The sequence below is a fragment of the Chryseobacterium arachidis genome (genome assembly GCF_900129245.1).
Lineage (GTDB): Bacteria > Bacteroidota > Bacteroidia > Flavobacteriales > Weeksellaceae > Chryseobacterium > Chryseobacterium arachidis.
In genome coordinates this window covers 57,672-104,264 of sequence record NZ_FQUT01000014.1, presented here as the reverse complement: position 1 = coordinate 104,264, position 46,593 = coordinate 57,672, and the positions used below count along the sequence as shown (strand labels likewise).

59 protein-coding genes and 2 tRNA genes (1 of these 61 cut by a window edge) are annotated in these 46,593 nt (G+C 35.5%); 25 read left to right on the top strand and 36 right to left on the bottom strand.

The genetic code is table 11. The features are described from left to right. Nucleotides 1–165: 165 nt before the first annotated feature. The 3 genes from BUA89_RS19155 to BUA89_RS19145 form a co-directional block, all read right to left on the bottom strand. Nucleotides 166–240 (bottom strand) — tRNA-Val (locus BUA89_RS19155). 33 nt (nt 241–273) lie between these two features. Next, nucleotides 274–348, bottom strand: a tRNA-Val gene (locus BUA89_RS19150). A gap of 47 nt (nt 349–395) precedes the next feature. Beyond that, complete coding sequence (locus tag BUA89_RS19145) at nt 396–1,640, bottom strand: bifunctional folylpolyglutamate synthase/dihydrofolate synthase (protein WP_072962427.1); 1,245 nt, start codon at nt 1,638–1,640, stop codon at nt 396–398. A gap of 98 nt (nt 1,641–1,738) precedes the next feature. Here BUA89_RS19145 and BUA89_RS19140 point away from each other — a divergent pair, with 98 nt between their 5' ends. Genes BUA89_RS19140 through BUA89_RS19120 form a run of 5 tightly spaced genes read left to right on the top strand, consistent with a single transcriptional unit; the run spans nt 1,739 to nt 5,967 of the window. Next, nucleotides 1,739–3,085, top strand: coding sequence for a TolC family protein (locus BUA89_RS19140; RefSeq protein ID WP_072962423.1), 1,347 nt, complete (start codon nt 1,739–1,741; stop codon nt 3,083–3,085). 1 nt (nt 3,086) lies between these two features. Next, nucleotides 3,087–3,677, top strand: coding sequence for a SprT-like domain-containing protein (locus tag BUA89_RS19135; protein WP_072962419.1), 591 nt, complete (start codon nt 3,087–3,089; stop codon nt 3,675–3,677). 2 nt (nt 3,678–3,679) lie between these two features. Further along, on the top strand, nt 3,680–4,762 hold the full coding sequence (locus BUA89_RS19130) for a mannose-1-phosphate guanylyltransferase (protein WP_228420632.1): 1,083 nt from the start codon (nt 3,680–3,682) through the stop codon (nt 4,760–4,762). Between the two features lie 31 nt (nt 4,763–4,793). After that, entirely contained in the window at nt 4,794–5,465 is a 672-nt protein-coding gene (locus BUA89_RS19125; protein WP_072962413.1) for a hypothetical protein, read from the top strand. Beyond that, the gene (locus tag BUA89_RS19120) at nt 5,428–5,967 is read left to right on the top strand and encodes a GNAT family N-acetyltransferase (RefSeq protein ID WP_072962411.1); all 540 of its coding nucleotides are present in this window, start codon (nt 5,428–5,430) and stop codon (nt 5,965–5,967) included. Before BUA89_RS19125 ends, BUA89_RS19120 begins: the two co-directional genes overlap by 38 nt. A 68-nt stretch (nt 5,968–6,035) precedes the next feature. Here the strand turns inward: BUA89_RS19120 and bcp are convergent, their stop codons facing one another. Then, nucleotides 6,036–6,485 (bottom strand): thioredoxin-dependent thiol peroxidase, encoded by a 450-nt coding sequence (bcp, locus tag BUA89_RS19115; protein WP_072962407.1) that lies wholly within the window; start codon nt 6,483–6,485, stop codon nt 6,036–6,038. 33 nt (nt 6,486–6,518) lie between these two features. Between bcp and BUA89_RS19110 the strand changes: the two genes are divergently transcribed. Beyond that, entirely contained in the window at nt 6,519–7,145 is a 627-nt protein-coding gene (locus BUA89_RS19110) for an endonuclease III domain-containing protein (RefSeq protein WP_072962404.1), read from the top strand. A 15-nt stretch (nt 7,146–7,160) separates the two neighbouring features. On the opposite strand, the gene BUA89_RS19105 is transcribed toward BUA89_RS19110, so the two are convergent. Together BUA89_RS19105 and BUA89_RS19100 are read right to left on the bottom strand one after the other, a co-directional pair. Next, nucleotides 7,161–7,517 carry a hypothetical protein gene (locus tag BUA89_RS19105; RefSeq protein ID WP_228420631.1) on the bottom strand — a complete coding sequence of 119 codons (357 nt, stop codon included), beginning with the start codon at nt 7,515–7,517 and terminating at the stop codon, nt 7,161–7,163. Between the two features lie 137 nt (nt 7,518–7,654). Beyond that, nucleotides 7,655–8,251: a Crp/Fnr family transcriptional regulator gene (locus tag BUA89_RS19100; RefSeq protein ID WP_072962397.1), complete on the bottom strand. Its 597-nt coding sequence runs from the start codon at nt 8,249–8,251 to the stop codon at nt 7,655–7,657. Between the two features lie 162 nt (nt 8,252–8,413). Here BUA89_RS19100 and BUA89_RS19095 point away from each other — a divergent pair, with 162 nt between their 5' ends. Beyond that, nucleotides 8,414–9,397: a quinone oxidoreductase family protein gene (locus BUA89_RS19095; RefSeq protein WP_072962393.1), complete on the top strand. Its 984-nt coding sequence runs from the start codon at nt 8,414–8,416 to the stop codon at nt 9,395–9,397. A gap of 22 nt (nt 9,398–9,419) precedes the next feature. Next, complete coding sequence (locus tag BUA89_RS19090) at nt 9,420–10,160, top strand: SDR family NAD(P)-dependent oxidoreductase (RefSeq protein WP_072962389.1); 741 nt, start codon at nt 9,420–9,422, stop codon at nt 10,158–10,160. Nucleotides 10,161–10,225: 65 nt separating this feature from the next. Here the strand turns inward: BUA89_RS19090 and BUA89_RS23455 are convergent, their stop codons facing one another. The 5 genes from BUA89_RS23455 to BUA89_RS19070 form a co-directional block, all read right to left on the bottom strand. Continuing rightward, nucleotides 10,226–10,426 carry a DinB family protein gene (locus BUA89_RS23455; protein WP_317043402.1) on the bottom strand — a complete coding sequence of 67 codons (201 nt, stop codon included), beginning with the start codon at nt 10,424–10,426 and terminating at the stop codon, nt 10,226–10,228. Between the two features lie 47 nt (nt 10,427–10,473). Further along, the gene (locus BUA89_RS23450) at nt 10,474–10,671 is read right to left on the bottom strand and encodes a hypothetical protein (RefSeq protein WP_317043401.1); all 198 of its coding nucleotides are present in this window, start codon (nt 10,669–10,671) and stop codon (nt 10,474–10,476) included. A gap of 2 nt (nt 10,672–10,673) precedes the next feature. After that, on the bottom strand, nt 10,674–11,279 hold the full coding sequence (locus BUA89_RS19080; protein ID WP_072962383.1) for a hypothetical protein: 606 nt from the start codon (nt 11,277–11,279) through the stop codon (nt 10,674–10,676). A gap of 59 nt (nt 11,280–11,338) precedes the next feature. Then, the gene (locus BUA89_RS19075; RefSeq protein ID WP_072962379.1) at nt 11,339–11,728 is read right to left on the bottom strand and encodes a DUF1398 domain-containing protein; all 390 of its coding nucleotides are present in this window, start codon (nt 11,726–11,728) and stop codon (nt 11,339–11,341) included. Between the two features lie 185 nt (nt 11,729–11,913). Further along, nucleotides 11,914–13,710, bottom strand: a complete 1,797-nt coding sequence (locus BUA89_RS19070; RefSeq protein ID WP_072962376.1) for a DUF885 domain-containing protein — start codon at nt 13,708–13,710, stop codon at nt 11,914–11,916. Nucleotides 13,711–13,916: 206 nt separating this feature from the next. On the opposite strand from BUA89_RS19070, the gene BUA89_RS19065 reads away from it, so the two are divergent. From BUA89_RS19065 to BUA89_RS19050, 4 genes are all read left to right on the top strand, one after another. Next, nucleotides 13,917–14,378, top strand: a complete 462-nt coding sequence (locus tag BUA89_RS19065) for a hypothetical protein (protein WP_072962372.1) — start codon at nt 13,917–13,919, stop codon at nt 14,376–14,378. A 175-nt stretch (nt 14,379–14,553) separates the two neighbouring features. After that, entirely contained in the window at nt 14,554–15,258 is a 705-nt protein-coding gene (locus tag BUA89_RS19060; protein ID WP_072962370.1) for a MotA/TolQ/ExbB proton channel family protein, read from the top strand. 58 nt (nt 15,259–15,316) lie between these two features. After that, nucleotides 15,317–15,715: an ExbD/TolR family protein gene (locus BUA89_RS19055; RefSeq protein ID WP_072962367.1), complete on the top strand. Its 399-nt coding sequence runs from the start codon at nt 15,317–15,319 to the stop codon at nt 15,713–15,715. A gap of 33 nt (nt 15,716–15,748) precedes the next feature. Then, entirely contained in the window at nt 15,749–16,633 is an 885-nt protein-coding gene (locus tag BUA89_RS19050; RefSeq protein ID WP_072962364.1) for a ferric siderophore ABC transporter substrate-binding protein, read from the top strand. A gap of 14 nt (nt 16,634–16,647) precedes the next feature. On the opposite strand, the gene BUA89_RS19045 is transcribed toward BUA89_RS19050, so the two are convergent. The 10 genes from BUA89_RS19045 to BUA89_RS19000 form a co-directional block, all read right to left on the bottom strand. Further along, entirely contained in the window at nt 16,648–17,040 is a 393-nt protein-coding gene (locus BUA89_RS19045; protein ID WP_072962361.1) for a hypothetical protein, read from the bottom strand. Then, a complete protein-coding gene (locus tag BUA89_RS19040; RefSeq protein ID WP_072962358.1) occupies nt 17,027–17,323 on the bottom strand; it encodes a hypothetical protein in 297 nt (98 codons plus the stop codon). Before BUA89_RS19040 ends, BUA89_RS19045 begins: the two co-directional genes overlap by 14 nt. Before the next feature lie 2 nt (nt 17,324–17,325). After that, complete coding sequence (locus BUA89_RS19035; RefSeq protein ID WP_072962355.1) at nt 17,326–18,729, bottom strand: nucleoside recognition domain-containing protein; 1,404 nt, start codon at nt 18,727–18,729, stop codon at nt 17,326–17,328. 265 nt (nt 18,730–18,994) lie between these two features. Next, nucleotides 18,995–19,507, bottom strand: coding sequence for a DUF6973 domain-containing protein (locus BUA89_RS19030; RefSeq protein WP_072962352.1), 513 nt, complete (start codon nt 19,505–19,507; stop codon nt 18,995–18,997). A gap of 56 nt (nt 19,508–19,563) precedes the next feature. Then, nucleotides 19,564–20,418 (bottom strand): acetyl-CoA carboxylase, carboxyltransferase subunit beta, encoded by an 855-nt coding sequence (gene accD / locus BUA89_RS19025; protein ID WP_072962348.1) that lies wholly within the window; start codon nt 20,416–20,418, stop codon nt 19,564–19,566. A gap of 89 nt (nt 20,419–20,507) precedes the next feature. Next, a complete protein-coding gene (fbaA, locus tag BUA89_RS19020; protein ID WP_072962345.1) occupies nt 20,508–21,578 on the bottom strand; it encodes a class II fructose-bisphosphate aldolase in 1,071 nt (356 codons plus the stop codon). Nucleotides 21,579–21,649: 71 nt separating this feature from the next. Further along, nucleotides 21,650–22,516, bottom strand: a complete 867-nt coding sequence (locus BUA89_RS19015; protein ID WP_072962342.1) for an NAD kinase — start codon at nt 22,514–22,516, stop codon at nt 21,650–21,652. Between the two features lie 5 nt (nt 22,517–22,521). Beyond that, the gene (locus BUA89_RS19010; RefSeq protein WP_072962339.1) at nt 22,522–23,172 is read right to left on the bottom strand and encodes a CBS domain-containing protein; all 651 of its coding nucleotides are present in this window, start codon (nt 23,170–23,172) and stop codon (nt 22,522–22,524) included. A gap of 185 nt (nt 23,173–23,357) precedes the next feature. After that, entirely contained in the window at nt 23,358–23,894 is a 537-nt protein-coding gene (locus BUA89_RS19005) for an RNA methyltransferase (RefSeq protein ID WP_072962336.1), read from the bottom strand. Between the two features lie 4 nt (nt 23,895–23,898). Continuing rightward, on the bottom strand, nt 23,899–24,519 hold the full coding sequence (locus tag BUA89_RS19000; RefSeq protein ID WP_072962333.1) for a toxin-antitoxin system YwqK family antitoxin: 621 nt from the start codon (nt 24,517–24,519) through the stop codon (nt 23,899–23,901). Between the two features lie 130 nt (nt 24,520–24,649). Between BUA89_RS19000 and BUA89_RS18995 the strand changes: the two genes are divergently transcribed. After that, complete coding sequence (locus BUA89_RS18995; RefSeq protein WP_072962330.1) at nt 24,650–25,249, top strand: hypothetical protein; 600 nt, start codon at nt 24,650–24,652, stop codon at nt 25,247–25,249. 13 nt (nt 25,250–25,262) lie between these two features. Here the strand turns inward: BUA89_RS18995 and BUA89_RS18990 are convergent, their stop codons facing one another. Further along, nucleotides 25,263–26,141, bottom strand: a complete 879-nt coding sequence (locus tag BUA89_RS18990; protein WP_072962326.1) for a bestrophin family protein — start codon at nt 26,139–26,141, stop codon at nt 25,263–25,265. 110 nt (nt 26,142–26,251) lie between these two features. On the opposite strand from BUA89_RS18990, the gene BUA89_RS23200 reads away from it, so the two are divergent. The 3 genes from BUA89_RS23200 to mutS all read left to right on the top strand — a co-directional run bounded on the left by BUA89_RS23200 (nt 26,252) and on the right by mutS (nt 30,134). After that, nucleotides 26,252–26,413 carry a hypothetical protein gene (locus BUA89_RS23200; protein WP_178362477.1) on the top strand — a complete coding sequence of 54 codons (162 nt, stop codon included), beginning with the start codon at nt 26,252–26,254 and terminating at the stop codon, nt 26,411–26,413. Between the two features lie 108 nt (nt 26,414–26,521). After that, nucleotides 26,522–27,388, top strand: a complete 867-nt coding sequence (locus BUA89_RS18985) for a cupin-like domain-containing protein (RefSeq protein ID WP_072962323.1) — start codon at nt 26,522–26,524, stop codon at nt 27,386–27,388. 157 nt (nt 27,389–27,545) lie between these two features. Beyond that, nucleotides 27,546–30,134 (top strand): DNA mismatch repair protein MutS, encoded by a 2,589-nt coding sequence (mutS, locus tag BUA89_RS18980; protein ID WP_072962320.1) that lies wholly within the window; start codon nt 27,546–27,548, stop codon nt 30,132–30,134. Between the two features lie 37 nt (nt 30,135–30,171). Here mutS and BUA89_RS18975 read toward each other — a convergent pair whose 3' ends face one another. Continuing rightward, on the bottom strand, nt 30,172–30,603 hold the full coding sequence (locus BUA89_RS18975; protein ID WP_072962316.1) for an energy transducer TonB: 432 nt from the start codon (nt 30,601–30,603) through the stop codon (nt 30,172–30,174). A gap of 173 nt (nt 30,604–30,776) precedes the next feature. Beyond that, nucleotides 30,777–30,923, bottom strand: coding sequence for a bacteriocin-like protein (locus tag BUA89_RS23005; protein ID WP_143152402.1), 147 nt, complete (start codon nt 30,921–30,923; stop codon nt 30,777–30,779). Between the two features lie 153 nt (nt 30,924–31,076). Here BUA89_RS23005 and BUA89_RS18970 point away from each other — a divergent pair, with 153 nt between their 5' ends. Together BUA89_RS18970 and BUA89_RS18965 are read left to right on the top strand one after the other, a co-directional pair. Next, complete coding sequence (locus BUA89_RS18970) at nt 31,077–31,565, top strand: TlpA family protein disulfide reductase (protein WP_072962312.1); 489 nt, start codon at nt 31,077–31,079, stop codon at nt 31,563–31,565. A 10-nt stretch (nt 31,566–31,575) separates the two neighbouring features. Next, nucleotides 31,576–32,232 carry a thioredoxin family protein gene (locus BUA89_RS18965; RefSeq protein WP_072962308.1) on the top strand — a complete coding sequence of 219 codons (657 nt, stop codon included), beginning with the start codon at nt 31,576–31,578 and terminating at the stop codon, nt 32,230–32,232. Between the two features lie 54 nt (nt 32,233–32,286). Here the strand turns inward: BUA89_RS18965 and BUA89_RS18960 are convergent, their stop codons facing one another. After that, nucleotides 32,287–32,499, bottom strand: a complete 213-nt coding sequence (locus BUA89_RS18960) for a hypothetical protein (protein ID WP_072962305.1) — start codon at nt 32,497–32,499, stop codon at nt 32,287–32,289. A 51-nt stretch (nt 32,500–32,550) separates the two neighbouring features. On the opposite strand from BUA89_RS18960, the gene BUA89_RS18955 reads away from it, so the two are divergent. Continuing rightward, nucleotides 32,551–32,946 (top strand): ribosomal maturation YjgA family protein, encoded by a 396-nt coding sequence (locus tag BUA89_RS18955; RefSeq protein WP_072962302.1) that lies wholly within the window; start codon nt 32,551–32,553, stop codon nt 32,944–32,946. Here BUA89_RS18955 and BUA89_RS18950 read toward each other — a convergent pair whose 3' ends face one another. Genes BUA89_RS18950 through BUA89_RS18930 form a run of 5 tightly spaced genes read right to left on the bottom strand, consistent with a single transcriptional unit; the run spans nt 32,947 to nt 37,450 of the window. Beyond that, the gene (locus BUA89_RS18950; protein WP_072962298.1) at nt 32,947–33,864 is read right to left on the bottom strand and encodes a YARHG domain-containing protein; all 918 of its coding nucleotides are present in this window, start codon (nt 33,862–33,864) and stop codon (nt 32,947–32,949) included. Beyond that, nucleotides 33,861–34,499 (bottom strand): DUF2306 domain-containing protein, encoded by a 639-nt coding sequence (locus tag BUA89_RS18945; RefSeq protein ID WP_072962294.1) that lies wholly within the window; start codon nt 34,497–34,499, stop codon nt 33,861–33,863. Before BUA89_RS18945 ends, BUA89_RS18950 begins: the two co-directional genes overlap by 4 nt. A gap of 7 nt (nt 34,500–34,506) precedes the next feature. Then, the gene (locus BUA89_RS18940) at nt 34,507–34,914 is read right to left on the bottom strand and encodes an energy transducer TonB (protein ID WP_072962290.1); all 408 of its coding nucleotides are present in this window, start codon (nt 34,912–34,914) and stop codon (nt 34,507–34,509) included. Between the two features lie 18 nt (nt 34,915–34,932). Continuing rightward, on the bottom strand, nt 34,933–36,234 hold the full coding sequence (locus tag BUA89_RS18935) for an alpha/beta fold hydrolase (RefSeq protein WP_072962287.1): 1,302 nt from the start codon (nt 36,232–36,234) through the stop codon (nt 34,933–34,935). A gap of 10 nt (nt 36,235–36,244) precedes the next feature. Then, on the bottom strand, nt 36,245–37,450 hold the full coding sequence (locus BUA89_RS18930) for a BaiN/RdsA family NAD(P)/FAD-dependent oxidoreductase (protein WP_072962284.1): 1,206 nt from the start codon (nt 37,448–37,450) through the stop codon (nt 36,245–36,247). A gap of 302 nt (nt 37,451–37,752) precedes the next feature. Here BUA89_RS18930 and BUA89_RS18920 point away from each other — a divergent pair, with 302 nt between their 5' ends. Both BUA89_RS18920 and thiL read left to right on the top strand, forming a co-directional pair. Further along, a complete protein-coding gene (locus BUA89_RS18920; protein ID WP_072962278.1) occupies nt 37,753–38,244 on the top strand; it encodes an acyl-CoA thioesterase in 492 nt (163 codons plus the stop codon). Nucleotides 38,245–38,315: 71 nt separating this feature from the next. After that, nucleotides 38,316–39,377 carry a thiamine-phosphate kinase gene (gene thiL / locus BUA89_RS18915; protein ID WP_072962274.1) on the top strand — a complete coding sequence of 354 codons (1,062 nt, stop codon included), beginning with the start codon at nt 38,316–38,318 and terminating at the stop codon, nt 39,375–39,377. A gap of 70 nt (nt 39,378–39,447) precedes the next feature. Here thiL and BUA89_RS18910 read toward each other — a convergent pair whose 3' ends face one another. Both BUA89_RS18910 and pepT read right to left on the bottom strand, forming a co-directional pair. Further along, on the bottom strand, nt 39,448–39,735 hold the full coding sequence (locus BUA89_RS18910; protein ID WP_143152401.1) for a hypothetical protein: 288 nt from the start codon (nt 39,733–39,735) through the stop codon (nt 39,448–39,450). 175 nt (nt 39,736–39,910) lie between these two features. Beyond that, nucleotides 39,911–41,158 (bottom strand): peptidase T, encoded by a 1,248-nt coding sequence (pepT, locus tag BUA89_RS18905; RefSeq protein ID WP_072962267.1) that lies wholly within the window; start codon nt 41,156–41,158, stop codon nt 39,911–39,913. Between the two features lie 185 nt (nt 41,159–41,343). Here pepT and BUA89_RS18900 point away from each other — a divergent pair, with 185 nt between their 5' ends. The 3 genes from BUA89_RS18900 (at nt 41,344) to BUA89_RS18890 (ending at nt 43,607) form a co-directional block, all read left to right on the top strand. After that, nucleotides 41,344–42,192 (top strand): hydroxymethylglutaryl-CoA lyase, encoded by an 849-nt coding sequence (locus tag BUA89_RS18900; RefSeq protein WP_072962264.1) that lies wholly within the window; start codon nt 41,344–41,346, stop codon nt 42,190–42,192. A 40-nt stretch (nt 42,193–42,232) separates the two neighbouring features. Next, on the top strand, nt 42,233–42,634 hold the full coding sequence (locus tag BUA89_RS18895) for an OsmC family protein (protein WP_072962260.1): 402 nt from the start codon (nt 42,233–42,235) through the stop codon (nt 42,632–42,634). Between the two features lie 136 nt (nt 42,635–42,770). Next, on the top strand, nt 42,771–43,607 hold the full coding sequence (locus BUA89_RS18890; protein ID WP_072962446.1) for a sulfurtransferase: 837 nt from the start codon (nt 42,771–42,773) through the stop codon (nt 43,605–43,607). 368 nt (nt 43,608–43,975) lie between these two features. Here the strand turns inward: BUA89_RS18890 and BUA89_RS18885 are convergent, their stop codons facing one another. Genes BUA89_RS18885 through BUA89_RS18870 form a run of 4 tightly spaced genes read right to left on the bottom strand, consistent with a single transcriptional unit; the run spans nt 43,976 to nt 45,889 of the window. Further along, on the bottom strand, nt 43,976–44,302 hold the full coding sequence (locus BUA89_RS18885) for an SUF system Fe-S cluster assembly protein (RefSeq protein ID WP_072962257.1): 327 nt from the start codon (nt 44,300–44,302) through the stop codon (nt 43,976–43,978). A 3-nt stretch (nt 44,303–44,305) separates the two neighbouring features. Continuing rightward, nucleotides 44,306–45,010 carry a ribonuclease H-like domain-containing protein gene (locus BUA89_RS18880; RefSeq protein ID WP_072962254.1) on the bottom strand — a complete coding sequence of 235 codons (705 nt, stop codon included), beginning with the start codon at nt 45,008–45,010 and terminating at the stop codon, nt 44,306–44,308. Between the two features lie 25 nt (nt 45,011–45,035). Continuing rightward, nucleotides 45,036–45,383 carry a tRNA-binding protein gene (locus tag BUA89_RS18875; RefSeq protein ID WP_072962249.1) on the bottom strand — a complete coding sequence of 116 codons (348 nt, stop codon included), beginning with the start codon at nt 45,381–45,383 and terminating at the stop codon, nt 45,036–45,038. Next, nucleotides 45,380–45,889 carry a hypothetical protein gene (locus BUA89_RS18870; RefSeq protein WP_072962245.1) on the bottom strand — a complete coding sequence of 170 codons (510 nt, stop codon included), beginning with the start codon at nt 45,887–45,889 and terminating at the stop codon, nt 45,380–45,382. Before BUA89_RS18870 ends, BUA89_RS18875 begins: the two co-directional genes overlap by 4 nt. 410 nt (nt 45,890–46,299) lie before the next feature. Here BUA89_RS18870 and BUA89_RS18865 point away from each other — a divergent pair, with 410 nt between their 5' ends. Then, nucleotides 46,300–46,593: the 5' portion of a DUF4840 domain-containing protein gene (locus BUA89_RS18865; RefSeq protein ID WP_072962242.1), read on the top strand. The gene runs 282 nt beyond the window's last position; the window shows 294 of its 576 coding nt (coding positions 1–294); its start codon is at nt 46,300–46,302; its stop codon lies off the right edge, out of view.

The following is a 46,593-nucleotide window of genomic DNA, read 5'->3' as shown; positions in this document are numbered from 1 at the left end:
TTCAGAATGCAGCTACGAGGAGTAAGAGATAAATCGTTTTTCCTGTTCAGATTATCAAAACTTTTTGCTTAGTCCACAAGTTTTGTACTTGATCCGTAAACTCCCATGAATAGAGGAGAAGTAGTGTGAAACAAAAAATCTCCCTTTAAAAAAGAGAGATTTCTGTGGGTCCTGAGGGATTCGAACCCCCGACCCTCTGGGTGTAAACCAGATGCTCTGAACCAACTGAGCTAAGAACCCGAATTTTTTTAAAAGGTTTCGTTTCCTTTTCTGTGGGTCCTGAGGGATTCGAACCCCCGACCCTCTGGGTGTAAACCAGATGCTCTGAACCAACTGAGCTAAGAACCCTCTTTATCGTTGTTGTTTCCTCGATTAGAGTGGTGCAAATATACAACTTATTTATATAACTCCAAATTTTTTTCTAAAAATTCTCCGACTACAAAGTTACTTCCGCCGATAAAAATCATTTCTTCGTTTGTACATCGTTCTTTTGCAGAAAGATACGCATTCTGTACAGAATCAAAAATTTTATAAAAAATTTTTGCATCAATTAGCAAATCTTCATAGTCTTGAGGGTGTCTTCCCCTGTGAATGGAGGGTTTTGCAAAATAAAACTCGGAATTTTCGGGTAAAATTTTCATCACTTCATCGATTTTTTTGTCATTAACAAAGCCCAAAACGATGTGTTTGTGTTTTTCGATTGAATTTAATTGAGCAAAAACGTATTCCAAACCAGCCTGATTGTGTCCTGTATCGCAAATCGTCAGAGGATTTTGTGAAAATTCAAACCAACGACCGATGAAACCGGTGTTTTGATGAACATTTAAAAGTCCTTTTTCAATATTATCATCAGAAATGATGAAATTTAAATTTCTTAATTCTTCAATTAATCCTAAAACAACCCGAATATTTTTCTTCTGATAATTTCCTCTTAAGTCTGATTTTAAATCTGTTTTTAATAGAGTAGCATCAATAAAAGGAGCATTTTCTTTCTCTGCTTTCTTTTTAATGATATTTTTCACCACTTCATTTTCGTCTCCGGAAATAATTGGAATATTTGATTTTACAATTCCTGCTTTTTCCCTTGCAATTTCCTCTATGGTATCTCCCAAAATATTCTGATGATCCAACTGAACATTCGTAATCGCAGCCACCAACGGCTTAATAATATTTGTTGAGTCCAGTCTTCCACCTAAACCCACTTCAATGATTGCGAAATCTACATTTTGCTGATAAAAATATTCGAAAGCCATAATCGTTGTAAATTCAAAAAACGAAGGTCGAATATCTTCCGGCAGATTTTTTAATTTCTGTATAAAATTATAAACAAACTGTTTATCACAATTTTTACCATTTACCTTGATGCGTTCTGTGAAATCTATGAGATGAGGAGAGTTGTACAATCCGATTTTATAGCCCGACTCCTGTAAAACTGAAGCCAGCATATTGCTGGAAGATCCTTTTCCATTGGTTCCGCCAATATGAATGCATTTTATTTTTTCCTGAGGATTTCCGAAAAAGTCACAAAGTTTTGTGATATTATCCAGGCCGGGCTTGTATGCCTTCTGGCCGTCAATCTGATAATTAGGAGCCTGTACAAAGAGCCATTCGACAGCTTCCTTATATTGTTCGTTTGTCATGATGCAAAATTCTCAAAAGTTTGATTAATATGAAATAATAATTTTTTAAAACTGTAACTTTTTTATTTTTAGTTCGTCTAATAGGGAAAAATCTTAATATGAAAAAAGTTTTGACTATTGTTTTGGGATTATCTTGCCTGGCTGTCAATGCCCAGAAGAAATGGTCTTTGAGAGAATGCGTAGATTATGCAACGCAACATAATCTTCAGGTAATCCAAAATGAATACTCGAAACAAGCACAGGATCTGAACCTTAAAACTGCGAAAAAAAACTATCTTCCAAGCATTTCTGCAAGTGTTGGGAATACTGTAAGTTTCGGACAGACATCATTCGGTACGGGAAGTTTAAGAAATGACAGGTTCAGTAACAGTGCCAATATTGGAGCGGATATCTTAGTGTATAATAACGGAAGATTAGAGAAAACCATCAGAAAAACAGAATTTGATGTGGAAGCCAGCCAATATGATATTGAAACGATTAAAAATGATATTTCGCTTCAGATTGCCCAGCAGTATCTGACAACACTTTTAAATAAAGAGATTGTAAAAATTTCTCAGGCAGCAACAGAAAATGCCCAAAAGCAATATGAAAGAGCCAAAATTACAACTAATGTGGGAACAACGGCACAAACCGTTTTAGCAGAAGCAGAAGCGGCTTGGGCAAGAGAAAAGCAGAATCTGAAAACCGCAGAAGTAAATGTAGGAAGAAGTTTATTTGCTTTGGTTCAGTTGTTACAGCTTCAGGATTATAAAGATTTTGATGTTGAAGATGTAAGTGTTCCGGATCAATTGGATCCACAGTTGAAATCTGTTGACGAGGTTCTCACCACAGCTTACGAAACACAGCCCCAGGTAAAAGCAGCGGAAAGCAGAATAAAAGCGGCAGAGGCTCAGACCGAGGTTTCGAAAACGGCTTTTTGGCCAACCGTAACTGCCAGTGTAGGAATTGGGTCTTTCTATAATAACTTACTTACAACTGATATTACAGGGGTAGACATGTTTGGAAATTCCGTATATGAACGTAATTTATTCGGTCAGTATAAAGATAATTTTGGGCAGCAGGCAGCTATTTCTCTGAACATTCCGATTTTTAATAAAGGGATAACAAAAATACAGGTTGAACAGTCTAAACTGAATGAAAGTATTGCTAAAATTACGTTGTTGCAACAAAAACAGGCGGTGAGAGAAAATGTTCAGAAAGCTCAGTTTGATGTCGATGCAAATTATGAAATTTATTTATCTGCGGTTCAGGCTGAGAAAAGTACTAAATTGGCTTTAGAGTTTGCAGATAAAAGCTATGCAGCGGGAAGATCCACAATTTATGATGTGAATGTTGCCAGAAACAACTACGCGAATTCACAAGGTTCTGTGGCTCAGGCTAAATTTAATTATCTTTTCAGTCTTAAATTGTTGAATTTCTATGCAGGAATTCCACTAAGTTTGTAAAATGTCTATCCAATCGTTAGAAAAATATTTACCACAAAATACATTACAATATTTAAAAGTCTGGTTTGCAGATTATTATATTCACATAAAAATTACACGAAACAGGAATTCTAAGTTGGGGGATTATCGTAAGCTTCCGGATCATTCTCATGAGATTACGATAAACTCTACTTTGGTTCCGGAACTTTTTTTCTTTGTGCTGACTCATGAACTGGCACACCTTATCGCATTTGAAAAATACGGTAGAAGAATTTCTCCCCACGGCAATGAATGGAAGGAAACCTTCAGGCAGATGCTTCTGCAAAGCCTTGATGTGTATGAAGAAAGGCTTAGACCTATCATCATAAAGTTTTCAAAATCACCGAAAGCCAATTTTATGTCGAGCCCAGAACTGGTTAAATATTTTCATATTGAAAAACAGGATGATACCCATCTGTTTATAGAAAACCTGCAAAAAGGAGATTTTTTTATTTACAGGAACGAAAAGTATTTGTTAGAAGGTCTGATTAAAAAAAACTATCTTTGTAAGAACCTGGCTACGGGAAGGAAGTATTCTTTCAAACCATTGGCAAGGGTAGAAAAATGCAGTTAATAATGTCAAAATCAGATAGATATTGTGTAATAATGGCAGGGGGGATCGGTAGTAGATTCTGGCCAATGAGTACACAGAAATTTCCGAAACAGTTTCAGGATATTTTAGGAGTTGGACGCACAATGATTCAACAGACATACGACAGAATCAGCAGGATTATTCCTAATGAAAACATATTTGTAATCACGAATAGCGAATATGTAGAGCTTTCTCACCAACAATTACCGGAAATTCCTCAGGAAAATATTGTAGGAGAACCTTTGGTTAAAAATACCGCTCCTTGTAATCTGTACATGGCCAATAAGATTGCAGAAATTAATCCTAACGCAACAATGATTGTTTTGCCGGCAGATCACTTGATTTTAAAAGAAGAAACATTCTTAGAAAAGGCAGAATTGGCATTTGAGATCGCAGCTAAAAACGATTACCTTGTTACTTTGGGGATTACCCCAACACGACCTGATACAGGTTATGGTTATATTCAGTTTGTGGATAAACATGATTCTGAATATTATAAAGTAAAAACATTTACCGAAAAGCCAATTCTTGAAATTGCCAAAAGTTTTCTCGAAAGTGGCGATTTTCTTTGGAATGCGGGGATTTTTATATGGAGTGTGAAAAGTATTCATCATGCATTTGAAACGTATCTTCCGGAAATGACTCAGCATTTCATGGCCTGTGATTATAACGCGGGAAATGAAGCAAGCTGTATTGAGCTAATTTATCCTAAAGTTCAGAAAATCTCTATTGATAACGGAATTTTGGAAAAAGCTAAAAATGTCTACGTAATTCCTGCTGATTTAGGCTGGAGTGATTTGGGAACCTGGACATCTGTCTATGAAAATGTAGAAAAAGACAGCGATCAGAATGCCGTAAAACAAAAGCATATTCTTACCTATAATTCGACGGGAAATATTATTCACATTAAAAATAGTAACAAGGCTGTAGTTGTAGATGGATTGAAGGATTTCATTGTTGTAGACACAGAAAAGGTTCTTTTGATTTGCCCGAGAGACCATGATCAGCTTATAAAAGATTATGTCTTGGATCTTAAAAATCTGAAAAAGGGCGATAAGTTCATGTAAAATAATTAGTTGTTTTTTACGTTTTTCAGCTATGATAAGATTTACATATCGATTCGGATTATTCATTTTTTTATTTGGGGGAATATTTTGTTTTGCTCAGGAGAAAAAGCAGTTTTCTTCGGTTTCAGGAATTTTGCAGCGGATTGTTCCCAATATTAAAACAGATACCTGGATTTTGATTCATCAAAGTGGTGGGCAGGATAAAATCATCAAAGAATCCGGAGCAAAGAAAGAATATGTAACTCAATCTACAGGGTTTAATATCGGAATTGAAGAAGAAGGAGAATTTTACTATATTGTTTATTTTTCTGCCGGAAAGGCTGAATATGTTACGAATCTGGATGGATTAAGGACATTTGTCGGAAAGGTGGATGGTATTGAAGATGCAGCTGTAATTGCTTCCACAGAAGGATATATCATTGATGAAGAATTTAAAGATCTTGCAGGAAATTATTCCGAAGATGCCAACAACTACTACTTAGATTTAGGGAAGTTGACATCCAGAGAATGCCCTTATCAGAAAAAACATTTTACAATAGCAGTGAATAAATCCTCCGGAAACATCACAAATATTAAGGACAACGGATCTTATATAGAGCTTTATTATAAAAAGTGTACCAATAACCCAAGACTTTTAAAGCTTGAGAAAAAAGAAGAGTCCAAAGATGACTCAAAAAAGAAACCAGCTACAAAACGCAGATAATTTCTACGAAACAGAACGTCTGATTCTTCGTCCAATTTCTTTGGAGGATGGAGAATTTATTCTTGATCTTTACAATAGACCCAAATTTATAAAGTTTATTGGAGACCGTAATTTAAAAACGGTTGCAGATGCTGAGAACTATATTCAAAACAGGTTTCTTCCGCAGATGGAAAGACTTGGCTTTGGAAACTATTTGATGATTACTAAAGATGAAAATCAAAAGGTAGGAGCCGTCGGAATTTTTGAAAGGGAAGGTTTGGATGTCGTTGATATCGGTTTTTCTTTACTGGATGAATTTGAAGGAAAAGGGTATGCTTACGAAGCGGCAATTAAAGTAAAATCAATTGGGATGAATGATTTTGGGCTAAAAAAGATTTCGGCTATTACTACAAAAGACAATTTTTCTTCTCAGAAATTAATTGAGAAATTAGGATTGAAATTCCAAAAATTAGTCAATATTGCTGGCGATCCGGAAGAATTGATGTACTATGAAACTGAATAAATAATTAAAGTTATATCTAAAAAGACTTCGGCTGCCTTTGGCAGCCGAAGTCTTTTTTTATTGTAGAATTATCGCTCCAAAATCTGTTCAGCTGCAGTCTTTGAAGTCACCTTTTCAATAACTCTTGTGCAAACTCCTTTTTCATCGAAAATAAAAGTCGTTCTTACAATTCCCATATACGTTTTACCAAAAGTTTTTTTCTCCTGCCAAACTCCGAATTTTTCCAGAACATCATGACTTTCATCGGCAATTAAATCATATGGAAAAGCAAATTTACTGTGAAAGTTTTTCTGTTTTTTTACAGAATCACCGCTAATTCCCAATAATTGAAATCCGGCTTTTTCAAGTTTAGAATAATTATCACTTAAATTACAGGCTTCAACTGTACAAGTGGGAGTATTTGCCTGTGGATAAAAGAAAATAACTAATTTTTTCCCGATTAATTTTTCAGAATTTACTGTTTCTCCGTCCTGATTTGTTCCTTCAAATTGTGGTAATTTATCTCCGACTTTCAACATAATGATTTAATTTTGTTCAAATTTAATGGTTACATGACAAAAAAGCAAAGAGCCGAGTTAGTTCAGACAGAATTAGAAAAATTATATCCTCAGGTTCCGATTCCGCTGGACCATACCGATCCTTATACTTTAATGGTTGCGGTGGCGCTTTCTGCACAGACAACCGATAAAAAGGTGAATCAGGTAACGCCTGATCTTTTCGCTGTGGCAGGTACGCCGCAAAGAATGGCAAAACTGGAAGTGTTTGAGATCAAAGAGCTGATTAAAGAAATCGGTCTCGCCAATACAAAAGCCAAAAATTTAAAAAGAATGGCAGAACTCCTGTTGGAAAAGCATAATGGAGTAGTGCCACAAACGTACGAAGAATTGGAAGCGCTTCCTGGAGTCGGTCACAAAACGGCTTCTGTCGTGATGAGTCAGGCTTTTGGATTTCCGGCTTTTCCGGTAGATACGCATATTCACAGACTGATGACGCAATGGAAGCTCACTTCCGGAAAAAACGTCGTGGAAACTGAAAAAGACGCCAAAAATCTCTGGAAAGAAGAGGTTTGGAATAAGCTTCATCTTCAGATCATTTTCTATGGCAGAGAGTATTCTCCTGCAAGAGGGAGTGGAGAAAAAGATTTTATCACGAAAATGATGTTTGAGAAAAATAACTAAATAGCAAAACGCTATTTAGTTGTTTAAAAATAAGTATAAGGCTTTTATTTTTTCATTTTCAATAATTGCAACATCCGATCCTGTAGCAACCGTTTGATCTGGTGATCCTAGTTTCCAGCTGATGTGCTGAGTGTTATGATTGGATTTTGGAGTTTCCGTAAGAACGAATTCAAAATCAGGAGCCCAATCTTGCTGCAGTTTTTGGATGAGGTTATTAATTGATTCCAATCCCACAAAAGGCTCACTATTGTCACTTTCATAAAATTGAATGTCTGAAGAATAGATTTTCTCCATTAAAGCAAGTCTTTCTGTCGAGTTACGATTGTTCCAGATGAGCAATAAACTGTCTTGTAAAAGAATAGATGAGTTCATAATACTTAATTTTTGAATGTTAATTTTAAATTGTAACCGTTACAATTACAAGGGTAAAATTATAATTATCTGAAACGTTGAACGATGACATTTATTAAGAAATACTATTGACTTTTATCAAGACAAGCTTTTTGCAATTATTTCTTCAGAATATTTTTTCGGATCCGGCTTAAAGTTTCGGGAGAAATACCCAAATAAGAAGCGATCATGCTTTGCGGAAAGCGGATTAAAAATTCAGGATATGACTTTACCAAATTGTCATAACGTTCTTCCGCACTTAAGCTGATGGAAGAGTGAATACGTTTTTGGGTCGCTACAGTCCCTTTTCTGTCAATTTCTTTGATCATTAAATCGATGGCAGGGATTTGAGCCATCAGTTCCTGAATTCGGTTGTGCTCAATCATCAGGACTTCAGAGTCTTCCAATACTTCAATATTATAAAGAGAAGGCGTTTGGAAATTGTAGCTTTCATAATCTCCAAGCCACCAGTTTTCAATGGCAAACCGAATAATATGTTCCTGCCCTTTTTCGCTTACCGAATACATTCGTCCTGAGCCTTTTACAATGAATGACATGTACTTACAAACATCTCCTTCCTGTAAAAGATATTGCCTTTTGCGTAAATGTTTGGATTTAAATGCAGTCTGAATCAACGTTTTTTCATCATCACTCAATATAAGTGCCGATTTGGATTCAATATACTTGAAAAGAGGTTCAAATGGAACGGAGGCCACAGGGAATTTATATTTAAAGTTAAATAATAACGTGAAAGTACAGATTATTTTCCAAACCTCTTGATAAATGTCAAGAATAAGTTACTGCATTTGTCAATGTGTATGTTTTTGCACTGTCGCAACTTTGTCACATCAAAAAGTTTAATCAAAATCTAAAAAAAAATGGAAAAAAATAATGAAACCGGAGTGATCCGCATGAACAGACAAGGTTCACCTGCAGTTCTTGAATATCGTTTAGAAACAATCGGAAAACCAAATGCAAACCAGGTTGTGCTTAATCAAAAAGCAATTGCCTTAAATTTTGTAGATGTTATGTTCCGGAACGGAACTTTTCCGCTGAATACTTTTCCTGTCACAATTGGAGTAGAAGCAGCCGGCGTTATAGAATCTGTTGGTGAGAACGTGAACGATTTTGTAAAAGGGGATAAAGTGGGTTATTTTTTCTCTCTCGGAGCTTATGCGGAACGTCGGATTATAGATGCCTCAGAATTGATAAAAATTCCCGATGATATTTCTTTTGATCAGGCTGCAGCGGTTATGGCAAAAGGTCTTACCGCAAGAATGCTCATTAAGCAAGCATATTCTGTGAAAAAGGGAGATGTTGTTTTAGTTCATGCTGCAGCGGGAGGAGTTGGCTCATTGGTGAGCAGATGGGCAAAAGCTTTGGGTGCAAAAGTGATTGGAACGGTTGGTAGCAGTAGTAAAAAATCGTATGCCCTCAGTCATGGAATTGATCATGTAATCTCGCTTGATACTGAAAACCTGGCTGAATCTGTAAAGAATTTTACAGAAGGAAAAGGAGTAGATGTAATTTTTGATGGTGTCGGGAAGGCAACTTTTGAAGAATCCCTTAATGTCATTAAAAATGATGGTACAATTGTTTTATTTGGCTCATCTTCCGGAGCTCCAGATATCGATAATGGAATTTTAGAGGCTAAAAAAATCAAGCTGATCCGTCCGACTCTTGGAAGCTATCTTCCGGATAAAGAAAGTGTTCAGTTGGCTGCATCAGAAATGTTTGAAGCATTAAAAACCGGAATATTAGGAGAAATCAATCCTACAGTTTATCCTTTGTCGGATGTAGCAAAAGCGCATCAGGACCTTGAATCGGGGAGTACAAGAGGTTCAATCATATTCCATATTTAATAATTAAAAAATCATTACAGCGATGTCAAAATTAAAGAATAAAACAGCATTTGTAACAGGGGGAAGTCGTGGAATTGGCGAAGGAATTGTAAGACAGCTCGCTTTGGAAGGAGCCAATGTTATTTTCACGTATGTAAGTTCAAGACAAAAAGCAGAAGATCTGGTTGCCGAAATAGAAGCTTTAGGAGTAAAAAGTATGGCAATAAAAGCAGATGCAGGAAATCCGGAAGAAATAAGTAGCGTTATTCAGCAGGCTTCTGATTGGGGAATCGATATATTGGTAAACAACGCAGGATTATTTGTAACGGGCGAGATCGATAATAAACAGAATGATCTGTCTGCACTGCAGAAACAATGGGAAGTGAATGTTCATGGCGTTGTAAGCACAGTCCGGAATGTATTGCCATTAATGAAAAACGGAGGCCGCATCATTTCAATAGGTTCTACCGGGGCAACGCGCTCTCCTTATCCCGGAATTGGCGATTATGCCGCTACAAAAGCAGCTTTGGCAGCATACACAAGAAGTTGGGCAAGAGATTTGGGAAGCAGAAATATCACCGTCAATATTATTCAGCCCGGTCTTATCAATACGGATATGAACCCTTCAGACGGGCCTTTCAGTGCACAGATGCTGCAATCGGTTGCGTTGGGACATTATGGAGAACCGAAAGATATAGGAATGGCTGTAGCTTTTCTGGCAAGCGATGAAGCCCGCTATATTACCGGAACGACGCTCAATGTCGATGGAGGGCAGACGACATAATTTCGTAGAAATAAATAACTAAAAAACCGAAGCGAATAATTCTTCGGTTTTTTTAGCTTTAAGTGTTAAATATCCAGCAACCTCCTGTGATAATTAATCTGCCCCAAATGATAATCCAGGTGTGCCACCAAATGAATCAGAAAATATTCTGTCGTCATCGGGTAGCCTAAAGGTTCAAGAGGATATTCTTTCTTTGCATCTTCCTCAGACAGTTTTTCCAATGTGGAATTTACCACTTCAATCGTCTTTTCAATCTGTTGAATCAATTCAGTCTTTGGAATATTTTTTAATGAAAATTCCAGTTCTCTGTTTCTTACATAACCTGATTTCCTAAAATTGCTCCAACAAAATGGCTGATATTTCCTACCAAATGCAGCGTTAAATTTCCTGCAGAATTCAAAATATTTTTATCAATTTTCCAGATTACTTCTTCGTTTTGGTACGATTCGATTTCTGTTTTTAATTTATTTAAATCTCTTGTAAAAAGCGATTTTATACTTTCTGTTATCATTTTTATTTAATCTTTGTTTTAAAATATCCACTAAAATTTTTTGTGACTAATGAATCTATGTTTGTTTTATAATCTATAAACCCGTAAATGCTGTCATCTTTTTGAAATTTGGCTTTACTAAGAACTAATTTTTGATAGACAGGATAGGTTTTGCTAAATTTAATTTCACCTTTTAATGTTTTCGGGTTAATATCTTTGATTAAAAATTCATTATTAAAAACTTTTACCAAAACACCGTTTCCAAAATATCCATTATAATTATTGAGCCAAATATTGATTGTATCTCCTTTGTATTCGGCTTTACATTTATAATCATTGAACTGAAAAAACCTATATCTTTTTTTCTGAGGATAAAATACTCCATAAACTCTAGTATAAAATCCGTCTTCCTGAATGATATTGGCGGTTCTTGTTGAGCTTTCTAATTTCTCACTTTCAAACAATTGCAGTTCGGGGTATTTTGAAAGGATTTTTATGCTGTCGTTTTCAGGAAGATTTTGATCAACGCTAAATTTTTCAAAAGTCTGTTCTGCCTTTGCCGCTTTTTTACAACTTAAAATGAATAAGCAAAAGATGAGAACAAATGAAAAATTTAAAGATTGCTTCATGATTTTGTTTCAACAAATCTAAACAAAAAGCCACAAAATTAATTTGTGACTTTAATATTTTAATGAGGAATTTCTTCCGCCAGAATTTTGTTCCCGGCTTTGTCATAATATGTACAGGTGAATGTATCCAGATCAACAATCCACTTTTCGATTCCCGTTTCTGCACAGTCCTCACAAAATTCCATATAATCGGTTTCTCCTCTTTGATGACTTTTTAATTGTTGACTGAATTTTTCTTTATCAGAATCATCTGCAATCGTCAAATCTTCATATTGAGGTTCTGAAGTTGTTTTAAAGTCATTTTCTCCAAAATATTCGGTATGACTATCCTTTACCCAAGTTTCAAAAGATTTTACACCCATTTTCTTGATTTCCTGAATATAATTCGGAAAATCAGCCCCCGTTTTTACTTTATCGTGAGCATTTTCAATTTGTTCTACGGTAAACATTTTTCTCCGTTGTATTTTTTTTATTAAGCTTGAATTTTTATAGCTATTAATCGCAAAGGCGCAGGTTGTATTTTAAAATACGTTGTTAAGACGCAAGGATTTTATCTGTGATAAAATTAAGTTTAAAACTTTCCTGAAAATCTTTGATTTTTTTTGCGCCTTTGCGAGATTTACCAACAAAAAGATTATTTCTGCTTCTTCGCCCAAAGTTCCATTTTTCTGTTTAAAACATCTAAAGGAAGGCAACCCTGACTTAAAACTTCATCATGGAATTTTGCCAGGCTAAATTTGCCGCCCAATTCTTTCTGGTATTTTTCCCTCAATTCACGGATTCTTAAAGAGCCGATCTTATAGCCTAAAGCCTGCCCCGGCATTGCCATATATCTTTCAACTTCGGCAGTTGCCCCAGCTTCGTCGTAAGAAATATTGCTCAGGAAATATTTGATGGCTTCTTCTCTGGTCATTTTTCCGGTATGTAAACCTGTATCAACAACCAATCTTACGGCTCTTAACATTTGATCGCTCAAATATCCCATTTTTTGATAAGGATCTGTATATAACCCAAATTCTGGACCTAAAGTCTCACAATAATGTGCCCAACCTTCACCATAAGCTCCAAACCATCCGAATCTCATAAACTTTGGAAGTTTCGTATTTTCCTGTTGTAAAGAAACCTGATAATGATGTCCAGGAATTGCTTCATGTAAGAAAAGTGATTCCATTCCGGAAGTTACATTGAACTTCGAAGGATCAGGAAGCGGAACGTAAAAAATTCCGGGTCTTTTTCCATCCGGCGTCCCCTGGATGTATTCTGCACTCGCACTCGCTTCTCTGAATTTTTCCGTTTGTCTGATCTCAAATCCTGTTTTCGGAGTTACAGAGAACATAGTTTTCAGTTTCGGAGTAATTTTCGTTAAAATTCCATTGAAAGCTCCTAAAACTTCTTTTGGAGTCTTGTAAGGCATCGCTTTCGGGTCTGTTTTTACAAAATTGATGAATTCTTCCAGTGTTCCCGTGAAGCCAACCTGCTGTTTTACTTTTTCCATTTCTCCACGAAGCATTGCCACTTGCTGAAGCCCGATTTTATTAATTTCTTCAGGAGATTTATTAGTTGTCGTCCAGCTTTTAGCATAATAACGGTAGATATCTTTTCCATTCGGAAGACTGTTGTAGCCATCTGTTTCTCTAGCTTTTGGCAAATATTCTTTCTCTAAAAAATCTCCCATTTTTGTATAAGCCGGAATGATTTTTTGGGTAATGGCCTCTTTATAAAGCCCTGAAAATTTTTCTTTCTGCTCCTTTGTGAAATTTTTAGGAAAGTTTTTAATCGGGCCGTAGAAAATATTTTTATCTAAATCGGTTGTCGTAATTTCTTCGGCTCTCATCTGAGGAATCATTTTTACCACCAGCTTTTTAGGCAAAACCATTTTATTGTTGATTCCTTCTTTGAAATTATCTGTTGCGGCATTCATCCAATCGGGAAACTTTTCCATCCTTTTCAGCCAGTCGCTGTAATCTTTTTCTGTTTTAAAAGGCTGGCTTCCTTCACCGCTTCCATACAACGGAAAATTCAGCGGAAGGCCGCCAAATTGGGTGAAAGGAATATATTCAGGATGATAAACATAGGCTTCGGTTTTATCTTTTAAAGTATAATCCAAAACGTCGAAGACAACTTTGTCTTCATCGGAAAGACTTTTATAATCAACATTTTCCAATTGTTTCTGCACAGAATTGTAAAATGCAATTTCTCCGGAAATAAAATCTTTATCAATGGTAATAGGAAGCTGGTCGTTGTATCTTAAATCTCCCTGCGAAGTTGCTTCCAGCGGATAAAGTTTTAAATATTGCTCATAATAATTGGCGGCAATGGAATCAATATTCGATGGGGTAACTTTTGTTACCGGGGAATCGGTTTTCTTGCACGAAACAAGGCTTACAATCAATCCCAATCCCAAAATACTTTTTGATAAAATGTTTTTCATTTTTCAGATCTTTATAAAAACAAATGTAAATATTTTCAGAGATAATCTCAATTTTACAAAATAACATCAATTTTTAACCGAATATTATTAATTATGATGGATTTTTTAAAAATAATTTTCAAAAAATTTTTCACGTTCAATCTATTTTTTATCTTTGCTTAAAACGTTTAACAATCATAGTATTACAGTTCTTTTTTTAAGAAATAATGAAAGGGATTTTAAAAATTTACCATCCGGACGAAACGCTAAAGTACAATATCAGAAACACTTATTGTAAAGCGGTTTACAGCAACCAACAACATTTCCTAGAGGTTGAAATTATCACGGATGACGGTCTGGATCATGTAGATGATGATTCGCTGCAGTACAATTTTCCGCAACTTTCACTTGAAGTTTTCGATTTCCCTATCGATTCTGCGGAAATCGAAGGAAAAACAATCACCATCAACGATTCTGATGAGGATACCTACACCGAGGTAGATCTTTTCGACGATGAGGAAGCTTTTATTTATGATAACGAGCTTTTATTCGAGAAAAACGAAGAAGGTGAGCTTCAGGTAATCTGGAAGGGAACCATTGATGATTTCTACACTGGATCAGAAACGCCAATTCCATTCAGGCTTAAATGCGAATTCAAACAAGAAGAGATTGAAGTAGACGAAGATTAATCTAATCTTACTACCGAATTTTTATACCAGATTTCTTTTCAAATATTTTTTTGGAAAGAAATTTGCTGTTTATAAAAATAACAAATTTTAAGTTGTTTTTAAGCAATTTTTAAGAGTTCAATTCATAATATTCCATTACTTTTGTCGTTACAACTTTTATAAAAAATACACATTAATGCTGTTAACGGAACTTACTCAGATGTTATTTGCCCAAGTTGCTGCCCCTGCAGTAGCGGCAGACGATTTAGAATTCTCATTTTGGAAAATCATGTTCCACGGAGGAGCTTTCGCTAAAATAGTGATGGTAACCGTGTTATTGTTGGGTGTATTTTCCGTGTATCTTTTCTTTGAACGTTTTTTCTTTATTAAAAGATTAACATCGAAAACAGATTCCAATTTCATGGATAATATTGAAGATTTTGTAAGAGAAGGCAAAATGGAATCTGCATTGGATTACTGCAAAAGACAAAATTCTCCTGAAGGCAGAATTCTGGAAAAAGGAATTGCCAGATTGGGGCGCCCGGTTTCGGATATTGTAAGTGCCATGGAATCTCAGGCTCAGGTAGAAGTGGCAAATATGGAGAAAAACCTGAATCTTTTGGCGGTTGTTCCGAGTATTGCACCGATGTTGGGACTTTTGGGAACAGTGATCGGGATGATTATCGCTTTCTTTAATTTATCTCACGCCAGCGGATCTTTCTCTCCGAAAACATTGTCGGAAGGTATTTACACGGCATTAGGACAGACAGCGGTAGGTCTTGCAGTAGCAATTCCGGCGAACTTTTTCTACAATTTATTGTTAACAAGAATTGATAAATTTGTATTAAAGGCACAAAATATGTCGGGAGAATTTTTAGATCTTATCAACAAACCTTTATAAATCTTCGGTATGAAACCAAAAGGTTCCATCTGACAATTAAAAACAAGAAAGTCAACAGATGAAAATTCAAAGAAGAAATAAAGCGAATCCGGAATTCAGTTTAGCAGCGATGACAGACGTTATCTTGCTGATGCTGATATTCTTTATGATTACTTCATCAGCCGCCAATCAAAGCGCGATTGATGTAAAGTTGCCAAAAGCCGGAGCCGTTGATGATAATATTCCGAATCCTTTAACGGTAAGCATAAAGCCGGACGGGTCTTATTTTGTGGATGATATTCCGGTAGCAAAAGATCAGTTGGAAGCTACGATTGTAAATAAATTGACGGGACAGACCAACAAATCTTTCACGATAAGAGCCGACGAAAATACGATGCACAAAGATGTTGTCTTTGCAATGGAGATTGCGGAGAAAAATAAATTTAATATCGCCATTGCGACGGTAAAAGATAAATAATACACCTGAAATTTTGGGAAAGGATCATTTAAAATGAGAAGTCAGATTATCAATAGAGATGAACATAATAAAGACCGGGTAAAAAGTGCATTGCTTTCGATCCTGATCTGGTCTGCGATCCTATTGTTTGTTTTTTTATATAAATTAAAACCCGAATTGGATGAACAGCCGGAAGTGATTACAACCATGCTGGTGAATTTTGGGGACAACAGAAACGGAAACGGAGCAGAAGAACCTGCTGATCAACCGGGAAGTTTGGCCGCAGCGACTGAAGAAGTGACTCCTGAACCCGCGGAAACAGCTGTTCGTGAGACAAAAACGGTGATAAAGCCCGAGCCACAACCTGAAACTAAAAAAACGGAAGCAAAAGAAAAAATTATCACTGGAAATAATTCTAAAGTAGCTGTTCCGAAAAAAGAAGAATCCAAAAAACCTGATAAAGCAACAGTAACAAGTACTTCTGCCTCAAAGAATACCAAAAAATCTGGAGCGACCACTGCCAATTCTAAGACAGGAAACGGTGACGGAAAAGGAACTGCTGCGATTGGAAATTTAATAAAAGGAAGAGGAACAAAAGCAGGAAGCCAAGGCGACGGAGACGGAATCGGAAATGCAGGAGATCCTTTAGGCGGCGACGGAAACGGAGACAGTAAAGTAGGAATAGACAGAAAATTGGTAGGATTTATACCCGGAACAATGGGAAGAGGAGGAGCACAGCCCTCAAACAAATGTACTGCAAGTGGGACCATTACCATTGCCTACACTGTAGATAAGGCTGGAAATGTAGTGTCTGCAAGAAGATCGGGTGGAACTTCTGATCCCTGCATTTCATCAACTGCTGTGTCTTGGGTGAAACAATATGTAAAAGCCGAAAAAGCCAGTGTATCTTCTACAGGAACTTATAAAATTACATTCTAAAAATACAAAGCACTTTACTCAAGTGCTTTTTTTATTTCTGATATTCTGTTGATCACGGGTAGTGCAAATATTCCGCTGGTTTTTAGATACAATTCGTAGAAGGTTTTTGCTTTGTCTAAAAAGTCGTGATTGCTGGTTTGTTTACCGTTAAAATAGAAAAGGTTTCCCAACATTTCGTAATAATCTTTGTGATCTCTTTCCTGCCTTTCACTAACGATTTCTATAATTTCTTCTTTTGATTTTGACGAAAGTGTGGTAAAATCAAATTTGAAAATATCTTTCATTAATGTTTCAAAGTCTAATTCTTTTTGCATTAAACTTTCTTCTGGTTTATCCAAAATCAGTTTTTCCAATGCTTGAGTTAACTGACGTATGAGTCTTAATGTGAATTCTTTATCTGTTATCATTTTTTTCTTTATTTAAAAGTTTATCAATTTCTGGGGTTGAATCTGTTTTAGATATAAAACCAATTGTTCCTTCTTTACTTTTATAGCTTTTGAAAGCTAATGTTATCCCAATAATAATTCCTAAAAGAAAAAGTAAAATTGCAATAATTAGAGTGATGGTATTAGGATTCGGAAAATATACTATTGCTGAAAGGGCTGCTCCTATTAAAAAAGGAGAAAGAAATATTTGAACTCCACCGATTAATTCTACAGATTTTTCAAAAATATTTTTTTTATCTTCCATAATTATGCGAAAAACAAATAAGCTAAGGCAATTGAAGTAATAACACCCACCAAATCCGCCAAAAGCATGGCAATTACCGTATATCTCGTATTCTTCACGGCTACTGCTCCAAAATAAACTGCAATCACGTAAAATGTCGTGTCTGAGCTTCCCTGAAGAACTGCAGCCAATTTTCCCTGAAAACTATCTGCTCCAAACGTTGACATCGTATCTACCATCATTCCACGTGCTCCGGAGCCGGATAAAGGTTTGATTAAAGCGGTTGGAAGTCCATCTACAAATCGAGGATCGAATTGTGCAACATTTGCTACCCATTTCATTCCATCGATGATCACGTCAAAAACTCCGGAAGTTCTCAATAAAGAGATAGCGATTAACATTCCTACTAAATATGGAATAATTTTTACACAGGTCCTAAAACCTTCTTTTGCGCCTTCAATAAAAGCATCAAAAACATTGATTTTTTTATAGACTGCACCCAAAACGATCGCTAAAAATATGAAGAGAATCAATCCGTTACTCAATACTTTGCTGAAATCATCCAATTCATTTTTGCTTAATTTTGTTAAGTATAAAACCAATAAAGCGATCAAGGCAGAAATTCCGCCAACATAAGCGATAACGATTGGTTTTAATAAATTGATTTTCTGGTATAAAGAAACAATAATCATGGCGGCTAAGGTTGCTGTAAAAGTAGCAATCATACACGGAAGGAAAATATCCGTAGGCGTCTTTGATCCCATTGAAGCGCGAATCGCAATAATCGAAACCGGAATCAAAGTCATTCCTCCTGCATGAAGACACAGGAACATGATCTGCGAATTGCTTGCAGTATCTTTGTTTGGATTTAAAGTTTGAAGACTTTCCATGGCTTTTAAACCAAAAGGTGTCGCGGCATTATCCAAACCTAATAGATTGGCACTGAAATTCATCAGCATGTGGCCAAATGCCGGGTGATTTTTCGGAATATCAGGAAATAATCTTGAGAAAAAAGGCTGAATAAAACGGCTTAACAAATTAATTCCGCCCGCTTTTTCTGCAATACTCATGAACCCCATAAACAAAGTCATAATTCCAATCAAACCAAGACAGATTTTTACAGCTGTTTCAGACGTTCCGATCACACCGTCCGCTTCCTGAACACGATAAACTTTTACATCCTGTTGTAAAGAATCTGTTTTATAATGAATTCTGCTGTCCTCAAAATTTGGGTTTTTCATCAAACTGTCTCGGACAACCGGCGAAAGAACGTTTATTTTCTGTGTTGCAATCTGCACCGTATCACCGCCTTTTCCTACCACCATATCATTGAAAATGGTTTTGTAGTTGCTTGATGAAATGTATTTTATACTGGCAATGGCAATGGCAATAATGATAAATGCCGACCAAATTCTGCTGAGAACCATTTGTTTAAATTAAGATTGTTTAAACTTATCAAAAAAAGTTCAGATTACAAAGAAGAGGTGAATTTTTAAGTTATTGCGAAGAATGAAATGACGAAGCAATCTCAATAACGCAATTGTAATTTCTAAAAGAGAGAATGAATTATAGTATACAACTTGTCATTTCGACGAAGGAGAAATCTTTTTTTTAAATACTCAATAATAGATTCTTCACTCCGCATTTGCTTCGTTCAGAATGACAACTAAATGTTAATAAGGAAAAAACAGATTATTTTTCATCAAGATAAACCAAAAATCCATCAAAATCATCCTCCAGATTTTTCAAAACTTTGGCATCTTTCATTTTCTTTTCTAAACCCTCAATAAAAAAATTTTTTTCAAAAAACTGGCGGTGAATTCCGGGTAATAGCTCTCTGTAATAATCCATCCCGAATTTATTATTATGAAGATCCATTTTGGTTTCTAAAGGTTTATTGGGAAACAATTCTTCGTGCATATCGGTGATTCTTTTGCAGAAATCAAGGGCTTTTTCCGGAGAAGAAACTTTAGAACAATACATGCTGATAAAACAGCACCAAAGCGCATGTCTGAAAGCATTCCCAATTCCGTTGTTGGATGCGGTTTCCGGAAATTTTTTCTGAGCAATAGTGTACGCCTGAACCGTCGCATGAAAACTTAATAAGGAAAAAATAGGATGGGGAAGAACGAGCGATAAAAGACGCATAATCTTTTTAAAGCTCATACTTCGGATCGTATTAAAAAATATCTTGAAAGTTCTCATCAAATAAAAAATCTCTCCCTAATTAGAGAGAGATTATCGTATTTTGTTACAAATTATTAAGCCTTTACCGCCAATAAATTTACTGTTTTAGCTACTGTATCCTGAATTTCGGTTCTTTTCACAATAAAATCTACAAAACCTTTTTCCTGAAGGAATTCTGATGTCTGGAAACCTTCGGGTAAGTCTCTACCGATTGTTTCACGGATCACTCTTGGTCCTGCAAACCCGATCAAAGCACCCGGTTCAGCCATGATAATATCGGCTGTCATTGCGAAAGAAGCAGTAATTCCACCAAAGGTAGGGTCACAAAGGTAAGCGATGTATAAAAGTCCTGCTTCTGAAAGCTGAGCCAGTTTAGCCTGAACTTTTGCCAACTGCATCAAAGAATACGTTGCTTCCTGCATTCTCGCACCTCCTGACTGACAGATGATCATATAAGGAAGTTTCTTCTCGATACAGTAATCAATTGCTCTTCTGATTTTTTCACCCATTACAGAGCCCAAAGAACCTCCGATGAAAGCAAAATCCATACAAGAAACCACCATTTCAGTTCCTTTTACGGTTCCTACAGCATTTCTGATAGAATCTGTAAGTTTTGTTTTGGCTTTTACTTCTTTTAAACGGTCCGCGTAAGGCTTTGTATCTTTGAAGTTCAGGATGTCAATACTTTCAACATTAGCATCTAATTCAGTGAATTTACCTCCATCAAAAAGGATATCAAAAAATTCTGCACTTCCTATTCTTACGTGGAATCCATCTTCGGGAGAAACATAGTTGTTTCTCTTCAATTCGTCGTGTTCCACCACTTTTCCTGATGGAGTCTGATGCCAAAGACCTTTGGGAACGTCTTTTTTCTCATCAGTAGATGTCGTAATATTTTGTGCTTTTCTCTTAAACCACTCAAATGCCATATTGTTTGTATTAATGTATAATGAAAAAATGCATTAATGTAAAAACAATCAATAATGAAAATTTTTACGTTAATGCAAATTTACAATTCTTATTTTAAAGTATTTACGTTATTTAAATCTTCAAATGCCTGAACCAATCTTGTAGAGAAAGTTTCCTCCCCTTTTCTTACCCAAACTCTTGGGTCATAGAATTTTTTGTTCGGTTTTTCTTCTCCTTCAGGGTTTCCGATCTGAGTTTTTAAATACTCGATATTGTTTACCATATAATCTCTGATTCCTTCTGTATAAGCGAACTGAAGGTCAGTATCAATGTTCATTTTAATTACACCGTAGTCGATCGCTTCTCTGATTTCTTCCAAGGTAGAACCAGAACCTCCGTGGAATACGAAGTTGATTGGCTTCTCAGCAGTTCCGAATTTCTCCTGAACATATTTCTGAGAATTGTCTAAGATTTTTGGGGTAAGAACCACATTTCCTGGCTTGTAAACTCCGTGTACGTTTCCGAAAGCAGCCGCAATCGTGAAGTTATCAGAAACAGCCTTCAATTTTTCGTATGTATAAGCGATATCTTCCGGTTGAGTATATAACTTAGAGTTGTCAACGTCTGAATTGTCAACACCATCTTCTTCCCCTCCTGTAACTCCGATTTCTACCTCAAGAGTCATTCCGATTTTAGCCATTCTTTCGAAATATTTAGTCGAAATTTCTAAGTTTTCTTCTAAAGATTCTTCAGAAAGATCAAGCATGTGAGAAGAATAAAGAGATTTTCCTGTCTGCTTGTAGAATTCTTCGTTAGCATCCATCAATCCGTCGATCCAAGGCAATAATTTTTTTGCAGCATGGTCTGTGTGAAGGATTACCGTTGCTCCGTAAGCTTCTGCCAAAGTGTGAATATGTTTTGCTCCGGCAATAGCTCCCAAAATAGCAGCTTTTTGCCCGTCATTGCTTAATCCTTTTCCTGCGTTGTAAGCAGCTCCACCATTAGAGAACTGAATGATAACAGGTGAGTTTAGTTTTGCTGCAGTTTCCAAAACCGCATTTACGTTGCTAGAACCAATTACGTTTACTGCTGGTAATGCATATTTGTTTTCTTTAGCATGCTGAAAAATATCAGTAACTAATTGACCTGTGGCAACTCCTGCCGGGAAAATTCTGCTCATGTTTTACTTTTTAATATAAATTATTAGGGTGTTTTTAAATTCCTGTAAAGGTAATCATTTTTAAGATATTCTTAATTTCTTTTGTCCCTTCCCCAAAGTAGCTTCTGGCGGATGGTTTCATAGAAGCTCAAATCATTAGGCTGAACCAGCAAAATCTGAAAATCTGCCTTTCTGATGATAATTTCTTTATCTGTTTCTATGTGTATCAATCTTGAATCTAAAGAAAGTGAGTATTGTGAAACCCGGCTTTCTACTTTAAATTTAATTTCCACGCTGTCATTCACAACCAAAGGTCTTACATTTAGATTGTGAGGTGCGATAGGAGTGATGACGAAATTTTCGTTGTTCGGAGAAATAATGGGTCCGCCACAGCTTAATGAATAAGCCGTAGAGCCCGTTGGAGTAGAAACGATGACACCGTCGCCCCAAAATACATTTAAAAATTCATCATTAATATAAGAATCCACTGTAACCATCGATGTAGTTTCTTTTCTGGAAACTGTAACATCATTTAAGGCATACGGGAAAAAATCTTCCAGTTCGGGCGAAACAACCTGAATGACGGAACGACGGCTTGTTTTCACATCCCCTTTTAAAATAGAATCCAGTTCTTTGAAGGCTTCTTCTTTGGTAAAACTTGCCAAAAATCCTAATCTTCCGGTATTTACACCTACGATCGGGATTTCAAGATCTTCAATAAAGGTTAAAGAATTTACAATCGTTCCGTCGCCACCGAAAGTGAAGAAAAGATCGACTTCCTTATCCAGAAGATCCTGTTTGTTGTTAAAGGTTTCGAATATTTTTGAAAACTGAAGCGCCTCAGCCATCTCATCATACAAAACAGATTTTACGCCTCTGCTTTCCAGTTCGGAAATAAATTTGCTTAAATATAAAAAAGTATCGAGATCTTTTTTCTGAGAATATATGGCTGCCTTCATTAGTTTTATATTTCTATAAATTTTTGGAAAAATCCGAATCTGTCCTGAAACAAGTCTGATTTTTCGTCAGAATAATACTTTTGTACGATTCTATAATCATATCGGTCGAATGTTTCATCAATAGAGCTCAGATTTTCATTGCCAATCTTTATCGTTACCTGAATAACCTCGTCGGACATAAAGCTGATAAATGCGCCGTAAAATTTAGAATTATTACTTTCCACAATATTCGCGATCTCCGTCATTGAGTATTTTCTTGCCGGAACTTCTACAGTAAGTATTGCGCCCGACTCCGAAAACAAAGGATATTTTGATAAATCCTGGAAAATATCTTCACAGCTGATGTATCCCAAATATTTTTCTGCCTTGTTGATAACCGGAATGACATTGGCATTAAATGTATAAAACAACCTGATGCTGTCCATAATATTGTTATCCTCCAAAATGGCAAAACGCTCGATCTGATGTTCCAGATCCTTTAGAGTGCCCTCTTCTTCATAAAGAAAATCCTCGGCCAACGCTCCGTAAAAATGATGGGATTTTTTGATGAAGACGTGAGAATATCCAAATGCTTCTAACATGTCCCTTGCTGATTCTATCGAGTCAGAAAGGCTGAAACACGGGAAGTCTTTTGAGATATAGTCTTTGATAAACATTGTGCTAATTTATAAAAAATTAAACGAAACTTTTTCTGAAAATGATACTTTTTTTTAGAAAAATTAAAAAAAGTAAACTTAAAATTTGTTCGTGTTAAAAAAAAAGGTACCTTTGTCGCCTTTCATTTTTACTTTTTATTAGATTTATTTCAAACTGCACTGTCTATTAGACACATGCAGTTTTTTTATTTTATTCCCAAAGTCTTAGCAAATTCCCACATTACGATTCCGCCGCAAACACTTACATTTAAAGAATGCTTGGTTCCCAGCTGTGGAATTTCAATAAAAGAATCAATATTGGGTAACGCTTCATCACTGATTCCTTCTACTTCATTCCCTAAAATAACCGCATATTTTTTTGATCTGTCGATTTTAAAATCTGCGATCATCTGGCTGTTTGTCGTCTGTTCTATTCCAATTACTTCAAAACTCTGCGATTTTAAATCTGCAATGGCTGTATTAATATCACTTTCATGGCTCCAGTCTACACTTTCCGTTGCTCCCAAAGCCGCTTTGTGAATTTCGCGGTGTGGCGGCTGTGGCGTTATTCCGCAAAGAATAATTTTCTGAACCAAAAAAGCATCCGCTGTTCTGAAAGTTGCTCCTACGTTGTGCATACTTCTGATGTTGTCTAAAACCACGACCAATGGAATTTTTTCAACCGATTTAAAAGTTTCTACATCTATTCTGTTGAGTTCTTCCAGTTTTAATTTGTGTACCAATGTCTTATTTTGTTGAGATTAATTTTCCGTCTTTGTAAACTTCCGTTTTCTCTACGCTTCCGTTTTCGCGGTAATGCACCCGGGTTCCGTTCCATTTATCATTTACGAATTCCGTTTCTCTTTGGATTTTCCCTGATGGGTACAGCGCCTTCCATTTCCCTGTGGCCAAGCCGTTTTCGTAAATTCCGATTTGTTTTACAGATTTTCCGTCTTCGTAATAGAGTTTACTTTCGCCATGCAATTTACCAAATTTATAATTTGAAACTTCAGTAATTTTTCCCGTAGGAGAATAGAATGTTGCGGTGGAGCTGTTGTCATAAATATTCTTTTCTCCATTTCTGAAGATTTCTTTTGAAGTTAATACTCCCGCTTTGTCATAATATTCCCATTCTTTTACTTTATAGCCTTTCCTGTATTCACCTTTTGCCTGCGTTTTTCCATTATCAAAATAAAAAACGGCGTCGCCTTCCAGTTTTCCTTTTTTCCATTCGGCAATTTCCTTTACCTGTCCGTTTTCATAAAAATGCTTGCAGCTTCCTTCCTGCAATCCGTCTTTAAATCCGCAGGGCTTCTGGGCAGACATGATTCCAAATGTACAGACAGCGATTAATAATGAATATTTCATAAATTTTTATTTAAATTAATATTTGTTGAAACAATGCAACTTAGCACAACACTGAATCTTATTTTTTTCTCCCCAAATTTGGGTATTTTTTCTCTTTTACAAAATACCTATATTTGGCTAAAGTTAAGCTATGAAAAATACAATCGCTTTAATAACCATGGTATTGTCTTTCACTTTTATTAAAGCACAAAATACCTACTATCCACAGGCTTTTTTTGATAAGAAACTTGCCCAGAGCATGATTGGCTACGGAAATTCTACTATTGAAGGAGTGGCATCAACAAAACAGAAAAATAATTGGGGAATCAAACCTCTGCTGGCTGAAAAACATTATGCTAAAAAGGGGACTGTGGTGATGCTATTTCCGGTAACTCCATATTTTGAAGAGTTTTACGATATGAGAAAGAAGTATGAAAATAAAAAGACGACCGTTTATATGTCTGAAGAAGCTTTTAAATACAGAATTGAAGCCCTGACGGACGACCACGGAAGATTTAAATTCGAAAAACTGAAACCTGGAAAATATTATCTGGAAACCATTATTAATTTTACAGCAACGGCAAGTTATCAGAAACAAACCGGACAGTCGGATGCTTATAACGCTTACGGAGGGTATTTATACTCCACACCGATATATCAGACGTTTTTCTATGGCTACAATGCTGGAAACCGTGAAAGTAAATTTGTTGAAATAAAACAAGACGGCGAAATAAAAGAAATCAAGCTTTAAAGCTTGATTTCTTTTATTTTTTTGACATGATTTGATGAACATTCTTCTCGATATTCTGAGCAATGGTTTCCATGGGAATGTCGTTTTCGTCGTTGTTGAAAGGATCTTCAATTTCTTCAGCAATTAATTCAAGACTCATTAAGACATAATAAATAAAAACGGTCAGCGGAATAATGAAATTCCCGATGTTGATAACATAAGCAATCGGCAAGGCGAAAACATACAGAATAATAAATTTCTTGATAAACGAAGAATAAGAATAGGGGATCGGAGTGTTTTTAATTCTTTCGCAACCGCCACAAACTTCAAGAAAACCAGAGAGCTGACTGTCTAAATAAAGCATTTCAATGTCTGATACTTTCCCTTCTTTTTTTAATTGATTTAATTTATGACTTAAAAGAATAACAAGCTCACTCGGGCCATGATTTTTCAGCTCTTTTTCAATCTCGGAATAATCTTCATCTAAAGCTAATCTTGTAGACTCTTTTGATAAATGTTTCGCTAAAAAATGAGGAAAAAACTTTAAATATCTTGCAATTTGCTCGGCTGTTTGTCTGTCGTCACCCAAAATTGTATTAATTTTTATGGCGAAATTTCGGGTGTCATTTACCAGTTTTCCCCAAAGTTTTCTTCCTTCCCACCATCTGTCGTACGCCGTATTTGTTCTGAACACCAATAATAAAGAAAGCACAAATCCCAACAAGGAATGAATCAATCCTACATTGCTTATTCCTGATTTTGAATTTAAATGAAAATACTCAAGTTCCAGATATTCAATTCCCCACGAGTATAATCCGACAAGAATCATACTTGGAAATAAAATCTTTAATGTATCACTTTTATGTAAACTGAAAAGGATTTTCAGGAAATGTTTGGTGTTGTAAACTCTCATAAACTAGGTTGTCTTACAAATATAAAATTTTCGTTTTATCCTGACTTTACGGAAAACCATAATTTTTTTCACGCTATTGATTTTTTCTTTGTTGAAAAAATTAATACAAAATGGGTTATTACAGAAAAGGATATTTTAGAAACGGAAAATGGGTGAGTGGTCATTACGTAAGTACATTCGGAAGAGGAAAAAGAAAATCGAAAAGTCCGCAAGGCTGTGCTGTGATTATTTTTGGAGGTATAATTTCAATGCTTTTATATTTTTTAAGTTAAAATTTTACACTGTGCCTTATGGGAAATGATAACTAATATTAACTCTGAAATTTCCCCAAAATTCAAAAAAACACTATTTTTAGTCTCATTTTCAAATACCCAACCAAAATGATCCTCGAAAACGTAGATGTTGTCACTGATATCAGTAAAGAAGATTTTCAGAAAAATTATTTCAAAAAGCATAAACCTCTTTTGATTAAAAATTTCGCGAGCCGATGGGATGCTTTCGATAAATGGAACTTCGATTTTATTCGTGAAAAAGCTGGAGAACAGGAAGTCCCGTTGTATGATAATAAACCAGCAGACGCCAACAAAAGTACAGATGCTCCCGTCACAAAAATGAAAATGAAGGACTATATCGACACGATAAAAAGCAACCCTTCTGATCTCCGAATTTTCTTTTACATCATCACCGACCGTCTTCCGGAATTGTTGAAAAATTTCACGTATCCAGATCTTGGAATGAAATTTTTTAAACGTCTGCCAACCCTATTTTTCGGAGGAAGTGAAGCTCATGTTTTAATGCATTACGATGTGGATTTGGGCGATTTTTTACATATTCATTTTGAAGGGAAAAAAAGAATCTTATTGTTCGATCAGAAGCAATCTGCGTTTTTATATAAAGTTCCATTGTCAGTTCATACTATTTACGATGTAGATTACGAAAACCCGGATTATGAAAAGTTTCCGGCTTTAAAACACGCAAAAGGTTTTGAAATTTTCATGGAACATGGTGATGCACTTTTTATTCCCGGTGCTTTTTGGCATTTCAACAGATATTTGGAGCCCGGATTTTCATTGTCACTTCGTGCGCTTCCGAATAAACCGAATGTTTTTGCAAATATGCTGTATCATGTTTTCATTATGCGATATACAGATAAATTAATGCGAAAACTTTTTAAAGCTAAATGGGTGAATTATAAGCAGAAATGGGCTTATAAGAAGAGTTCGAAGGCTTTGGCTAATATCAAATAGATTTACTCTGAAGTTTTTCTCATCTTCGTCAAGATTTAGGCCTTGACAAGGATGTACAAATTAAGTATGGTGAAAACTTCAACCTGAGATCTAATTCCTGCAACCTAATTCCTATTTATTTCATACTTTTACCGACCTAATTTTAAGAACGATTTTAATGGCAAAGGCAGCGAAGAAAGAGACCCCGTTAATGACGCAGTACAACACCATCAAGGCGAAATATCCTGATGCGCTTTTACTATTCAGAGTGGGAGATTTTTACGAAACTTTCGGGCAGGATGCGGTTAGAACTTCTCAAATCTTAGGAATCGTTTTAACGAAAAGAGCCAACGGTGAAGGTCACATCGAATTGGCTGGATTTCCTCATCATTCCGTAGATTCTTATTTGCCAAAATTGGTAAGAGCGGGAATGAGAGTTGCGATTTGCGACCAGTTAGAAGATCCGAAAATGGTGAAAGGAATTGTAAAACGCGGTGTTACAGAATTGGTGACACCAGGCGTGACGTTCAATGATCAGGTTCTTAATTCAAAGAAGAATAATTTCCTTTTGTCTCTTCATAAGGAAAAAGAGAAATTCGGAATTGCTTTGGTCGATATTTCAACAGGCGAATTTTTAGTAAGCGAAGGAAATTTAGAAAAATTACTTCATATTGTCAATACTTTTGATCCAAGTGAGATTATTTATCAGAGAAGTGTTCAGATTCCGGAACAGATTAAAAATAAAAATGCTTTTAAGCTTGAAGATTGGGCTTATCAATACAATTTTGCCTACGAAAAACTGACGAATCACTTTAAAACCAATTCATTAAAAGGTTTTGGGGTTGAAAATCAGCCATTGGCAATTACGGCAGCGGGAGCAATTTTCGCGTATCTGGTTGAAGATACACACCATAACTTATTGTCTCACATTACCAAAATTCAGATTATTCCTCAGGAAGATTTCCTGATGATGGATAATTTTACACTGAGAAACCTTGAAATTGTTTATCCAAGCAATCCACAGGGAAAATCACTGTTAGATATTATTGATAAAACTTCAACTCCGATGGGAGGAAGACTGTTGAGACGAAGAATTATTTTGCCTTTAAAGTCTGTAAATGAAATCAATAGAAGGCTTTCTTTAATTGATTTTTTAAACGAAAACGATCATCTTAAATATGATATTTCCCAATTATTAAAATCAATATCAGATTTGGATCGATTGATGGGAAAATTGGCGGCAGAAAAAATTTCACCTAAAGAATTGGGATATCTTCGCCAGAGCTTAATTAATATTCATCAAATCAAAGCATTGCTTCATCCTTATGCTGATGTTTTAGCTTGGCTGGATCCGCTTTATGATCAGGAAGAATTAATTAAATGTCTTCAAAATCATCTGAATGATGAATTGCCTGTTAATTTGTCCAAAGGAAATGTGATTAAAGAAGGGATTTCTGAAGAGTTGGACCGATTGAGAGGGCTTCAATCCAAAGGTCGTGGTTTCCTGGACGAAATGTGCCAAAGAGAGATTGAAAGAACAGGAATTACAAGTCTTAAAATTGATTTTAATAATGTTTTCGGATATTATATTGAAGTTCGAAATACACATAAAGATAAAGTTCCAAGTGATTGGCTGAGAAAACAGACGTTGGTAAATGCCGAACGTTACATCACGGAAGAGCTGAAAGAATATGAAAATCAGATTCTTGGAGCAGAAGAAAAGATCGGCGTTTTAGAAAACGAACTCTACCGAAATGTTTGTTCTGAAACAATGATTTATATCGACCAGATTCAGGAAAATTCTAAAATCATTGCGCAATTGGATGTTGCAGTTGGTTTGTCTGAACTTGCTGTTTCTGAGAGTTATACAAAGCCGGTTTTGACGGATACTTTTGCGATCGATTTAAAAGAAGCGAGACATCCGATCATCGAAAATGCACTTCCTTTGGGTGAAAAATATATTCCGAATGATATTTTCTTAGATAAAGATTCTCAGCAGATTATTATGGTTACAGGACCAAACATGGCGGGTAAATCGGCGATTCTTCGTCAGACTGCAATTGTTTGTCTCTTAGCACAAATCGGAAGTTTTGTACCTGCAAAACACGCGGAAATTGGAGTTTTAGATAAAATTTTTACGAGGGTAGGAGCGACGGATAATATTTCTGCAGGAGAATCGACTTTCATGGTGGAAATGAATGAGGCTGCGAATATTCTCAATAATATATCTGAAAGAAGTTTAATTCTTTTAGATGAAATCGGTCGTGGAACTTCTACGTATGACGGAGTTTCGATTGCCTGGGCGATTGCAGAATATCTTCATCAGCATCCGACTCAGGCTAAGACTTTGTTTGCAACGCATTATCATGAATTGAACGAAATGACCGTGAATTTTGCACGTGTGAAAAATTTCCATGTTTCTATTCAGGAGAATAAGGGAAATATTATCTTTTTAAGAAAATTGATTCCTGGTGGAAGTGAGCATAGTTTTGGTATTCATGTGGCGAAATTGGCGGGAATGCCTTCAAAAGTTGTAAACAGAGCCAATGAAATTTTAAAAACCTTAGAAGCAAGCCGAACTCAAGGAAGTTCTTCTGAAAGTATCAAAAGAGTGACAGAAGAAAATATGCAGCTGTCTTTCTTTCAGTTAGACGATCCTGTTCTGGAAAATATTCGTGAAGAATTAACTAAAATTGATATTAATACTTTGACGCCGATTGAAGCTTTAATGAAGCTGAATTCCATTAAAAAAATGATTGGTGGATAAAAAAGATAAGTCTCAGAATTTCTGAGACTTTTTTATTTTAATCGAACTTCTTCAAGGTCAAAGGAAAAGTATAAAGATAACGAACCGGTTCTCCGTTAATCAGCGCAGGTTTCCACTTTACAAAAAGTCTTCTTACAGCAACTTCTGCAGCTTGCGCATGCTTTTTATCGTTTCCTGTAGCAGTAACGAATCTTACATATCCAGTTTTCTCAACAATAAAATAGACGCGGGTATCAATCTTGTTCGTTTTTACATCAATGACATCCATACTTTCTGCAAACCTTTTTTTGAATGTTTCGCTTCCGCCCGGAAATTCTGCAGGAGTATCGGCTTTCGTAAAGACATCGCTCAGCTTCATTTTTGTTTTTAACAGGTTATAATCAGGAAGTTCCGTCACAGAACTGAATTCGGATTGTGCCCATAAGGTAATGCTGAAGATTAAGCCTAAAAGTAATGCTGTCTTTTTCATATTGTACAGATTAAGGTGTGTTTCTTAGGCAGCAAAAAGAGAGCCGAAATTCTTTTGAATTTACAAATATGATGGTATTTGTAATGGATTGATTGTTGTAATGATAAGTATTAATAACAAATAAAAATCGACATCAAAAATCTTGATGCCGATGTCTTTTAAACAGTTTTTTGTTAGCAACACGCCCCCTTTACGGTGCAGACACCAATATAAGGCTCGCTGTTAGGATCAAAACAGAAACATTCTAAAATACACTCGTTGCCAGCTCCTCCATTGATCTCTTTTAAGGCTTTTTTAGTTAATTTTTTTAGATTTTTCATAACAATATAATTTAAATTTGTAAGACGAATATACTGTTTTTATTTAATAATTCATATAAAAGTGAATAATATATATTCTTTTTTTTTTTGCTTTAATGAATTTTTAACACATTGATATTCACGAGTGAATGAAAGCTTTTTGTAATTTTGAGTATGAAGAATTTAATAAGACTCCTGTTTCTATTTTTAGGTTTTACCATTTTTAACGCACAGCAGGCTTCTGTATCATCAATAAAGTATGAAGACCTTGAAAAGCGGATTCAGCAGGAAAATGCTCAACTTCTTGTGGTGAATTTCTGGGCGACAACCTGTGCTCCGTGTGTAAAAGAACTTCCGCATTTTATGGAAATCAATGAAAAATATAAGGATAATCCTCAATTTAAAATGATTCTGGTTTCTTTAGATAGATTGGTGGATAAAGAAAGGGTTTTAAAATTTATCAAAAATAAAAATCTTACTGCCGAAGTTGTGTTATTAGACGATATCAAAAGGATGAATACCTGGATCCCCCGATTTGAAAAAGACTGGGACGGAAATATTCCCGTTACCCTATTCTATAAAAGCGGTGAGAAAGTACATTTCAATGACGGTGAAATGAGTAAAGAAGAGCTTGAACAGACAGTTACAAAAAATTTAAACTAAACAAAATACTATGAAAAATTTTAAAATTTTAATGACAGCTTTCATCGTTGGATTGGGCTTACTGAGTTTTACCACAATGAATCATGATAATACTGAGCCTAACAAAGAAAGTAAAACTTCCGTAAAAGGCTACGAAGTGGGAGATGAAGCAACCGATTTTAAACTTAAAAATGTCGATGGAAAAATGGTTTCATTGGCAGATTTCAAAAGCGCAAAAGGTTTCATTATTGTTTTTACGTGCAATCATTGTCCATATGCAAAAAAGTATGAAGACAGAATTATTGAGCTGGACAAAAAATACAAATCTCAGGGTTATCCTGTTATCGCTATCAATCCGAATGATCCGACGGTTCAGCCTGAGGACGGCTACCAACTAATGATCGAAAGAGCGAAACAGAAAGGTTTTACATTTCCTTACCTGGTAGATGAAGGACAGAAAATTTTCCCTCAATACGGAGCCACAAAAACGCCTCATGTTTTTCTTCTGCAAAAAGAAGGTGGGAAAAATATCGTAAAATATATCGGAGCCATCGACAACAATTACGAAAATCCGAATGATGTTTCGGAATATTACGTTCAGGATGCGGTAAATGCTCTCATTAAAAATGAGCCGGTAAAAATGACGAAGACCGTGGCAATCGGATGTACAGTGAAAGTAAAGAAATAGTTTTTAAAATATCGGGGTTGCGGCGACCGAAGGTCGCCGCAACCCTCAGATCCATTAAGATTTCTGCGGAAATACCAGCCATTTTATCAGAAAGACAAAAAATGCAACGACGAAGAAAAGGATAAATCCCCAGAAAAGTCTGAGAAAATGAGTTTTCATATCGTTGTCGGTCTGTTTCATTTTAAACCGGGTCATGATCACAAACCCAACATAATATATAAAAAGCAAAACAGGAGGAATAAAAATCAGAAATATAAAATCTGCCATAATTTGGAGTGATGATCTTGTTTATTGTAGCCTGCTAAAATATAAATTCAAATGATAAACTTAAAATTTAATCTCCAATATTTCCTTTTAACCATCCTTATTTTTTTGGTTGAGGTTTTAATTGCCACCCAACTAAAAGATATTTTCTTTGTCAGAGCCTACTTGGGAGACGTTATCGTCGTGATTCTTATCTATACCTTTATCAAAAGCTTTTTCAGAATTAAAAACAATGAAAAGCTGATTCTTGGAATTCTGATTTTTTCTTTTCTGGTAGAGTTTGCCCAATACTTCAATATTGCAGAAAAATTAGGCTTCCGGGAAGGAAGCCTGATGTATATCGTGATCGGAAATTCGTTTTCCTGGATCGATATTTTGTGTTATGCGGTCGGATGTTTACTGCTTTATCTTTTTGTGAAAATTCAACAGCCGCAAAAAGTGTTGGACTGATTATCTTCCGAAGCTGTCATATTTATCTTCCGCATATTTTATAAAACGGTTCAGTAATGCAACATTATCTTTTTCCATCGGCGAAAGATCTTTATCGACATTGTTGGATACAGGGATGTACCAATCGGTCTGCTCAAAGAAATTTCTGTAAGTTGCCTTTTTAAAAGAATATCCGTGTCTTGCAAAAACCGAATTTTTAATGATTTCCATATCCAGTTTTCTGAGGTTTTTTAAATCTTTTTCGGTTAGTTTTTGCCTTGAGGCATTAATTTTAAATACAGCATCAGATGCAATTCTGTTTTTTGAAGCCTTATATGTTTCTGTTTTTCCAGTTTCCTCGTCGGTATATTTTTCTGTGAATTCTTTAGGATTTTCCCAATCAATAAGATCTGTGTTTTCATCCAGCATGAAATTAGGATTATAGGCAAATTCTTTTTTGATTAGTTTCAGCGTTTTCGTAGGAGATTTTACCGCAGATTTATTAAAAGCATTCCAATTCCCGGTAAGACTGTCATTATTTAATTTAACCTCAAATCTTCCGTCGGTTTTATCATTTCCGGGCTCATCGAGAATAAAAGATTTCGTCGCTTCATTAAAGATTCCTCGGAAAGGTCTTTGGTTGCCATTAACAATACTTTGCCCGTACACACTGTCTTTTGTAATTCTGTTGATTTTTAAAGAAAGTTTTTTGTAGACATCACCTTCATATTCTTCCCCGATTTCCGGGGTAATCATTTCTTTTCCGGCAAAATCGCCCATGTAGATTCCGTAATATTCTTTATAAATTTCGGGAGCCACTACAGTATCTTTTTTTGCAGTAAGGCTGTCTTTTGAAGAATCTGTTGTTTTTGCCTCTTTTTTACAGCTTACCAAAGCTACTGTAAACAGGGAAATCAAAGTTAATTTTAAAATTTTCATATATGTTTTTTTGCAATTAAATATTCAATTAATAATAGATTGGGAACCCAGCCCAGCCATGCGATAATCTGGTAAACATCCATCGGATTAGGATGAAATAAATATACAATAATTACTTTCCACATTCTCAGCGTGATGGCAGAAATTGTCAAAGCGAAACTTCGCCACATCCATTGTTTGTGTTCTTTAAATTTTTTCTGTCGGGCAAGCTGATACGCTTTAAAAGTCGAAAACCACCACAAACAGCCCAGAATAACGAAAGAGATTTTAGAATAAATTCCTCCGTTGGCAAAAACTCCCATGTAAATTCCTGACGGTGCTGCGAAAAGTAAAATCAGAAAAATATAAACCTTTCCTGCATTTTTATGGAGATTTTTTATTCCTAAATCTTTTCTGAGAATGGCTAAAAATCCACTCAATAAAACAAAAATGCTTGTATAGACATGCGTATAGAAAAAATAAAGATATTCTGCTCTATGCTCTACTTCGGTCTGTTTAATCATTAAAAAGCTTACATCCGTTCTCAAAGGAATATATTCCAAAGTGATTTTCAGCATCAGCCAAAAGAAATATCCGAATCCTAAAATTAAAAGGATTTTAAAAACATTTGGAATATTTTTTTTGACTGAAAGCATTTTTCAACTAAGGTATATTCATTTTAACAGGCAATCTAAATCTAAAATTGATGGGTTTCCCTTTGATTTCTGCTGGAACCCATTTCTCTTTTACAGCCTTTATGGCTCGCTCAACTTCTTGATTCAGAGATCTGCTGTATCCCAACGTTTTAACTTCAGTAATAAAGCCTTCTTTAGAGACTACGAATTGTGCTTCTGTACTCAAATCGCCTGTTTCTGAGATGTTATTCTTATTAAAAGCTTGAGAAAAACTTTTTTGGAAAACAATCATACCACCCGGATATTCTGGAATTTTATCCGCTTCAGTATAAATTTTGTCGTCAGTGTTTATGTTTTCTTGTTTAAAACTTACGGTTTCTTGTGAGAAAACTTTTCCAAAACCCATCAGTATAATAATAACAAATAATTTTTTCATCTCACTAGTTTATCAAAATTATTTACCGTCAAAAAAATCCAAAACCAAAGAATTGAAAAGCTCCGGTTTTTCTTCAGGAACATAATGAGTAGAGTTTGGAATGATCGCCAACTGACCTTTTGGAATGGATTCCGCAATTTTTACAGTATGCTCTGTTTTAATTTCGTCTTTATCTCCTGCAACAATTAAAGAAGGGCATTGAATGGCTTTCAGGTCTTCATATTTAAGATTAGGATGTTTTAAATCCAAATTATACAAGTCGATGTAAACATCATTTTTGCCATTTTTATTTTCTCGGATAAGTTTTGCCAAAGTTTCTTTCATATCTTTAAGGTCTTCATCTTTAATCCCTTTCGGAAATATGTTGGCTCCGGAACAGGCAATTTTATCAACCAGATCAGGATGTTTCAAAGCCATTAGAATCGCAAGAATTCCGCCGTCACTCCAACCAAGGATTTTTACTTTTTTGATATTTTGCTGATCCAGAAATTGTTTCAGATCTTCAACCTGAATGTCGAAAGTAAGTTCTTTTGTTTTATCATAAGTAGATTTTCCTCTCTCTCTGCAATCAACAATAATTACTTTATATTTCTTTGAAAATACATCCACCTGATTCATGAAAGCGTTGATCGACTGCCCGTTTCCGTGAAGCATTAAAAGAGGTTCGCCTTCACCGTATGTTTCATAATACATTTTGATACCGTTTACATCTGCAAACTTTCCGTGAGGCATACTTCCGATAATGTTTCGTGCTTTAATGAGTAAAGATTTTTTTCCGCTGAAAGGTTTGTCGTCTGAAGTGGAAATGCTGAAATTTTTCACATGCGTTATCTTATTTCTTCCGATACCTTCTGCCCAGGTTTTTTCAGAAGCCAGGTTTTCTTCAAATCCTGCATTTTTTAATGGAATATTAGTCCATTTTACGGTTTTAGGATCAAGAACTTCTAACTTAAAATCATCAAAATAAAAATCTCCATTGTCTTGTGCAAATGCGCCAATATTAAGAGTTTTTCCTTCCGGATCTATAACTCCTTTTATTTCAAATGTTTTCCAATCTGTAGTAACTTTTATATCAGAATAAGCCTGATTTTCAAAGAAGCCAACTTTTGCATCTGTATTATCAACTCTTGCCCAAATGGCGCATTTAGAGTTGTTATCATTCTCTTTTCGAATTTTTGCCGATACTCTGAACTTCCAGTTTTGAATATTCTGCACATTTACCGACTGAACAAATGAAGTCCAATTGGAAACAATGGTTTTGTTTTGAGAAAAAACAAAGACCGAACATAAAATCAGAGATAATGCAATAATTTTTTTCATATAAATGTTTTTATGACAAGTTATTCAAATCCTGTGCAATCAGCCAGGCTTCACTCCAGCAAGCCTGAAAATTAAAACCACCCGTCACAGCGTCAATATTCAGGACTTCTCCGGCAACGTAAAAGTTAGGCAAAATTTTCGAAGACATATTTTTAAAATTAATTTCTTTTAAATCAACACCTCCTGCAGTTACAAATTCATCTTTAAAAGTCGATTTTCCGGTGACGTTGAATTTTTTTTTGCATAAATTTTCAAGAATCGTCTGCATTTCCCTTCCTGAAATCTGTGCAACCTGTTTATTCAAATCAATTTTTGAAACGTCTAAAATTCTCTGCCAAAAACGATTCGTCACCTCAAATATTTTCGACTGTCCGATGGTTTTCTTCGGATTTGATTGCTTGAAATTCTGAAATAATTCTTCCGCATCATTAATTGATTTTGAAATGAAATTAACTACAATTTCAAAATTATATTTTACTTTCGCCAGATTAATCGCTTCCCAAGCCGAAATTTTCAAAATGGCAGGGCCGGAAAGTCCCCAATGCGTAATAATCATCGGTCCGCTTTCCTCCGTTTTCAGCTTTGGAATGGATGTTTCTGCCATTTCAAAACTTGTTCCCGCAATATCTTTCAACAAATCATCTTTAATATTAAAGGTAAAAAGAGAAGGAACGAGATCAACAATTTTATGACCTAAATTTTCGATCATTTTTAATGATTTTGGGGAGCTTCCGGTGGTATAAATCACAAAATCAGCTTCAAAATCACCTAAACTGGCTTTAACTAAATATTTTTCATTTAGTTTTTCAATTTCCTTAACGGAACATTTTGTCTTTACTTCAACATTTTTCTTCTGAATTTCATTTAAAAAAGTGTTGATAATCGTCTGTGAAGAATTGCTTTCCGGGAAAATTCTGTTGTCGTTTTCTATTTTTAATGAAACTTTACGTTGATCGAACCAATCCATCGTGTCTCCCGGCTGAAATTTAGTAAAAACACTTAATAATTCCTTGTTTCCACGAGGATAAAACTGAACCAGTTCTCTCGGATCGAAGCAAGCGTGAGTCACATTGCAACGACCGCCTCCGGAAATTTTTACTTTCTGAAGAACATCCGAATTCTGTTCGAGAATGGTGATTTTATATTTTGTTTCGTCTAGGTTGGATGCACAGAAAAAGCCTGCTGCACCGCCTCCGATAATGATAATTTGTTTCATAATGTTATTAATCTTATGCTCAAGATTATTTTTGCAAAACTACAATTTTTATAAACCATCTTATTTGAGTAATTTTGAGGAATATAATTTTTTGAATAACAATGCCGAAAAATTATCAACCACAAAAGTCATAAAAGCTTTTTTGAGTTGCCTTTTAACAGTAAAAAAGGACACATTAGTTTTTGAAAATCTTTGATTTTTTTCTTATGTGAACTTCTGGCAATTTGTTTTGACTTATTTGCTCTAAAATGTTAAAAAACTTTTGTGACTTAAGATTAAAGTTCATATAAAACAAAATTTAAATGATATTCTACCATAAATTCGAAGTTCGTTGGAGCGATTTGGATGCCAACAAACATTTAGCAAATTCATCTTACGTTCAATATTGTGCTCAGACGAGAATGGCTTTTATGAAGCTTGAAAAAATGGGCGTTACTCAGATGAGCCGATGGGGAATCGGTCCTGTGATCATGCACGAGAGATTTTCTTTTTTCAAGGAAATTTTTGCAGATCAGACGGTAATTGTAAGTCTTGAAGTTGATGCTTGTGCGGAAGATTGTTCTATTTATCGTTTCGTTCACAAATTTTATACTCCTGAAGGCGAGCATTGTGCAACTTCTGAAGCTACAGGAGTATGGATCGATACCATGTTGAGAAAAATGACGACACCGCCGGATGATGTGGTAGAAGCGATCAATAAATATAAAACTCCAAATACAGTGGTTTTAACGAGAGAGGATTTCAAAAAATTGCCTTTCCGTCCGGAAAATATTGATCCGGCGGTATTTAATTAAAAATGGTTTTAAGTTTAATCTTTTGAGTTTAAAGTTAAAACATTACTTATTATTACTTATAATTAAAAGATATGTTTGAAGATAAAGAACAGGAATTAACGCCGATTTCGAAATTGGGAGAATTTGGGTTAATTAAACATTTAACAGAGCATTTTCCTTTATCCAATGCGTCTTCGGAGCTTGGAGTAGGAGATGATGCGGCGGTTATTAATCCTGAAAATAAAAAAGTTGTTTTAACGACGGATGTTTTGGCGGAAGGTGTACATTTCAATTTGGGATATGTTCCGTTGAAACATTTAGGCTATAAGGCTGTTGTTGTGAATCTTAGTGATATTGCTGCAATGAATGCAACGCCGACTCAGATTTTAGTTTCTCTGGCGGTTTCCAATCGTTTTCCTGTGGAGGCGTTAGAGGAAATTTATGCCGGAATTCAGGCGGCCTGCGGAAGATATAAAGTAGACTTAATCGGTGGAGATACAACGAGTTCCAATGCAGGTTTGGTTATGAGCATCACGGCTGTCGGAATTGAAAACGAAGAAAATATTGTGAAAAGAAGTACGGCAAAGCCAAACGACTTACTCGTGGTAACTGGTGATTTGGGAGGTGCTTATATGGGACTTCAGATTCTGGAAAGAGAACATGCCGTTTTCCTTGCTGATCCCAATATGCAGCCCGAAATGGAAGGCTACGACTATATTTTGGAAAAACAGCTGAAGCCTGAAGCAAGAACTGATGTGAAAGGAATTTTGGAACAATTAGATATTAAACCAACTTCTATGATCGATATTTCCGACGGTTTGGCTTCTGAAATTTTACATCTTTCTGATCAGTCAAATGTTGGTTTCAGATTGTACGAAGAGAAAGTTCCGATGGATAATTTAACGATCACTACAGCCGATGAATTCAATTTAAATCCTGTTATGGCTGCGTTAAGTGGAGGAGAAGATTACGAATTGTTATTCACAATTTCTCCCAATGATTTTGATAAAATTAAAAACCACCCGGATTTTACAATTATCGGGCATGCGGTTGAAAAAGAAGAAGGAAATTTTATGGTGGCAAGAGGTTCGAATCAATTGATCGCTTTGACGGCGCAGGGTTGGGATGCTTTTTTGAGTAATCAGCAAGGATAAATTATTTTTAGATATCAATAAAAAAACCACTGCAATGGCGGTGGTTTTTTAGTATATGTTTTTTCTGTGATTAATCTTTTTTAATATCTGCTTTCACATCCTTGTAGGTTTTATCTACTGCTTTTGCTCCTTTCTTAGCTGTTTTCTTAGTCCATTTCGTTGCGTTTGTTACCCCTTTTTTTGTGGCGTCATACCCTTTTTCAGCCGTTTTGCCGGTCCATTCTGCACCATCTTTAGCAGCCTTACCTACGGTTTTAGCATCTTTTTTTATCTCTTGCTTTACTGAATTTGTTTTTTGTGCAGATACACCGATTCCAAATAAAAGAATCACTGCCGCTGAATATAATCTCTTTTTCATTTTAAATTTTTTGTTTTGTAGTTTGTTTTCAAAAATAAGACCTTTAATTCTCAAAAGTTAAGAATTAATTTGTAAATGATTCGATTTTTTATGTCTATAAATATCACTTTAGATTATCATAAATAAAAAAGACTGCCTCAAAGACAGCCTTTTTTGCTTATATAAAGATAGTTTTTTACGCTTTCGCAATATTTAAAATCACCTCCATTGCCTTCTCCATACTTTCTAAAGCAACATATTCATAAGGTCCATGGAAATTAATTCCTCCGGCAAAAATATTCGGACAAGGAAGTCCCATGTAAGATAATTGTGCGCCGTCTGTTCCCCCTCGGATGGCTTTAATTTTCGGCTCGATTCCCGCTTCTTTCATTGCCGCCGCCGCAAGATCAATGATGTGCATTTTTCCTTCAAACTGCTGTTTCATGTTTCTGTATTGCTCTTTGATTTCAATTTCGGCAGTTCCTTCACCATGTTTTGCATTAAATTCCGCAACTTTTTCTTCCATGAATTTCTTTCTTGCCTCAAACTTTTCAGCATCGTGATCACGGATGATGTATTGCAATTTCGCTTCAGAGATATCCGCGTTCAAATCCATTAAATGATAAAATCCGTCAAACCCTTTCGTCGTAGCCGGAGTTTCATTTGCAGGAAGAGATTGTGCAAATTCAGAAGCTAAAAGAACAGCATTGACCATTTTTCCGTACGCATAACCCGGGTGAACACTCAATCCATGGATTTTTACCACAGCGCCGGCTGCGTTAAAGTTTTCATATTCCAATTCTCCCACTTCACCACCGTCCATAGTATAAGCGAATTCTGCTCCGAATTTTGCCACATCAAATTTATGTGCACCTCTCCCGATTTCTTCATCAGGTGTGAATCCAACAGCAATTCTTCCATGCTTTATTTCAGGGTGAGCGATTAAATATTCCGCAGCCGTCACGATTTCCGCGCAACCGGCTTTGTCGTCTGCTCCCAAAAGCGTATTTCCGTCAGTCGTAATTAAAGTCTGACCGATATATTTTTTTAAACTTTCAAATTTTGATGGAGATAAAGTAAATCCAGTGGTTTGATTTAAAACCAGATCACCCCCGTCATAATTTTCCCAAACCTGTGGCTTTACATTTTCGCCACTGAAATCCGGTGAAGTATCATAATGCGAAATAAACCCAATGGTAGGCTTGTCATTGCTTTCAAGATTTGAAGGAACGTAGCCCATAATGTAACCGTTGTCATCAATTGAAACCTCTTCAAGACCGATCGTTTTCAGCTCTTCCACAATATAGTTGGCGATGTCCCATTGTCTTTCTGTAGATGGAGTTGTTTCGCTTTCAGCATCGCTGGTTGAATATATTTTTACATAATTAAGAAAACGGTTCAGTAGTTTTTCTTTCCACAATGGGTTGAATTCTATCGTGCTCATTATTGATATAAATTTTGGCAAAGTTAAGAATTTTGAAGCTCCGAATTATTTATTTGAAACCTAATATAAGGTATTGAAATTTTAAATCGGATATAAATGTTTGAGAATCAAATTAATGTTAGATTTACATCTTATACAGACTAAATTGTTTAGTTTTATTATATTTGAGAAAATCTAAAGTAAAAATGTTTCTTACTGAATGTCCGCGTGATGCAATGCAGGGTTGGGGAGAATTTATCCCGACCGGCCAAAAAATAGATTATATCAACTCTCTGATGGATGTTGGTTTTGATGTACTGGATTGTCTAAGTTTTGTATCTCCGAAAGCAATTCCCCAAATGGCCGACTCTGCTGAGGTTGCCGAAAATATTGATAAATCCCGTTCCAAAACCAAGGTTTCCGCGATTGTTGCGAATTACCGGGGAGCTGAAAAAGCATTAAAACATCAGTCGGTGGATATTATCGGCTTTCCGTTTTCGATCTCTGAAACATTCCAGCATAGGAATACCAATAAAAGTCAGGAGGAAGCTTTTAATGAAATTATCAGGATGTTTGAACTTGTAAAAAGTGAAAAAAGGCAGCTGAATATTTATTTCTCTATGGCTTTCGGAAATCCTTACGGAGAAATGTGGAAATGGGAAGATGTAGATTTCTGGGCTCAGCGGTTTTCAGAAATTGGAATTAAGGATGTCTTACTTTCTGATACAACGGGAGTTGCAACGCCTGAAACAATTTCTCTTTTATTTAATAAAATACCTTCAAAATATTCTGAGATCAATTTCGGGGCGCATTTCCATAACCGTTACGAAGATTCTTATTCAAAATTAAAGGCTGCCTATGATCAGGGTTGTACAAGATTCGACAGTGCGATTAAGGGCATTGGCGGCTGCCCAATGGCAAAAGATGATTTGGTAGGAAATATGCCGACAGAGCAGGTCATCAATTTTATGAGTGTAGAAAAAACAGGGCATAAACTGAATTTGCTAAACTTCGAAAGTTCTTACAACAAAGCGAAAGATATTTTTCATTTTTAAGACATAGTCTCTTTAAATTTTTAATTAAAATTAAATAAAAATGACTTCAAAAATAACATATACAGGTGATTTAAGATGTTCCGCAGAGCATTTACAATCCGGAACCATTATTGAAAGTGATGCTCCGACAGATAATCATGGGAAAGGCGAAAAATTTTCACCTACGGATTTGTGTGCGACTTCTTTAGCCGAATGTGCACTTACCACCATTGCGATTTTGGGTAAAGAAAAAAATATCAACATTGACGGCGCTTACTGTACTCTTCAAAAAATTATGAAAGGGGAACCGAGAAGAATTGGCGAAATTGTGTGCAATTTTGTGTTTTCAGATTCGTTTTCCGATAAGGAGAGAGCTTTTATAGAAGAAACAGCACATAATTGCCCGGTTGCGAAAAGTCTTCATCCAAATCTGGTACAGACCATGATTTTCATTTATCAATAAAATATTTTAAAACCTTAGAAATTCTCTGAGGTTTTAATTTTTAGTGAATAAGATCGGACTTTAGCCCGCTTTACTTTTCAAGGTTCAAATTGGCTTTAGCCAAAACATATTTTAAATTATGCAAAAAGCCAACAAAATGTCACCAATAATTACCCCATCTGAACTTAAAAAAAAATCTACCGAAAATCTCATCATTTTAGATGCAAGAGTCGGGAAAAATGTTCATCAAAATTATTTGAATAAGCATATCAAAGGGGCAAGGTTTATTGATTTGGATAAAGATCTGGCTGAAATTGGTGAAGACGCAGCTTTTGGGGGAAGACATCCGCTTCCAAGTCTTGAAAAATTTGCAAAAACACTTTCCGATTTAGGAATTTCTATTGATTCTCATGTTGTTGTTTATGACGATAAAAACGGTTCCAACGCGGCGGCAAGAGCCTGGTGGATGCTGAGGTCTTTTGGTCTTAAAAATGTTCAGGTTTTGGATGGTGGTTTTCAGAATGCTGAAAAACAGAATCTGGAATTTTCTTCGGGTGAAGAAATTTTCGATACAGCTGAAAGTATTAAAAAAGACAATTGGCTTCTTTCTGTTTCGTCTTTGGAACGTGTTGAAAATGAATTAACAAACCAATATTCAACGGTGATTGATGTAAGAGATGCTTATCGTTATAAAGGAGAATCTGAGCCGATAGATTTAGTTGCCGGACACATTCCTGGAGCGATCAATATTCCTTTTTCTGAAAATCTGGATGAAAACGGTCATTTTCTTTCCCCTGAAATAGTGAAGGAAAAATATGCGAAGTTTCTTGAAGGCAAACCGAAAAATTTAATTATTCACTGCGGTTCGGGTGTTACGGCTTGCCATACCATTTTAGCATTAGATTATGCAGGTTTTGAAATTCCCCATCTGTATGTTGGTTCGTGGAGCGAGTGGGGCAGGAGGGAAGGGAAAGAAATTGCAAAAGAAATATAAAAGCTCCCGAAGAACGGATCTCAGGAAGCTTGGATATAATTGGTTATTAGTTTTATAAGATTATTTTGTAATGCTTAGGCCTTCGAAATATATTTTGAAAGCATTGATTTCCAGTGAACGCTTCCGTTCTTAAACGATACAATTACTTTATTTGTTTTCATACTGTTGATTTCTGAAACCAAAATTAGAGTATCATAACTATGTATGTAACAGTGATTTTACTATTTTGTGCATAGGGAAATAACGGAAATAAAAAAAGCTGCTCCGGAATAGAACAGCCATTATCTAATAGTGATATTAAATTATTATTGATTGTATTGCAGCTTTAGAAAGTCTTACAATACTGTGTTTCCGAATTGTCTTTGTTGCTACAGCATTCCAAGCTCGAACTTAGCTTCTTCGCTCATCATGTCTTTATTCCAGCTAGGTTCAAAAGTAAGCTCAAGATCAACGCTTTTCACATTTTCCACTTCGGCCACTTTATCTTTTACCTCCTGTGGCAGTGTTTCGGCAACGGGGCAGTTGGGAGTTGTAAGGGTCATGATAATTTTAACGTCCGCATCATCGGAAATCTGAACATCATACACCAGTCCCAACTCGTAAATATCTACGGGGATTTCCGGGTCATAAACAGTTTTTAAAACACCGATGATTTCCTCACCGATGTCAGCAATCTGATCGTCTGTAAATTTCATTTTTTAATCTAAATTGATGTACCTTTTCAATAAATCTTCCTGACGCATGCGTCGGAAAACATTTGCCAAAGTTAAGACATCTTTTTCACAATAGTCAACTATTCTTTGCAAGTCTTTCTCTATGTAGTAAATTGATGAAACCATTGAGCCGTCGATATCATCTTTCGGAGTAGGGATTCCGAAAACATGAGCCAGAAGTTCCAGGGAGATAAAACTTTTATAATCCCCGAATTTCCACAGTTCCATGGTATCCAGATGCGGAATTTCCCAAGGCTTTTTTCCGAACATCTGGAATGGAATAGGCGGCATAATGCCATTGATTAAATATCTTCTTGCAATCCACGGGAAGTCGAATTCTTTTCCGTTGTGAGCACAAAGAATAACATCCCGAAGTCTCGGACTGTTAAAAATTTCCCCAAATTCCATCAACATTTTCTTTTCATCATCATCAGCAAAGCTTTTAATTTTCAGAGTGTCGTTCTTTTCAAGCATGCCGATGGTAATGCAGACTATTTTTCCGAATTCGGCCATAATTCCTGCCCGTTCAGGGTAAAATTCTTCTGCAGAAATTTCATCTTTTCTCTGAAATCTTGTTTTTTTATCCCAAAGCATTTGCTCGGTTTCAGATAAACTTTCCCAGGATTCAAAACCGGGAACAGTTTCTATATCTATGAATAAGACTCTTTCTAAAGGGATGTTTTTTATCATTTGTTTATATGAATTAAATTATAAGCTATCCTACTTGCAACCCATTTTTTGTAGATAATGAAGGCGTTATAAGAGTAACATCCTTTGAGTCTTCTCCATAAACTCCCAAAACCAGGCATTCGCTGAAGAAATTGGCAATCTGCTTTTTAGGAAAATTAACAACCGCTAAAATCTGTTTCCCAATCAGCTCTTCTTTCCCATACAATGAAGTGATTTGTGCCGAAGATTTTTTAATTCCCAAGTCTCCAAAATCTATTTCTAACTGGTAGGATGGGTTTCTGGCCTTTTCAAAATCGTTTACTGAAATGATGGTTCCTGTTCTTATATCCAGTTTTTCAAAATCTGCCCATGAGATTTCGGGTTTTATTGTCATGATAATGAGTTGATTAATTGTTCTACTTCTGTTTTCTGTTCTGCGTATTTGTGTTGAAGTTCAGAGTTTTCGCCCATTCTTTTGTAATATTCCAATGCTTTGCTTCCGAAGGCTATTTTATAGAAATCTGAAAGTTCGGGAATCTGTGGGAAAACTTTATGGTAAAGCATTTCATAATACGCCTGAAATTCCCGCTCATTTTTGTCTTCAATTACCTGCCCGGGAGCTTTCTGCCTTACATGAAGCATTTCGTGAGCCACCATATTTAAAACTAATTTCAGATCAAAATCAAACAAATTTTTGGGAATCATTACCATTTGTGGTTTTCCCAGTTCGCCTTCAGCTGTTAACAACAGAGAATCTGCCGAAAGTTCCGGTCTAAAGCCGAATCCTGCAAAATTATCATGCTCAAGATCAAAAGAATAAAGTAAAAACTTTGCCGCATCAATGATCTGGTTATTCTCTTTATACGCAGCAAGATGCAAATTTATTTGTTCGAAATTCATCTTAAAATAGGTTTTAACAAATGTATTAAAATATTAAAACTAAGAGTCTGTTTAAATTTACTTTTAACATTAAGAAATTAGAGTATTTAGCTTAAAAAACTTAATAAAAATCAATTTTTTGATTTCTTAACTGAACATATCTTAATCAACTGAATTACTTAATGTTAATAGAAAAAAGCAAAGTTTATTTTAATTAGAAAAAATTAAGAAAGAACTAAAAAAATTTATTAAAAAAATTTAAACAAGTTCTAAGAATGCTTTTAAAATATAAAATTTTTCTTATTAAAAATCAAATAGTTATGAATTTTATGAAACATTTTTGTTAATTCATGTGCAAGATTTCTGAAAAACAGGATTTATATAAGTGAGTACTCAAGGATTAATGTTTAATGCAAAAAATTTAAAAAATAATGAAGAAACAAACAGTACTTAAAGGGTTTGTAGTGGCGGTAATTGTGTTTTTAGGGTTTTCCCTGATCTCATGTAATGATGAAAGATATGAACCGATTCCGGTGAAGCTGAGTGATGTGAACGGAAACTATAGAGCAAGGCTGATTACCAGCCAGGGAGGAAAAAATAATGAGAAAATTATTGATTTTGCTACGAAAGACAGCATCGTCACGTTTAAGGATTTTCCGTTAAGAGAAATTGTAAAATCGGTAGTGACGGATCCGGTAAAAGCCGATACTGCTTTGGCACACATC

Excerpts from the sequence above, each read along its gene's own strand:
- BUA89_RS19145 (WP_072962427.1), bottom strand. The coding sequence starts at position 1,640 with ATGACAAACGAACAATATAAGGAAGCTGTCGAATGGCTCTTTGTACAG.
- BUA89_RS19140 (WP_072962423.1), top strand. The coding sequence starts at position 1,739 with ATGAAAAAAGTTTTGACTATTGTTTTGGGATTATCTTGCCTGGCTGTC.
- BUA89_RS19135 (WP_072962419.1), top strand. The coding sequence starts at position 3,087 with ATGTCTATCCAATCGTTAGAAAAATATTTACCACAAAATACATTACAA.
- BUA89_RS19130 (WP_228420632.1), top strand. The coding sequence starts at position 3,680 with ATGTCAAAATCAGATAGATATTGTGTAATAATGGCAGGGGGGATCGGT.
- BUA89_RS19125 (WP_072962413.1), top strand. The coding sequence starts at position 4,794 with ATGATAAGATTTACATATCGATTCGGATTATTCATTTTTTTATTTGGG.
- BUA89_RS19120 (WP_072962411.1), top strand. The coding sequence starts at position 5,428 with ATGACTCAAAAAAGAAACCAGCTACAAAACGCAGATAATTTCTACGAA.
- bcp (WP_072962407.1), bottom strand. The coding sequence starts at position 6,485 with ATGTTGAAAGTCGGAGATAAATTACCACAATTTGAAGGAACAAATCAG.
- BUA89_RS19110 (WP_072962404.1), top strand. The coding sequence starts at position 6,519 with ATGACAAAAAAGCAAAGAGCCGAGTTAGTTCAGACAGAATTAGAAAAA.
- BUA89_RS19105 (WP_228420631.1), bottom strand. The coding sequence starts at position 7,517 with ATGAACTCATCTATTCTTTTACAAGACAGTTTATTGCTCATCTGGAAC.
- BUA89_RS19095 (WP_072962393.1), top strand. The coding sequence starts at position 8,414 with ATGGAAAAAAATAATGAAACCGGAGTGATCCGCATGAACAGACAAGGT.
- BUA89_RS19090 (WP_072962389.1), top strand. The coding sequence starts at position 9,420 with ATGTCAAAATTAAAGAATAAAACAGCATTTGTAACAGGGGGAAGTCGT.
- BUA89_RS23450 (WP_317043401.1), bottom strand. The coding sequence starts at position 10,671 with ATGATAACAGAAAGTATAAAATCGCTTTTTACAAGAGATTTAAATAAA.
- BUA89_RS19080 (WP_072962383.1), bottom strand. The coding sequence starts at position 11,279 with ATGAAGCAATCTTTAAATTTTTCATTTGTTCTCATCTTTTGCTTATTC.
- BUA89_RS19075 (WP_072962379.1), bottom strand. The coding sequence starts at position 11,728 with ATGTTTACCGTAGAACAAATTGAAAATGCTCACGATAAAGTAAAAACG.
- BUA89_RS19070 (WP_072962376.1), bottom strand. The coding sequence starts at position 13,710 with ATGAAAAACATTTTATCAAAAAGTATTTTGGGATTGGGATTGATTGTA.
- BUA89_RS19065 (WP_072962372.1), top strand. The coding sequence starts at position 13,917 with ATGAAAGGGATTTTAAAAATTTACCATCCGGACGAAACGCTAAAGTAC.
- BUA89_RS19060 (WP_072962370.1), top strand. The coding sequence starts at position 14,554 with ATGCTGTTAACGGAACTTACTCAGATGTTATTTGCCCAAGTTGCTGCC.
- BUA89_RS19055 (WP_072962367.1), top strand. The coding sequence starts at position 15,317 with ATGAAAATTCAAAGAAGAAATAAAGCGAATCCGGAATTCAGTTTAGCA.
- BUA89_RS19050 (WP_072962364.1), top strand. The coding sequence starts at position 15,749 with ATGAGAAGTCAGATTATCAATAGAGATGAACATAATAAAGACCGGGTA.
- BUA89_RS19045 (WP_072962361.1), bottom strand. The coding sequence starts at position 17,040 with ATGATAACAGATAAAGAATTCACATTAAGACTCATACGTCAGTTAACT.
- BUA89_RS19040 (WP_072962358.1), bottom strand. The coding sequence starts at position 17,323 with ATGGAAGATAAAAAAAATATTTTTGAAAAATCTGTAGAATTAATCGGT.
- BUA89_RS19035 (WP_072962355.1), bottom strand. The coding sequence starts at position 18,729 with ATGGTTCTCAGCAGAATTTGGTCGGCATTTATCATTATTGCCATTGCC.
- BUA89_RS19030 (WP_072962352.1), bottom strand. The coding sequence starts at position 19,507 with ATGAGAACTTTCAAGATATTTTTTAATACGATCCGAAGTATGAGCTTT.
- accD (WP_072962348.1), bottom strand. The coding sequence starts at position 20,418 with ATGGCATTTGAGTGGTTTAAGAGAAAAGCACAAAATATTACGACATCT.
- fbaA (WP_072962345.1), bottom strand. The coding sequence starts at position 21,578 with ATGAGCAGAATTTTCCCGGCAGGAGTTGCCACAGGTCAATTAGTTACT.
- BUA89_RS19015 (WP_072962342.1), bottom strand. The coding sequence starts at position 22,516 with ATGAAGGCAGCCATATATTCTCAGAAAAAAGATCTCGATACTTTTTTA.
- BUA89_RS19010 (WP_072962339.1), bottom strand. The coding sequence starts at position 23,172 with ATGTTTATCAAAGACTATATCTCAAAAGACTTCCCGTGTTTCAGCCTT.
- BUA89_RS19000 (WP_072962333.1), bottom strand. The coding sequence starts at position 24,519 with ATGAAATATTCATTATTAATCGCTGTCTGTACATTTGGAATCATGTCT.
- BUA89_RS18995 (WP_072962330.1), top strand. The coding sequence starts at position 24,650 with ATGAAAAATACAATCGCTTTAATAACCATGGTATTGTCTTTCACTTTT.
- BUA89_RS18990 (WP_072962326.1), bottom strand. The coding sequence starts at position 26,141 with ATGAGAGTTTACAACACCAAACATTTCCTGAAAATCCTTTTCAGTTTA.
- BUA89_RS23200 (WP_178362477.1), top strand. The coding sequence starts at position 26,252 with ATGGGTTATTACAGAAAAGGATATTTTAGAAACGGAAAATGGGTGAGT.
- BUA89_RS18985 (WP_072962323.1), top strand. The coding sequence starts at position 26,522 with ATGATCCTCGAAAACGTAGATGTTGTCACTGATATCAGTAAAGAAGAT.
- mutS (WP_072962320.1), top strand. The coding sequence starts at position 27,546 with ATGGCAAAGGCAGCGAAGAAAGAGACCCCGTTAATGACGCAGTACAAC.
- BUA89_RS18975 (WP_072962316.1), bottom strand. The coding sequence starts at position 30,603 with ATGAAAAAGACAGCATTACTTTTAGGCTTAATCTTCAGCATTACCTTA.
- BUA89_RS23005 (WP_143152402.1), bottom strand. The coding sequence starts at position 30,923 with ATGAAAAATCTAAAAAAATTAACTAAAAAAGCCTTAAAAGAGATCAAT.
- BUA89_RS18970 (WP_072962312.1), top strand. The coding sequence starts at position 31,077 with ATGAAGAATTTAATAAGACTCCTGTTTCTATTTTTAGGTTTTACCATT.
- BUA89_RS18965 (WP_072962308.1), top strand. The coding sequence starts at position 31,576 with ATGAAAAATTTTAAAATTTTAATGACAGCTTTCATCGTTGGATTGGGC.
- BUA89_RS18960 (WP_072962305.1), bottom strand. The coding sequence starts at position 32,499 with ATGGCAGATTTTATATTTCTGATTTTTATTCCTCCTGTTTTGCTTTTT.
- BUA89_RS18955 (WP_072962302.1), top strand. The coding sequence starts at position 32,551 with ATGATAAACTTAAAATTTAATCTCCAATATTTCCTTTTAACCATCCTT.
- BUA89_RS18950 (WP_072962298.1), bottom strand. The coding sequence starts at position 33,864 with ATGAAAATTTTAAAATTAACTTTGATTTCCCTGTTTACAGTAGCTTTG.
- BUA89_RS18945 (WP_072962294.1), bottom strand. The coding sequence starts at position 34,499 with ATGCTTTCAGTCAAAAAAAATATTCCAAATGTTTTTAAAATCCTTTTA.
- BUA89_RS18940 (WP_072962290.1), bottom strand. The coding sequence starts at position 34,914 with ATGAAAAAATTATTTGTTATTATTATACTGATGGGTTTTGGAAAAGTT.
- BUA89_RS18935 (WP_072962287.1), bottom strand. The coding sequence starts at position 36,234 with ATGAAAAAAATTATTGCATTATCTCTGATTTTATGTTCGGTCTTTGTT.
- BUA89_RS18930 (WP_072962284.1), bottom strand. The coding sequence starts at position 37,450 with ATGAAACAAATTATCATTATCGGAGGCGGTGCAGCAGGCTTTTTCTGT.
- BUA89_RS18920 (WP_072962278.1), top strand. The coding sequence starts at position 37,753 with ATGATATTCTACCATAAATTCGAAGTTCGTTGGAGCGATTTGGATGCC.
- thiL (WP_072962274.1), top strand. The coding sequence starts at position 38,316 with ATGTTTGAAGATAAAGAACAGGAATTAACGCCGATTTCGAAATTGGGA.
- BUA89_RS18910 (WP_143152401.1), bottom strand. The coding sequence starts at position 39,735 with ATGAAAAAGAGATTATATTCAGCGGCAGTGATTCTTTTATTTGGAATC.
- pepT (WP_072962267.1), bottom strand. The coding sequence starts at position 41,158 with ATGAGCACGATAGAATTCAACCCATTGTGGAAAGAAAAACTACTGAAC.
- BUA89_RS18900 (WP_072962264.1), top strand. The coding sequence starts at position 41,344 with ATGTTTCTTACTGAATGTCCGCGTGATGCAATGCAGGGTTGGGGAGAA.
- BUA89_RS18895 (WP_072962260.1), top strand. The coding sequence starts at position 42,233 with ATGACTTCAAAAATAACATATACAGGTGATTTAAGATGTTCCGCAGAG.
- BUA89_RS18890 (WP_072962446.1), top strand. The coding sequence starts at position 42,771 with ATGTCACCAATAATTACCCCATCTGAACTTAAAAAAAAATCTACCGAA.
- BUA89_RS18885 (WP_072962257.1), bottom strand. The coding sequence starts at position 44,302 with ATGAAATTTACAGACGATCAGATTGCTGACATCGGTGAGGAAATCATC.
- BUA89_RS18880 (WP_072962254.1), bottom strand. The coding sequence starts at position 45,010 with ATGATAAAAAACATCCCTTTAGAAAGAGTCTTATTCATAGATATAGAA.
- BUA89_RS18875 (WP_072962249.1), bottom strand. The coding sequence starts at position 45,383 with ATGACAATAAAACCCGAAATCTCATGGGCAGATTTTGAAAAACTGGAT.
- BUA89_RS18870 (WP_072962245.1), bottom strand. The coding sequence starts at position 45,889 with ATGAATTTCGAACAAATAAATTTGCATCTTGCTGCGTATAAAGAGAAT.